The sequence below is a fragment of the Pseudomonas sp. TMB3-21 genome (assembly GCF_054898145.1).
The window spans coordinates 53,227-106,021 of the sequence record NZ_CM142718.1 but is presented as its reverse complement, the minus strand read 5'-3'; the positions used below and the strand labels follow the sequence as shown (position 1 = coordinate 106,021).

Sequence of the window (52,795 nt, the reverse complement as noted above, 5' to 3'; positions counted from 1 at the left end):
GTTTCTGGTCTGAAATGTGGTTGGTCTTTTAAGCTAAAACCCTACATGTAGGGTTTTTTTCGCGACGGGCTACAAGATAATGCGTTTTGGGGGGTGTTGCAACGTACTACCTGTGGATAAGCCTGTGCGTAAATTGTGTGTGAAAGGTGGAACGTGCGTGTAAGCCGCGACGCTACTGGAGCGGACCCTTTTTCAGGGTTTTTCAGTGATTGAAAACGGTCCGTCGGTTTTTCAAGGGCGCGAACCTGATCACAGAAAAATCGACGTTTTCGGATGCATTTATCGGCTTGTGTTCTCGGCGGCCGGCGTTTATACAATCGGCCGATGCACACGCATTCTTATCCTCCCCAATCATTACAAAAAGACGGGCGGATCCTTCTTTATTGATGTTGTTGGCTAGCAGAGGTCACCGTGGAGCAAGAAGCCTGGCAGGTATTGATTGTCGAGGATGACCAGCGACTGGCCGAACTGACCCGCGATTACCTGGAAGCCAATGGCCTGCGTGTTTCGATCGAGGGCAATGGCGCACGCGCGGCGGCGCGCATCATCAATGAGAAACCAGACCTGGTGATCCTCGACCTGATGCTGCCCGGCGAAGATGGCCTGAGCATCTGCCGCAAGGTTCGCGACCGCTACGACGGGCCGATCCTGATGCTCACGGCCCGCACCGACGACACCGACCAGATTCTCGGCCTCGACCTGGGGGCCGACGATTACGTGTGCAAACCCGTGCGCCCGCGCCTGTTGCTGGCGCGCATTCAGGCGCTGCTGCGGCGTAGCGAGGCACCCGAAGCGGCGCCGGAAAAACAACGGCGTTTGCAATTTGGACCGCTGGTCGTCGACAACGCATTGCGCGAGGCCTGGTTGAACGACAACGGCATCGAACTGACCAGCGCCGAATTCGATCTGCTCTGGCTATTGGTCGCCAACGCCGGGCGCATCTTGTCTCGCGAAGAGATTTTCACCGCTCTGCGCGGCATCGGCTATGACGGCCAGGACCGCTCGATCGACGTGCGCATCTCGCGCATTCGCCCCAAAATCGGTGACGACCCCGAGCATCCGCGCCTGATCAAGACCATCCGCAGCAAAGGCTATCTGTTCGTCCCTGAAGCCTGCGTAGACGCTTCGTTGTGAACTCGATCTTTCTGCGCATTTACGGGGGCATGTGCGCTGCGCTGATTCTGGTAGCGGTGCTCGGCGTGCTGGCCTTGCACCTGCTCAATCAGGTGCGTGGCGAGCAATACCGCGAACGCCTGGCCCACGGCACGTTTTCGCTGATGGCCGACAACCTGCAACCCATGAACGAAACCCAGCGCCACCGTGCGATTCTGGGCTGGGAGCGGTTGCTGGGGATTCCGTTGGGGCTGAAGACGTTCGCCCAGACCGATCTCGATCTGACCCAGCGCACCCGCGTGCTGCGCGGTCAGGCGTTGGTGGAGCAAACCGGGCCACACGCGGCGAAGGTCTATCGGCTGGTCAGCGAGAAGGAACAGCTGGTGCTCACGGGTGAGGTGCAGCAGATCAGCGAACAGCTGGCGCGGGCGACCATTTATTTGCTCGCCGACGAACTGGTGCGCGTGCCCGTGGCCGATCAGCCCAAACGCCTCGCGCAGTTAAAGGAAGAAAAGGGCTTCGGCTTCGATTTGCGCCTGGTCACGGTCGATCAGGCCGACATGGATGAAGACCAGAGCCGCCGGGTTTCCGAGGGCGATACGGTGATGGCGCTGGGCAAGGGCGGCGATTCAATTCGCGTATTTGCCGGCATGGTCGGCACGCCGTGGGTCCTGGAAATCGGGCCGCTGTATCAGATGAACCCGTATCCGCCGCAATGGCTGGTGTTGATCGCGGCCCTCGGTCTGAGCCTGATCGGCCTGATTGTCTACTTGCTGGTGCGACAACTGGAACGTCGCCTGCGCGGTCTTGAAGCCGCCGCCACACGCATCGCCAAGGGCAGCCTGGAAACCCGCGTGCCGACACGCGGCGCCGACTCGGTCGGGCGTCTGGCCTCGGCGTTTAATGGCATGGCTGAGCATCTGCAGCAGTTGCTGGCGATTCAGCGTGAACTGGTGCGCGCGGTATCTCACGAATTGCGTACGCCGGTGGCGCGCCTGCGTTTCGGCCTGGAGATGATCGGCTCGGCGACCACGCCCCAGGCACTGGAAAAGTACCGCGAGGGCATGGACCACGACATCGAAGACCTCGACAAGCTGGTCGATGAAATGCTCACGTACGCACGGCTGGAGCAGGGCTCGCCGGCGCTGATTTTCCAGCGCATCGATCTGGATGCGCTGGTCAATCAAGTGATCGAAGAGCTCGCCCCGTTGCGCGCCGACGTCAGTGTGCAACGCGGTTTGTGCCTGTCGGCGGCCGATTGCGACGACGCCTGGGTCGAGGCCGAGCCGCGTTACCTGCACCGCGCGATTCAGAACCTGGTGGGCAACGCCATGCGTCATGCGCAATCGCGGGTGACCGTTAGTTATCAGGTTGGCCAGCAGCGTTGTCGGGTCGACATCGAAGACGACGGTCCCGGAGTGCCGGAATCGGCGTGGGAAAAAATCTTCACGCCATTCCTGCGCCTCGACGACAGCCGAACCCGGGCGTCGGGCGGACATGGGCTGGGATTGTCGATCGTGCGTCGCATTATTCACTGGCACGACGGACGGGCGTTGATCAGCAAGAGCAAGAGCCTGGGCGGCGCGTGTTTCAGCCTGAGCTGGCCGAGGAATCAGGAGCGGCGCTGAGGTAGTAGGGGGTTATTACCTGCGGTTGTGGGAAAGGACTACCGTGAGTCTTCCCATGCTTTCCCGGAGGACTCTTCCCCATGGCTGCCAAGAACATTCTGATGCTGGTCGGCGATTACGTCGAAGATTATGAAGTGATGGTGCCGTTTCAGGCGCTGCTGATGGTGGGTCATACGGTGCACGCCGTGTGCCCTGACAAAGCCGCCGGGCAAACCGTGCGCACAGCGATTCATGACTTCGAAGGCGACCAGACCTACAGCGAAAAACCTGGACACCTGTTCGCCTTGAATTTCGACTTCGCCCAGGTGGCCGAGGCGGACTACGATGCGCTGGTCATTCCCGGCGGCCGTGCGCCGGAGTACCTGCGCCTGAACGAAAAAGTTCTCGAACTGGTGCGAGCCTTCGACAAGGCCGGCAAACCGATCGCCGCCGTGTGCCATGGTGCGCAATTGCTGGCGGCGGCAGGCATGCTCAATGGTCGCGAGTGCAGTGCTTACCCGGCCTGCGCCCCGGAGGTGCGGCTGGCCGGTGGCACGTTCATCGATATCCCGGTGACGCAGGGCCACGTTCAAGGCAATCTGGCGACTGCTCCGGCTTGGCCGGCGCACCCGAACTGGCTCGCCGGTTTTCTCGGCTTGCTGGGCACCAAAATCACCTTGTAACGAAGGCCCTGTCATGTGCGAGCTGTACGTCAAAGCCGATCCGATTCTCTACGAATCGCGCTCGCGCTCGTTGCGCATCCGTGGCGTGGTGACCACGTTGCGCCTGGAGAATCAGTTCTGGGACATCCTCAGTGAGATCGCCGAGGTCGATGGCATGACCACCAACCAGTTGATCGCCAAGCTGTATGAAGAGGTGATGGATTATCGCGGGGAGGTGGTGAATTTTGCTTCGTTTCTGCGGGTGAGTTGTACGCGCTATCTGAGCCAGCGGCGGGCGCAAGCGCCGGCGTTGTCGGTGGTGCGCTCGGCGGTGAAGTAGCGTAGACCGCGTCGCTCACACTGCCGAATTTTACTGGAGGAACGAGCCTGCTCGCGATGGTCTGAGCGCCGCCGCGAGCAAATTCGCTTCCAGTCAGTGGGCGAGGCCCTGAACATCACCGCAGCGCTTTCAACAAGCTTTGCAATTGATTGCAACCTGCCTCACTCAACGGAAACACCGGCAGCCGCGGATCGCCCACTTCCAGCCCTGTCGCCCGCAAGCCCGCCTTGATGGTCGCCGGCAAGCCGCCCTTGAGGATGAAATCCAGCAGCGGCAACTGGCGATAGAACAGTTCACGCGCCTTGCCCAGATCTTTCGACAGCGTTGCTTCGTACAGGTCGAGGTTGAGCTGCGCAATCAGGTTCGGCGCCGCCGTGCACCAGCCTGCAGCGCCTGCTGCGAACGCTTCCAGCGCCAATGGGTTGCAGCCGTTGTAGAAAGGCACCTGACCTTCGCCCAGCAGTTGCAGCCTGTGCATGCGCTGAATGTCGCCAGTGCTTTCCTTGACCATGGTCACGTTTTCCACGCCGTTGACGATTCGCAGGATCAGGTCGACGGACATGTCCGTGCCGCTGGTGGCCGGGTTGTTGTAGAGCATGATTGGCACGCCGATGCTGTCGCCGATGGCGCGGTAATGGGCGAGGATTTCCGCTTCGGTCAGCTTCCAGTAGGACGTCGGCAACACCATCACCACGTCGGCGCCGTGGGCCTCGGCAAAACGGGCGCGGCGCACGGCTTTGGCGGTGGTCAGGTCGGACACGCTGACAATCGTTGGCACGCGCTTGGCCACGTGCTTAATGCTGAATTCGCTGACCTGATCCCACTCGGCATCGCTCAGGTAAGCGCCTTCGCCAGTGCTGCCCAGCGGGGCGATCGCATGCACGCCGCTTTCGATCAAGCGGTCGATGGAGCGGCCGAGCGCGTCGAGGTCAACGCCTTCGCCATTGGCGCCGAACGGGGTGATGGTGTAGCCGATGATGCCGTGAATGTTTGGGTTCGACATGGTGTCTCTCCTTTGAAAAGGGTGGGTTCAGTTCAGGCAATCGGCGTGTTGGCGCAGGTTCTGCCGAGCGTAATAGTTGAAAGCGGCGGCGTGGCGCTTGGGCCGGGCAATCCAGTCGTGAGCTTCACGGCCGAGTTCGGGAATGATCGGCTTGATGGTGCCGGCGCTCATTGCCAGCAGCTGCAACCTGGCCGCGCGTTCGATCAATTGCGCGATGACACACGCTTCTTCAATGGTGCTGCCGGTGGACAGTTGGCCGTGGTGCGAAAGCAGCACCGCGCGCTTGTCGCCAAGAGCGCCGGCGATCAGATCGCCTTCTTCGTTACCGACGGGCACGCCCGGCCAGCCTTGCAGAAACGCGCAGTCGTCGTAGAGCGGGCAGAGGTCCATGTGGGAAATCTGCAGCGGCACTTCGAGCATCGACAGCGCTGCGATGTGGGTCGGGTGCGTGTGGATGATGCAGTTCACATCCGGCCGGGCGCGGTAAACCCAACTGTGGAAACGGTTCGCCGGGTTAGGCATGCCGTGACCCTCGAGCACTTCCAGATCTTCGTTGACCAGCAGCAGGTTGCTGGCGGTGATCTCGTCGAAACCCAGCCCCAGTTGCTGAGTGTAATAGGTGCCGGGCTGCGGGCCACGGGCGGTGATTTGCCCGGCCAGGCCAGAGTCGTGACCATTCTCGAATAGAATACGGCAGGTCAGGGCCAGCTTTTGCCGGTCGGTCCACGTATTATCCGCCAGGGTATTTTGCATCTGCGTCAGGGCTTGCTTGACCAGTTGTTCTTTGGGTAGTGCTAAGGTCTTGGCCATATCGGTGTCCCTTGGTGCGTTCAATGGACGTCGGGTTTGCCGTTCACTCGTTGCTCGCAAAGTCTTCGGTGAATGCAAATGACACGAATGATGCTATATGACACTTTGTGTCATTGGCAAGGATAAGTCGTCACTTCCTTGATGGATTAATCGCTGCGCATGTCTATCCGTTTGAAGTTATTGAGAAAAAAACTTGGCGTGACGCTGGAGGCCCTGGCCGAAAAGTCCGGCATGACCAAGAGTTATCTGTCGAAAGTCGAGCGGGGGTTGAACACGCCGTCAATTGCGGCCGCGCTGAAACTGGCCAAGGCGCTGAATGTGAAGGTCGAGGAATTGTTCTCCGAAGACAGCGTCAGCCTCGACAGCTACAGCCTGGTACGCAGTCACGAGCGCCAGTCGCTGGCGGCCAACGACCAGAGCCCCGGTTATGCGGTGCTGGCGCATCAGGTCAGCGAGCGCAGCCTGCTGCCGTTCATCATCTACCCGCCGACCGAGTTCACCGACAAGGCCTTCAAGGAGCATATGGGCGAAGAGTTTCTGTTCGTCCATGAAGGGCAGGTGGAAGTGGATTTCATGAACGAGCGCGTGCTGCTCGATCGCGGGGATGCGCTGCACTTCAACGCGCAAAAACCGCACCGGTTGCGCTCAGTGGGTGAGGTGCAGGCGCAGTTGTTGGTGGTGGTGCATAGCAGCGAAGAGTGAGTTGACTGGGCTGACGCCATCGCGAGCAGGCTCGCTCCCACAGGGGATCTTCAAGCACCTCAAGTCCAATGTGGGAGCGAGCCTGCTCGCGATGGCGTCAGCCGCATCTGCGCTAAACCTCGACGGGCACCGCCAGCTTCGAGCTCCCCAACGCGTGTGTCTTCGCATCAAAGAACCGCAGCTCACACCCCGTCCCCTCAAACAGCTTCGCGTAATGCCGCTTCTGATGCTGGATGAACGCCTTGCTGCGCGGATTGATCGAGATCGCCACCACGTTCGGTTTCGCCTGGCGCAGCGCGTGCACGATGTGGTTGTCCTGCTCACCCAGCGCGTGACCAAACACGCATAAACCCTCGCCATGCCCCAGCAACTGCTCATAGCAGAACGACAGATAATCCGAGCTGCGAATGGTCTTGAGTTTGTCCGCACTCGGCCCTTCGTTCACAAACAGTGGCACGTCATCCAGCGTCTTGATTGTGTTGTTGATGGCGAAACTGCCGAGCAACGTGCCCTCTGTGGACATCAGTTTGCGCGCGGTGCCGTCCTGATTGCGCACCAGGTGCAAACCGCCATGCAGGTACAGCAAGCGGGTCTTGTCGGTGACCGTCGCGCTCAAGTCAAAACCAGGTTCAGCACCTTGAAACAGATCGGTGATCGCCTCGGGCTGCTGCTGGATCGCCCAATAGCTGAGCAAATCATAGTTGGTGGTGAACACCGTCCGGTAGCGACCGAATTCCTGACTGATCGTCGCCAAGGTTGTCGGCACCACCAGCCGCCATGGAATGTGCACCGCGTGCACGGTATTGATCAGTGCTTCCTTGATCGCGTAGTACCGATTACGCGGCGCGGCGGAACTGACCGCCAGCGCCTTGTTCACGCGGCTGGTGATTTTCAACGCGCTAAGCACTTGCTCAAAGCTGCGGGTCTGCAAGGCTTCAAACACGCTGAGCTCGGACTGGCTCAGGGGTTTTTCTTCAACGGTGCGGGCGTTCTCGAACAGCGAGTCGTAGCCAAAATCGTCCCACACGGCACGGCTGGCGCCGTTGCCCACCAGCAGGCCGCTGAACGAAGCGGTGGTGCGCAAGGCGTTCCAGTCTTCAAGTTGGGCATCAACATCCTGGAAATCGGTCATTGCGTTGGTCGTCTCGAAACTAAAGGTCGGATGGGCGGCGACTTTATCACGACGCGGACTTGCGCCAGATCAACATCCGCTGCTGCAGGTGAGCCGATGCTGTGTGTACCCGCGTAATCGGCATTGCTGATTCGGCCACTCGTCTGGAGATTCGCTCATGAGCAGCACATTTTTCATCCCCGCCGTGAACATCATGGGCATCGGTTGCCTCGACGAAGCGATGACGGCCATCGGCAAATACGGTTTTCGCAAAGCCTTGATCGTCACCGACACAGGACTGGCCAAGGCTGGCGTGGCGAGCATGATTGCCGAGAAACTGTCGATGCTGGACATCGACTCGGTCATTTTTGACGGCGCCAAACCCAATCCGAGCATCGCCAACGTCGAAAGCGGCCTCGGTCTGCTCAAGGAAAGTCACTGCGATTTCGTGGTGTCGCTGGGCGGTGGCTCGCCCCATGACTGTGCCAAAGGCATCGCCTTGTGCGCGACGAATGGCGGGCAGATCCGCGATTACGAAGGTGTTGATCAATCGAGCAAACCACAGCTGCCACTGATCGCGATCAACACAACTGCCGGCACCGCCAGCGAGATGACACGCTTCTGCATCATCACAGATGAATCGCGCCACGTGAAAATGGCCATCGTCGACCGCAACGTCACGCCGCTGCTATCAGTCAATGATCCAGCGCTGATGGTCGCCATGCCGCAAAGCCTGACTGCCGCCACCGGCATGGACGCGTTGACCCACGCGATCGAAGCCTACGTGTCGACCGCTGCCAACCCGATCACCGACGCTTGTGCGCTCAAAGCCATTACCCTGGCCAGTAACAACCTGCGCTTGGCGGTGCGCGACGGCAGTGACCTGGCCGCCCGGGAAAACATGGCTTACGCGCAGTTCCTCGCAGGCATGGCGTTCAACAATGCATCGCTGGGTTACGTGCATGCCATGGCCCATCAACTAGGCGGTTTCTACGATTTGCCCCACGGTGTCTGCAACGCAGTCCTGCTGCCGCACGTGCAAAGTTTCAACGCACTGGTCTGCGCCGCGCGCCTGACCGATGTCGCTCACGCCATGGGCGCCGATGTTCGCGGCTGCACCCCGGAAGAGGGCGCGCAGTCAGCCATCGAAGCCATCCGCAGCCTGTCGCAGGACGTGCAGATCCCCGCCGGTCTACGCGCCCTCGGCGCCCGCCTCAACGACATACCGACGCTCGCCACCAATGCCCTGAAAGACGCCTGCGGTGTCACCAATCCAAGGGTGGCGGATCAGCGGCAGATCGAGGAAATATTCCGCAGCGCTTTTTAAAAACTGTCCCGTGTGGGCGCGAGCTTGACGCAGAGCAGCGCGCCTATCGCGCATACCGGTAACGCTGGTATCCCCGCGCGCCCGCACCTCCCAGGCAATTCATCAGCCCGCCGTCGCCAACGCCTTGCCCATCGAATCCCCGAACTGAATCAACACCACCCCCGCAATCAACAAAAGCGCGCCGAACAATCGTGGCAAGGTCACCTGCTGCTGCACCAGCCCGAACCAGCCGAAGTGATCCAGCAACAGCGATGCCACCACTTGCCCGGCCAGGGCCAGTGCGATGAATCCCGACGCGCCAAGCTTGGGCAGCAGCACCAAGGCCAGCGAGATGAAGACCACCCCGAACGCGCCGCCGGTCCACATCCACAACGGCGCTTTGCTGATGAAACCCAGTGACGGCAAAGGCAGGCGCAACGCCAGAATGATCGGCAGCAACACCAAAACGCTCACCAGCAATGACGCCAATGTCGCCCATAACGGATGGCCAAGACCGCGCGTAAGGTTGGCGTTGATCGCACTTTGAAACGGCACCACCGCGCCGGCAATCACCGCCAGCATCAGTAGACCTGCGTAATACAACGAACTCATGGTGTTATTTCCTGAAGGATTTACTGGACTCTAGATCATTCGTCGCGCAAATTTAAATTCCATATTGCTATCCAGAACATGCAGCAGATGAATGATCTACGACGCATCGACCTGAACCTGTTGGTGATCCTCGAGGCCCTGCTCAGTGAGCAACACGTCACCCGCGCGGCCGAGCGTCTGCACCTGAGTCAGCCTGCCGTCAGCCATGCGTTGGCGAGACTGCGCGACGTGCTGGGCGATCCGCTGCTGGTGCGCGCCGGTGCCGGGCTTGTGCCCACGCCGCGTGCACTTGAGCTGATCGCGCCGCTGTCTGAAGCGCTGGCTCAAGTGCAATCGCTGCTGGCACCCAACGCGTTCGATCCGGCCACGGCCGAGCGCACCTTTCGCCTGGCGATGTCTGACTACGGCGCGGCCATCGTCCTGCCCGGATTGATCCGCACCTTGCGTCGCGAAGCACCGGGTATCGATCTGCAAATCAGTCATGCCAGCCGAGAAGGCATGCTCGACGCCATCCTCAATGGTGACATCGATCTGGCAGCGGGGGTCTTTCCGGAATTGCCCAGCGAAGTGCGCAGCACCCCGCTGTTCGACGAGCATTACGCCTGCCTCGTCGACCGCAACAGCTTGCCCGCCGAGGGTGTTCTGGACTTGCCGTCTTACCTGGCGCGGCCGCATGTGCTGCTGGAGATGCGCGGCAGCGGCACGCCGGAAATCGAGCGTGCGCTGACGGCACTGCGCGAACGCCGCCGCGTCGCGATCAGCCTGCCGCACTGGAGCGTCGCGCCGGACTTGATCAGCGGCACCGACCTGATCCTGACTGTGGCCTCAAGCGGCTTGCGCGATATTGACGAGCTGTCGCTGGTCGTCGTGCCGCCGCCGTTTCATATTCCATCGTTCAGCTTTGTGCTGGCATGGCATAAACGTCGAGGTGGGGATCAGGCGTTGAACTGGTTGAATGGGCGGATTGGCAAGGGGATAAAATCCCTGTGATTTCGGTGTCGCTTTCGAAGCTTATCAGTGATTGGGAGGCAGGCGTCGAGTATGAAAAATTCTGAGCACTTGCGATGGTTCAGGCGAACTCTGTAGGGAATAGAGAGTTGCTTGCTCCCGAGGCTTGATCCGTTCCACCGTTCCACCGTTCGTCGCGTCGGCAGCCGATTTTCGAACCTTTGCCCTGAAGAAAATTCTCAACCTATGCGGGTTTCTGCCCGCTTCGAATTTTTTCAGGAGGAGGGCGCGACCATGAGCCGGATGGCCACCCGTTTACGTACTACCATTTTCGCTTCGATGTTGGGCCTGTGCGCGACCAGCGCGTTTGCCCAGTCACCCGCCGAATTCATCAATGATGCCTCGGCCAAAGGCATGGCCGACATCGAAGCCAGTCGTTTGGCGCACCAGAAATCCGAGTCCCAGCAAGTCAAGGATTACACCATTGTCGTCATCAACGACCGCACTACGGCGAACCAGCACCTGGCGAAGATCGCCAAGCAACTGGACCTGCCGGTGGCGCCACGTGAAGAGGTCGTCGACAAAGCCAAGGCGCTGATGCCGGAAGTCAAGGATGGTACGACTTACGATCAGGCCTATGCCGCGAGTCAGGTGAAAACGACTCAGGAAGCAATTGCACAAATTGAACAGGTTGCGCAGAACACTGACGTACCTGAAATCAAAGCGTTCGCTGAGGAAACCCTGCCCAAGTTGCAGAACCACTTGCAGATGGCGCGGGCACTGCAAGCCAGTCGTTAATAGCTGGTAAAAAAAACGGCGCGTGATTCAGATCACGCGCCTTTTTTTATTCAGCATTCTTTCCAATTGGGCTTTTGCTTGCTGGTGGACACCAGGCCTTCGAGCTCGAACACTTCACTTTCTCCCATCGCACGGTAATGTCTGCGCAGGGCTTCAAGTTGCTTGAGGTCAAGTAATTCCAGGCCCAGCATGGCGTTTTTCGCTTCTTTGTTAACTCTCAACAGTTCATCGATTTTCAGGTGCAGGATATCGGTGTCGCGGTTTTGTGTGTTCTGAATCAGAAACACCATCAGGAACGTGATAATGGTCGTCGACGTGTTGATGATCAGTTGCCAGGTGTCGTTGTAATTGAAGATCGGCCCGCTCAAGCCCCACAAGCCGATCAGAATCAATGCGCCCATGAACGTCTTCGGACTGCCGGCCCACAGGGCGAGTTTCTGCGAGATTTTTGCGAATTTCATTGCCGTCTTCCTTATTGGATGCGCCTGAGTTTCAGACAGCGTGGCGATCTGGAAAATTCTGCTTACATATTCATATTCTGAGATAGGCATGGGTTTGCTCCGGAAATTCAGTGCAACCAACCAGAGAAGAACGGGTCACTACATCAGGTCCATCAATCCGGAGAACACCATGAACCTCGCCCGTTTGCTCTGCCTGTGCGGTTGCCTGTTCGCGCTGCAAGGCTGCTTCGACAATTCCGATAATGAAACCAAGGACAACACCGACGGCACCAAGTCCTCGGTGCAGATGCAGGACAAAGACGCTGCGGACAAGTAGCAGCCGGCCCACTCGGGTATGGTGAGCGACTCCCTTGCCATGCCTCGACAGGAGAACCCGATGAGTTGGTCCGCCAAGCAATACGTCGCTTTTGAAGATGAACGCACACGTCCGGCCCGTGACTTGCTGGCGGCGATTCCCGGCACAGACGTACGGAGGGCCATCGACATCGGCTGCGGCCCGGGCAATTCCACCGAGTTGCTGGTGGAGCGCTTCGCCGGTGCCGAGGTGCGCGGGCTGGACAGTTCGACCGACATGATCGAGGCCGCCCGCAAGCGCTTGCCGCAGGTGCGATTCGACGTCTCTGATATTGATTGCTGGGATGAGAGCGGGCCGTTCGACGTGATTTTTGCCAACGCCGTGCTGCAATGGGTGCCGGATCACGCGACGCTCTTGCCGTCGCTGGTGAGCAAGCTCGCGCCCGGCGGCAGCCTGGCAATGCAGATGCCCGATAACCTCGATGAACTGACACACCGCTTGATGCGCGAAGTCGCGGCCAATGGCCCGTGGGCGGAGAAGCTCGCAGGTGCCGCCGGGTTACGAACGAAGAGAGAGAGCGCCTGCGCCTATTATTCGATGCTGAATTCGCACTGCGCGCGGGTCGATGTCTGGCGCACCACCTATCACCATCCGCTCGCAGGTGGCGCGGCGGCGGTGGTTGAATGGTTCAAGGGCAGTGGTTTGCGACCGTTCCTCCAACCGCTGAATGACGCTGAGCAAGTTCAATACCTGGAGCAGTATCAGGCGGCAATCGAACAGGCGTATCCGACGCTGGAAGATGGCTCGGTGCTGCTGCCGTTTCCGCGTTTGTTCATCGTCGCGACGCGCTAGGTTTCCAAGTCGCCCACCGACATCCGATCAGTCGCACTTTTGTAGCAGCTGGCGCAGCCTGCGTCCGGCTGCGTAGCAGCCGTCAAGCCAGAAGGCGCGGTATTCTTGCGACCTCACGCTCGGGTTGACGAGGCGATATTCGAACGCGATTCCAGCCAGACGCAGGCTTCGCCAGCTGCTACAGATCGGGTGCCTTTGGGTGCGCGTTAAAACGCGAAGGGCGCCCCTCAAGGCGTTTCTTCAAACGCCGAACGCACAGCCTCCACGACGCGTTGTGCAACACTGTCATCGTCAAGTTGCGGATAGCCTTTCTTCAACTTCCCGGAGACCTTCCAGCCATTCTCTTTGATCGAGCGAATGATCCGGTTCGCATCCTGATTGGGCATCTCTAGCACTTCTTTCAACTGTTCCTGAGCTCGCTGAAAAATCACCAGCACCCTGGCTTCGTCCGCCATTTCCGTTCGAATGGTGTGCTTTACGACGTTTGCGGTGTACAGGACGTGTTCGGTCAAATCCGGATATCGCCAGGCAAAGCGCGCGTCTTCGTAATCATCAAAGAGGAAGTTGCTGGGTGTGCCATCCTCGTACGTCACGAGTTCGCCGAACCGATAGGCTGTCGCGTAGCGTCGCATGAACGGTCGCGAGAACACTTCGAGCGTTCGATCGTAGCCAGCCTTGAAATCAATCGAGCTGGTAATAGTGGCTGACACCGGCAGGATCACACCGTCGGGCACCGCTTTATCCCGAATAAGGGTGTCATTGATCAGGAAGCGATGAATTCGACCGTTGCCATCGCGCATGGGATGGATATACACAAAGCCAAATGCCAATACCGCAGCACGTGCAAGTGACTCCGCTCCACGGGTTGCGACCTCGAACTCGTTGAGTCCTGCCAGTAACTGCGCGAGGTCGGCGTAATGGGGTGCAATATAATGAACGATGTCTTCGCGCATCGTCGCTTGACCGACAAACACGGGAGAGCGTCGCAAGCCCAGTCCGATCGCGTCTTGCCCCAGAATCCCGGCTTGCAGGGATTGCAGACTGGCGTTGCTCAACGGGTTTTCAATATGCCCGCAGTGCTGAGCAATGACATGCGCAAACCGCTGGATGCGGTCGGCCTGATCAGCCTCTTTTTCGATGAGAAAGCTCGCGCGCGATTCCTTGAACGTCAGCCAACTGGCGGTCCGCAGCAAAATATCGCGGCCGAAGGTTTGATCCAGCTCAGCCAGTGCTGCGCGCAGATCAAATTGCAAAGCTTCCTGCAACGGTCCGGTGCGCCGCACCACGGGGCAAAACTCAGCCGTCCCGGGCAGGTTGTTATTGACTCGCCAACGTCGCGCTCGTATTGGGTCACGGCGAGTCAGGTAACTTTTTGAAGAAATGGCGTCGACGTAGCCGCCATTGGTCACGTCTGGCACATCCAGACGTTCTCCTCTCAGCCATTCGTAAAGGAACCCGGTGCGACGCGCGTACTGGCCAAAAGGCTCCCGTCGACACCAGTCTTCTATCGGCTGCGCGCCTGTTTTTTGTGGGGATTTAAAACGCTAACAGGATGTAAATTTTGATATTAATTTAGGTGGTTTACGAGAAAACGCTAACGAGCAGAGTCGCAATGGTTATTGGGCACAGAAGCCTGGTCGCCCATTTCGAGCATTGTTCGAGTATGCGTCTAACGCGAAGGGCGCCTTTCAAAGGCGCCCTGATAGACGACCTACTTTTCTGCATCCATCCGGCGCGCCACTACATCCAGCACATCGCAACCATCGCGCAGCGGTATGCAGCACAGCATGGCAAAGTCACTGAGAATGACCGAATCAGTGTTGATGTCGCTGCGCATTGCGAGGTTTTCGAGCACCTGCGTCACCGCGTCAATTCTGTAACGGGCGGTGCTAAGCAGTGAGTGCAGTGGTTGAGTGGTGTTTACGTAGAGCGAGGGGAGGTCGTCGGCGTTGCTGGTTAAAGCCATATATTCGTTCATGAGTGCTTACCGTTTTGTAGGTGAAAGACCTACCACTCGATCGTCGCCAAACAATAGGGTGGTAGCTGTACGCGGGTTGGCGAACCGGACAACGGTAAAACCGGCAGACCCGAGGGTCTCCCACGCACAGCCACCAAAAAAGTGCAGCAAAGTGCAGTCAGCGAGCTTCGAAAAAACTTGAAAGCCGCTGGGTCGTTGTCATCAGGTCGCCAAACCCGACACGCCATTTGGGCGTGACCGGACTATAGGCTTCGAGACAAAAACACAGCAATGCGCAAGTGTACGGACAATTCCCAGAGTAGTGTAGGACGTTGCCTATTCGACCGTTTCCCATGCTTTGGTCGGAGGAGAGAGCGCAATCACCACCCGAATTTGATGCACTTAACAGCAAATATCAGCAGCCCGCCAAATCCCGCTCACAAAAAAAACCGGCCAATCGTGGCCGGTCCTATGTATGGCAAAAACTTTCAGCTCTGTTGCAACACCTTAAGCGCCGCCGAAGCCAGAAACCCGGAACGGCTCTTTTCTTCCGGATGATGCAGAACGTATTCATCAATGCGGTTTAGCAGGTAGCCAGGCAGGGTGATATTCAGCTTCTGGGCCTTGCCGAGATATTTGGTGACGTCTATATCGATCAGCGCCCAGGTGCAGCCCGCATATTTCGGATTGCTTGCATGTAAAGTAACTTTGTTCGCGGGCGGTATCGGTGCACTGTCTTCCGCCAGAATTTCGAAATGCCCTTCAATGGCTTCCCGAGCCATCGCCATCGCATCATCGAGATCCTCACCAGCCGAAAAACAGCCCGGGATATCCGGCACCTCCACGCCCCAGGCGTGATCCTCATCGCCCATTGAAATCGCAATCGGGTAAAGCATGTGATTGTCCTCTTGAGTCGCCGCGTCCGACATCGGCAAAGCAGCGCCTGTTGCAAAATACTCAAAGCCGTTTTTTTGAGCAGATCCTTTTTCGGATGAGGAACCGTCACCAGCCCCGGCTTGTTCGGATGCTTGAAATGATGGTGACTGCCCCTGATCCGAACCAGATACCACCCATCCGCAACAATTTGGCTAATCAAAAAACGACTGTTCACATCACCTCCATGTGGTGTGCTTCGGTGGTTACTATACCTACCTTATTTTGGTGATCAACACTATAACCACTAAATCTTCCGTGGACCCAAAGGTTGATGGGCTGAAAGTCTAATCATTGATGGGGAAGGGCGAAGGAGAGATGGACGAATCTGTATTTCAGCGTTTTGCGACTCTGATCAACGAGGGGGCAACCCTTTGTGCTCTATGCGAAATTTGATCGCCTCGCTCGGATCGGAAAACGGCATCGGGAAATGCTCGTGTTCATATTTTTCTATCAGCGGCGCCGTATTTCCAGCTCGTCACCCTCAGGCGATCTGATCTCCGCCCCACAGATACTCAATCCAGGTAAGCGCCGCGGTCAGGTCTGCTTGGCTGTGAATAGGGTTAATGTTCATACCCGGTCTCCGCGTTGATCTGGTCATAACGGACGTCGGGCTAAAAAAGGCGTAAACCTGTATCAGAACCAGACACCGCGCTAAGTTGCAAAAGCTAATTTTTGTAGTGTTTGGATATCTCTCGCCATATATATTTGTATCGAAACTCAAGCCAGCGTATTAGTACTTTGTCTTTCTGTCGCCGTAAATAACTGTTTTCTCTGGCTTCTAGCGAATTTTTGATGTCCTCCTTCAAGTTTTCTAAATTGAAGGCGGACCATATTATTGGAATCACTGTCTCGAGATTTGTATGGCAGATCGGTGCCACTTCTTGATAAAGAATTCTTCTAATCTCTTCTGGGTCATAACTTTCGGTTTGGCGTGCAATGGCTTCATAGTCCACTTCAGTATCAACAAACGCGTCGGACAGAGCCCAGTAGACGTCGGAGCGTTCCTCGTTAGTCATTGGACATCCCATGACAGAAACTCCTCAAGTTCTTCGTCAAGACTGTCCGCGACGTAGTCGCCAACAACGCCGCCTGCAATACTGCCGGCGATCACCACTGCGATAGCGCAAACAGGAGCCGCAGGACCGCACAGCATTGAAATGCTCAGCCCAGCCAAGGCTCCACCGGCTGCGCCACCACCCAGAATGATTCCTTGGCGTCCAGTTTCCTTGGTTTTATTGTCGGCTGTGTAAATCTCTGAGGCGGCAAAGGCTGCGGTCACGATCCACGCGACTTTTCCTGCCACATTCATTCTCATGGTGCCGCGGGTAACCTTGGCGTTGTCGACGCCAGATTTTTTCAGAATTAGATAATGTACTTTTGATTTTTCCACGTCGGTTAAAAGATCAAAATTTTTCTTGTAGAGCGAGTGCGCATATTTATCCAAAGTGGTTTGCAGGGTTGGCCCGTTGAGCTTGATATATTCCGCAACGGCCACACCTTGAGCAGACGTAAATTTCCGATGCTCGTTCATGATGTTGTTACGCATTTCTTGGCAGTATGCCACACCATCTTTCGCAGTAACGTTGCCCGCCTGCACCTCGGCTTCAACCAGTCGAGACATCTCTTTGATTTTACGTTGGTAATTCAAACGGGTATTGGCGTCCTTGATCGCGTCAGTGGCAAAGCGTGCTGCAGCTCCTTCCATGCCGGCAATAGCCATCTCCAAAGGTGAGCTATGCAGATCATGATCTTTTTTTAAGATGTAACTGCCCGTAATGAGCATGGGTTCCGTCATGAGAAGATCCTTATCTCTGGATGGTGCGAAGGATGGATTCGAGAATCGAAGCGCTCCTGGACGTTTCTTCAATCCCGTAATCGACTGCAATACAGGTGTTACCTGTGGGGTTTGAAAATTTGACGGTGTTATTTGCGTCAAACACGCCTTGCATCACCGATCCGTCCTCGAAGTGTGCAACACAGGAAAGCCCTTCATAGCTTTCAACGGAAGGAATCTTAAAGCCTATCCAGTTCCCATGAATGACCATGGGCGTAGGCGGAGTGAAGGGGACGGGTGTGTGGGAGCTTCCGATAATGACCGTACCAGAACCGCCGATCACGACGTCGCCATGGGTGCCGACACTGTCGACCAGTGCAGCATTTCTGCCGTTGATGAACACCGTACCTGACACTTCCGAGGCTAATGCGCTGCCGCAGGTACACGTGTCACCTAAGCGAGCGGCAGCAAGTCCATCGAAAAACACGTCGGGAGATCCGGAGGCGATGGCTTTTGGGCCGTGCCCAGGTATTGGGCAATTGGTGGGATCGGTGATGCGTGCGGCTGGCTTTGCCATGCTTGACTCCCTGTCAGCGAAATTACCAGAGCCGACTGTATCAGACTTGCTCTGGAATTTGGCGGGCGAAGATGTCCCTAAAGCAATGCCTCAGGCGGTGACGGGAGTGACGTGTCGGAGTCATACGACCAAGCGTGATCTGCTGTGGTTGGTGGCATGACAATAGTGTTGGGACGAGTTGTTCAAAAGAAGCGGGAGGGACGTAATGGATTTCTAGTGTCTGGTTAAATTTGGTCGAATGATGTTGAAACCAGATTTAGACATTTACAGACATGGGACGAAGCCGGGGAGGCTGCAACCTTGAAAAAGTGGAGCGGGTGAAGGGAATCGAACCCTCGTTATCAGCTTGGGAAGCTGGAGTAATGCCATTATACGACACCCGCTCAGAGCGGCTGACTTTGTACCAGATGTGCGCATGAAAATGAAGTTTTTCTTTGCGTCGAGTGCTCTGGCATCGGGCTGTAGTCACGCGAAATCCGTGTGATGGCCATTCGCGGGCAAGTCGGGTGCCGCACCACTTGCTCCTACAAAATCGATCAGCATCTGCAGGACCCGGCTTGCTCGCGACGACGCGGTTTCAGATGGACAATGCATGTTGGTCCTGAACGTAGTGATAACGCGGTCGGCTTGCCTGTTGCGCAGGCTTCAGGAAACCCATCAGCGCGTTTCGACTGTCGCGGCAGGCGGCTTTGTGTTCCATGTCGAGAAAGTGGCCGGTCGCTTCCACCGTTGTAAACGAAGCGTGCGGCAGGTGGTTGGCAAATAACCGGGCGCCGTCGGCGGCGGTGTACTCGTCCCATTCGCCGTTAACGAACAACACCGGCACCTTGATTTTCTCCGAAGCCTTCAGGAAATACTGCCGGTCACTGTGCAGCAGGTCGCTGATGTGGAAGTGCATCTGCCCATATTCGTGCTCGGCCAGACTGCTGACGTGGCGATAGTTGAACCGCTTGAACAGCGTCGGCAGATGTTTGCCGATGGTGCTGTTGACCAGAGTGCCGACCCGGCCACCGTCCCGGCTGCCGAGGTAATCGACGCCGCGCTCGAGGTAATCGAGCATGTGCGCGTTGATCTCTGGCGAGAACGAACTGATCACTGCTTTTTCGATGCGTCGTGGCTGTTGGGCGAGGGCGACCAGCGTTGCGGCGCCACCCCAGGAAAACGACAGCACGTGCTCGGCGGCGAAGTGGTCGATCAACTCCAGGAGGATCTGCCCTTCGGCTTCCTTGGTCAGCATTTTCTCATGTCGGTTGTGCGCCTTGGACTGGCCCGCGTAGGGCTGGTCGTAGCAGACTACGTTGAACTCCGGGTGCAGGTTTTTCACAGTTTGTGCAAACGACGCAGTCGTGGCCATCGAGCCGTTGACCAGAATAATGGTCTTCTCTGCGGCGTCTGCGCGATAGAACTCCGTGTAAACCCGAAACTGACCCTGTATATCCAGCACAGCGATTTCTGGCCTCATGTCATAAGACTCCTGGCAAGCGGGTATGCGCGCAAATCAGATTGCACGAGCTTTGTGACAGGTAGGCATATGCCTGAGAATTTCGGGGGCCCATGTCGATCCAGTGCAGTCCGGTCGACGGGTATTGTTATTGGCGGGCAATCTGCCGGAACAAGGCGGAACCTGAAGGTTCTCGACCGGCAAAAAGTTTCTTAGAGGTATGTGGTGACTCGTCAGTCACATTTCGGCTGACGACCTGATTCAAGCAGGGGCCACGGGACTTCGCAAGTGCCGTTGGTAAATTGTTCGACAACTTCTGCTGAGCGGTATCCCGCTTAGATCAATTCGATCTCATCGGCACGCAAAGGCCGGTATTCGCCCGGTTTCAGCGAAGGATCCAGCGTCAACGGGCCCATGCTTTCACGGTGCAAACGCAGGACTTTGTTATCGAAGTGACCGAACATCCGCTTCACCTGGTGATAGCGGCCCTCGACGATGCTCAGGCGCGCGGTATTCGGCCCCAGTACGTCCAGCTCGGCGGGTTGGGTGGTGAGGTCCTCAAACGCGAAGTACATCCCCTGATTGAACGTGGCGGCGTACTGCGGGCCTATCTCTTGTTCGGTCTCGACGTAATACACCTTGGGCAGTTTGGTCTGCGGTTGCGTCAGGCGACGCGACCAGCTGCCGTCGTTGGTGATCAGCATCAGGCCGGTGGTGTTGAAGTCCAGACGTCCGGCGATGTGCAGATCGTCCTTGTCGGGCTCATGGATCAGATCAAGCACCGTCGGGTGTTCGGGATCGCGCGTGGCGCTGACGCAGCCGGCCGGTTTGTGCAGCATGAAATGGCGCAACGGTTTGCCGACTTGGAGGATTTCGTCATCAATCTCTATGCGACTGAATTCGCGTACCTCGGCATGGGGATCGCTGACGATTTTGCCGTCGACCCGGATGCGCTTTTCCACCAGCAACAGACGAACCTGCTTACGGTTGAAGCGCGGCAGGTTGCTGAGGAATCGGTCAACACGCATGACAAACGATCGGCAGGAAAGGGCCGCGCATCTTACTTGATCGGCTTGGCAACTGTTTGCAGCTGTGCCTCGACCTGAGCGCAGCGCGGACACAGGCACGAGACTTTACGCAGCTCCGCCGGCAGTTTCTCGAGCACTGCCGGATCAATGCTGACGCTGTAGCACCAACAGGCGCGAGCAGCGGTGCGCGGATCAGCCAGGGTGCAGTCGTTGGAAGCGCCGCAGGCCGGGCATAGGTCGGGGGTTTTCATTGATAGCCATGATCACGGGTGTTTCAGGATTCTACACAGGCCGCGTTGAGATGAATCGCGGAATGACCAATGAAAAGCCTTTCATCGGCGACTTGTTTCAACGTATTGCGAGAACGCACCAGATTCTGAAATCGATGTCTTATCTTTCGACAGTCCCCGATTGATTGACTGTCGCCCGCCAGCGTCGCTGGTGTGGTCACTCGCGGTCCAGGAGGCCGCCATGTATCGCCGACTTCTTCTGATAGCTGTACTGGGTTTGTCTGTTAGTGCTTGCGTGCCCTATGCCGATGGAGGAGGCAGCTACTACCGTTCCGAGGTTTACACGTCCCCGGCGCCGTATTATTCGAATGGCGGGGCCTATTACTCCAACGGTGGTTATTACACCGCGCCGCGTCGGTACTACGCGCCGCCCGCTCGGCATTACCAGCCGACACCGCGCTATTACCACCAGCCGCGGGTTTATCAACCGGCGCCGCGTTACTACCAGCATTCGCCGCGCGCCGATTACCGGGTTCATCAGAATCGTGGCTGGGAGGGTCGCAGTCGTGGCGGTTGGGATGGGCGTGACCGCGGTGGCCGTAACGATTATCGAGGTGGTCATGGTGGGCGCGACAATCGGGGCGGGCGGGGCGACCACAATGGTCGTGGTGGCGATGGCAGAGGCGGTCACCGCTGATTCACCCCAAAAAAAACGGCGCACGAAGCGCCGTTTTTTTGTGCCCGCGATTTAATACTCCGTCAGATCCGCCAGCGGATGCCGACCTTCCCAGGCCTTGTGAAAATGCGCTTCCACCACCGCTTCCGGCACAGTATTAACATCCGGCCAATGCCAATGTGGCTTCTGATCCTTGTCGATCAACCGCGCTCGGACGCCCTCGCTGAACTCCGGATGACGGCAGCAATTGAGGCTGACGGTGTATTCCATCTGAAAGACCTGCGCCAACGAGAGGTGGCGAGCGCGAACGATCTGTTCCCAGACCAGATGAGCGGTCAACGGCGAGCCTTCGCTCAGGGTTCGCGCTGCGCGACTCAGCAGCAGGTCCGGGTCATCGCGCAACGGGCTGATGGCCTTCCAGGCGCAACGCACATCACTGACATCCAGCAATTGGTCAATTCGCTCGCGACGCGGCAACCACTGCGCGGCGGGCATTTGCGGCAGTGCTTCCTGTTGCAGCGCCTTGAGCAGACTGTTTAGCTGCATCGGCGTCTGTTCCTGCCAGTTCAATTGCAGCAAGCCCTGAATCAGATCCTCCTGCTGCTCGTCGAGCAGGAAGCGATCGGCGAGGTCCAGATCGATCGCGTCGCGACCGTTCATGTGCGCGCCGGTGAGGCCGAGAAACAAACCGAGCTTGCCCGGCAGTCGCGACAGAAACCAACTGGCGCCGACGTCAGGATAAAGGCCAATGCTGATTTCCGGCATCGCCAGGCGGCTGCTTGGTGTCACGATGCGAATGCTCGCGCCTTGCAGCAGGCCCATGCCGCCGCCCAGCACATAGCCGTGGCCCCAGCAGATCAGCGGTTTCGGATAGGTGTGCAGGTTGAAATCGAGCCGGTATTCCGCCGCGAAGAAATTTGCGGCCAGCGGCGGCACTTCGCCGGGTGTCGCGCGGCAGGCTTCAACCAGGCTGCGCACTTCGCCGCCGGCGCAAAAGGCCTTGGCGCCGTTGCCGCGCAACAATACGCACACAATCTGCGGTTCTCTGGCCCAGGCATCCAGTTGATCGCGCAGGGCGTTGATCATCGGCAAGGAGAGGGCGTTGAGGGATTTCTCGGCGTCCAGCGTGGCGATGCCGATGCGTGCGCCGTGGGTGCCGGTGAGTTCTTCGAAGTGCAGATTCATCGTGACCTCAATCGGGTTTTTGAACGATCAGTATGATCGCTGTACTGGAAAGTGCCGGATCTGCGTCAGATCAATTGACAAGCGTGACGGGCTTTCCTAGGGTTCGCCCCATTGTCTTTGCCGGATGTAACCATGACTGCTGACGACCGTATCAAACTCGAACCGAGCTGGAAGGAGGCACTGCGTGCTGAATTCGACCAGCCGTACATGGCAGAGTTGCGCAACTTCCTGCAACAGGAGCGTGCGGCGGGCAAAGAGATTTATCCACCGGGCCCGCTGATTTTCAATGCGCTCAACTCGACGCCGCTGGACAAGGTCAAGGTCGTCATACTCGGTCAGGACCCGTATCACGGTCCGGGCCAGGCACATGGCTTGTGCTTTTCTGTACAGCCGGGCGTGCCGGCGCCGCCGTCGCTGGTGAACATTTATAAAGAACTGAAGCGCGACCTGAATATCGATATTCCCAGCCATGGCTACTTGCAGAGCTGGGCCGATCAGGGCGTCTTGATGCTCAACACCACCATGACTGTTGAGCGCGCGAGTGCCAATGCGCACAAGGATAAAGGCTGGCAGTTTTTCACCGACCGCATCATTGAAATCGTCAGCCAGCAGCAGCCTCATTTGGTATTCATGCTCTGGGGCGCACATGCGCAAAGCAAACAGAAACTGATCGATGCGACCAAGCATCTGGTGCTGACGTCGGTGCATCCGTCGCCGCTCTCCGCCTACCGTGGTTTCCTGGGGTGCGGGCATTTCGGTCGGGCCAACAAATTTCTTGAGCAGAATGGTGAGGCGCCGATCGAGTGGCGGTTGCCGCCGGTTTGATGCGGTGACAGCACCGGCCCGATCGCGAGCAGGATCACTCCCACAGGGACATCGCGAATTCTGTGGGAGCGAGCCTGCTCGCGATGGGGCCGACTCGGTCTCTATTCAGCATCCCGATTCCAATACCTGAACAACGGCTCCGCCAGAAACAACACAAACAACAAACGCATCACCTGCATCGCTGTCACCAGCGGCACGGACAATTGCAGTGTTTCCGCCGTCAGGCTCATTTCGGCGATCCCGCCCGGCATCATGCCTAACGTCAGTGAACGCAGATCCAGATGTGTCAACGCACTCAATCCCAGCGCCGCCACCGTCGCGATCAGCATGGTCAACACGGTGCCAAGCAACGTGCGGCCCATGAACGATGGCGCGCGCCGGAAGAACTGCCGATTGAAATGACAGCCCAGTCCGCTGCCGATCAGCAACTGACCGATCTGGCTGCCACCAGCCGGCAGACCGATGTGCAAATCCCAACCAATACTGACCGCCGCGCTGACCAGCAGCGGCCCGAACAGCCACGGGTTGGGCTGCCGAAGACGTTCCCAGATCAACGCTGCGACTGCGCCTGCCGGTAACAGCAGAGCGAGCCACCACCAGTTGACGGCGGCCGGATGAAACATCGGCGCACCGTCACCCAGCAGATATTTGAAAGCGGCGGGTACGCAGAGGACGACCACCAGCACGCGCAAGCTTTGCCCCGCAGCGACGCGACTGAGCACCGCGCCGTTGCGTGCGCCGAGGTTGACCATCTCCCCGGAGCCGCCGGGCATGCTGGAGAAGAATGCCGTGGCGCGGTCCTCACCGGTGCGCCGCATCAACCAGACGCCGACCACCGCCGAGAGACTGGTGATCAGCGCACCGAAGAAGATCAAACCGAAGTGGCTCAGCACCTGCTCCATCACCACGGGGGTGAAGTGCAGGCCGATACCGATGCCGATGACCCATTGACCGCATTTGCGGCCGCCGGGAATTTCCGCCAATTGCCACGGCGTCAGGCAGCGCACCAGGATAATTGCCAGCAATGAGCCGACCATCCATGGCAGCGGCCAGCCCACCAGACTGGCGAGGTAACCGCCCAGCGCGCCTACTAAAGGCGTGCCCCACCAGGCGTTGAACGGTGTTCGATCAGACATCGGCCAGGGTGCGCCGGGCAGCCGAACGTTTGCGCCAGATCCGCACGATCGGCATGAACAGCATGATCACGGTCAGTACCCACACGCCTAAAGTGATCGGGCTTGACCAGAGGATCTCCAGCGCACCGTTGGAAATCGACAGCGCCCGACGCAGGTTCTGCTCCATCAAACCACCGAGGATGAAACCCAGCAGCACCGGCGACAACGGGAAGTCCAGCTTGCGCAGGATGTAACCGAAAATGCCGATCCCGATCATCAGGAACAGGTCGAAGGTGGTGGCGTGCACTGCGTAAACGCCGATCCCTGTGATGATCGCGATCACCGGCACCAGCGCCCAGTTAGGCACGGCCAGGATACGGGTGAAAATACGGATCATCGGGATGTTGAGGATCACCAGCATGGTGTTGGCGATGAACAACGACGCGATCAGCCCCCAGACGATGTCCGGTTGCTGTTGGAACAGCAGCGGGCCCGGTGTGATGTTGTACAGCGAGAGTGCGCCGATCATCACCGCCGTGGTGCCCGAACCTGGCACGCCCAGCGTCAGCATCGGCACCAGTGCACCGCAGGCTGCACCGCCGATGGCAGTTTCCGGAGCGGCGAGGCCGCGCATGTCGCCTTGGCCGAAGGTGCCCTTGGCGCCGGCGATGCGTTTCTCGGTCATGTAAGCCACGGCACTGGCCAGGGTCGCACCGGCACCCGGCAAGACACCCATGATGAAACCCAGCACGCCGCAACGGACGTTCACCGCGAACACCGCCGAAGCTTCCTTGAAGTTGAACATCATCCGGCCAGTGGCTTTCACCGCTTCCTGACCCCGGTGGGTTTTTTCCAGCAGCAGCAAGATCTCGCTGATGGAGAACAGGCCGAGCACCAGCACGACAAACTGAATACCGTCAGTCAGATGGATGTTGTCCCCGGTGAACCGGTAAACGCCGCTGTTGGCGTCGATGCCGACGGTCGACAGGAACAGGCCGATCAACGCTGCGATAAACGTTTTCAGCGGACGATCGCCAGCCATGCCGCCGAGGCAGACAATCGCGAACACCATCAGCACGAAATATTCCGCCGGTCCGAAGGCAATCGCCCATTTCGCCAGCAGCGGCGCAAACAACACCATGCCGCAGGTGGCGATAAATGCACCAATGAACGAGCTCCACGCCGACAACGACAATGCAACGCCGGCCATGCCTTTGCGGGCCATCGGGTACCCGTCGAGGGTGGTCATTACGGTGGAAGCTTCGCCTGGAATATTCAGCAGAATCGAGCTGATCCGGCCGCCGTATTCGCAACCCAGGTACACCGCCGCCAGCAGAATCAGCGCCGATTCCGGCGGCAGGCCGAGGGCAAATGCGATCGGGATCAGCAGCGCCACGCCGTTGATCGGACCCAGGCCCGGCAACAGCCCGACCACGGTGCCGATGAGGGTGCCGCACAAGGCAGTCACCAGATTGTACGGGCTCAGCGCAACGCCAAAGCCCTGACCCAAATAACCAAGCGTATCCATGTCAGTTCTCCAGAACGTCGAGCACGCCCAAAGGCAGTGGCACGTCCATGACTTTGTCGAACAGCAGATAGAGACCGATCGCCATCAGGCTGATGATCACGGCACTGGGTAGCCAGCGACCGCCGTACAGGCGAGCCATCGGTACGCCGATCAGGATGCTGGCGACGATGAAACCGAGGGGTTCGAAGGTGCCGGCGAAAATCAGCAGCAGGACGACACAGATGCCGATCTTGACCAAGGTGTCGCGGTCCAGCTGCGGGTCATCGTCGCTGTGCACGATCGGTGTCGGACGAAACACCATGTAGAGCAAACCGAGACCCATCAGGCCGAGCATCAACAGCGGAAACGCCCGAGGACCGACCGGTTCGTAGGAAAAAGCCGCCTGGTACGGCCACGCCATCAGTGTCAGGCCGATGCAGGCCAGCAATAGCACCGAGGCGAAAATGCGTTGTACGAGCATGAGAAACTCCTGCGCCGCGGCCCCGATCACTCGGAGCCGCAGCCGCTAGAAAGAGGCGATCACTGGATCAGGCCGAACTCTTTGGCCAGCACTTTGTAGTCGGCAACCTGCTTCTTCACGTAGGTGTCCAGCTCCGGGCCGGTCATCGCGAACGGAAACAGTTCACGCTGATCGCGCAGCTTGGCGAACTCGCCGGACGCAAGCATTTTGTCGAAGGCATCTTTCCACCAGGCGTAGTCTGCGTCGCTGACCTTAGGCCCCAGGTAGAAACCGCGAACCACTGGCCAGACGATGTCGTAGCCTTGCTCTTTGGCAGTCGGAATGTCTTTCATTTCCGGCTCGTCCAGACGGTTTTCAGAGAACACTGCCAGCAAGCGCATGTCGCCGCTCTGGATGTGCGGCATGGAGTCGGAGATGTCGGTGCTGCCGACCTGGATGTGGCCACCCAGCAGGGCCGTAGCAATTTCGCCGCCGCCTTCGAGGGCGACATAACGCAGCTCGCGTGGGTTGATGCCGGCGGCTTTAGCGATCAGCGCGGTTTGCATCCAGTCCTGGCTGCCGACGGTGCCGCCGGAACCGATGACCACCGAGCCCGGATCTTTCTTCAGCGCTTTAACCAGATCGTCCAGCGTCTTGTAGGGCGAATCGGCTTTCACCGCGATGGCACCGTAGCTGGTGCCGACTGCCGCGAGCCAGCGCACGGCGTTTTCGTCAAAGCGGCCGAATTTGCCTTGGGCCAGGTTGAGCAGCGAACCGCTGGACCACGCCACCAGCGTTCCGGCGTCGGCCGGGCGTTGCGCGACCACGGCGTTGTACGCCACAGCGCCGACACCGCCGGGCATATAGGTCACACGCATCGGTTTGCTCAACAGCTTTTCATTCACCAGCGCGCTCTGCACCAGCTTGCACGTCAAGTCAAAACCGCCGCCCGGGGAGGCCGGGGCGATGCATTCAGGGCGTTTGGGCTCGGCCATCAGCTGGCCGGCAAACAGCACACAACTGGCGGCGAGGGCGAAACGGCGCATTGATCGGTTCATGGGTGTCTCCAGGGGAGTTGTTGTTTTTGGGGATGTTTCAGGTGCGACGATTTCGCGCTGCGCAGCCAATGCCGGCGCTGGCACACGTAAATAGTGAGAGATGAGGAATAGAGTAGGGCGGGCAAGCCTGAAGCTTTGGAGCCAGCATGATGCGTACCTCGTTTTATTGTTCTTATTGGCGAAAACGCTTCGTGGCGTTTTTCGGGAGCTACATTTCAAAGCACGGTTGATGGTGTGTTCAAACCATCCGTGGCCCGACTGTAACGGGCGAACCTTTCAGCAACCTTTCATCAGCCTGTCACCGGGATATTCGCGTTTTTCAGGCTTCACAGCGACGTACGCGGCTGTAAACTCCGCGCCAGAGGCTGGCGTTGAACATCCCTGAATGAGGTAAAGATCCATGCGTGTTCTGCTCGTCGAAGACCATCTGCAATTGGCCGACAGTGTGGCCCAGGCGCTCAAGAGCACCGGTTTGACCGTGGATGTGTTGCACGATGGCGTCGCGGCCGACCTGGCCTTGAGCAGCGAGGAATACGCTGTGGCGATCCTTGATGTCGGCTTGCCGCGCATGGATGGTTTCGAAGTACTGGCGCGTTTGCGGGCGCGGGGCAAAAACCTGCCGGTGCTGATGTTGACCGCGCGCAGCGACGTCAAAGACCGTGTGCATGGCCTGAACCTCGGCGCGGATGACTACCTGGCCAAGCCCTTCGAACTCACAGAACTGGAAGCTCGGGTCAAAGCCCTGCTGCGCCGCAGTGTGCTCGGCGGTGAACGTCAGCAGACCTGCGGCGTGCTGGCCTACGATCTGGACACCCGACGCTTCACCCTCGGCGATGAATTACTCACCCTGACCTCCCGTGAGCAGGCCGTGCTCGAAGCCTTGATCGCCCGGCCTGGTCGCGTGATGAGCAAGGAGCAACTCGCTTCGCAAGTATTCGGCCTGGACGAAGAGGCCAGCCCCGACGCCATCGAGATTTACGTCCATCGTTTGCGTAAGAAACTCGACGGGCAGCCAGTTGCCATCGTCACCTTCCGCGGGCTTGGTTATTTACTGGAAAGCCGCGATGCATAAGGCCAGCAGCCTGCGCTGGCGTTTACTGTGGAACCTCGCAGTGTTGCTGGTGGTGTTGATGCTCGCGAGTGGTCTGAGTGCCTACTGGAACGGTCGCGAAGCTGCCGATACTGCGTACGACCGCACGTTGCTGGCCTCAGCGAGAACCATCGCTGCCGGCTTGTCCGAGCGCGACGGCAGCCTGAGTCTCGACGTGCCGTATGTGGCGCTTGATACCTTCGCGTATGACAGCGCCGGGCGAATTTTCTACCTGGTCAACGACATCAATCAGAAGCTGATCTCCGGTTACGAAAACCTGCCTGCGCCACCGCCGGGCACGCCGCGCACCGATGACTATCCGGCCCTGGCGCGTTTCTACAATGCCGAGTATCAGGGGCAGAACGTCCGTGTGGTCAGCCTGCTCAAACCCGTCAGCGAACCGAACATGAACGGCATGGCGGAAATCCGCGTGGCGGAAACCGATGAGGCCCGGGTAAGCATGGCGCGCAGTCTGGCCGCAGACACGTTGCTGCGGCTGGGCATGCTGGCCATCGGAGCATTGCTGATGGTGTGGTTTGCAGTCAGCGCGGCGTTGCGCCCGCTGGAGCGTTTGCGCACGGCGGTGGAAGAGCGTCAACCCGACGATTTGCGGCCGCTGCCATTGGTGGAAGTGCAACATGAATTGTGGCCGCTGGTCAGCGCTCTTAATCACTTTACCGAGCGACTGCGCGGGCAGTTCGAGCGCCAGGCGCAGTTTATCGCCGATGCCGCGCATGAGTTGCGCACACCTCTGGCGGCGCTCAAGGCGCGACTGGAACTGGGGCTGCGCGCGACCCAAGCCGACACCTGGCGCGAGACCCTGGAAACAGCGGCGCAGAACACTGACCGCCTGACCCACCTGGCCAATCAGTTACTCTCCCTGGCGCGGGTCGAGAACGGCGCTCGGGCGATTGCCGAGGGGGGCGCACAGTTGCTCGACCTCAGCCAGTTGGCGCGCGAACTCGGCATGGCCATGGCGCCGCTCGCGCACAAGCGCGGCGTAGCGCTGGCGCTGGAAGCGGATGAGCCAGTGTGGCTGCGGGGTGAGCCGACCTTGTTGAATGAACTGCTGAGCAACCTGGTGGATAACGCACTGGCGCATACGCCGCCGGGCGGCAACGTGATTCTGCGGGTGTCGGCGCCAGCGGTGCTGGAAGTTGAAGATGACGGCCCGGGCATTCCGCTGGAAGAGCGCGAACGGGTGTTCGAGCGGTTTTATCGGCGCAATCAGCAGGTCGCCGGGTCAGGCCTGGGCTTGGCGATTGTCGGCGAGATTTGCCGCGCGCATCTGGCGCAGATCAGTTTGCATGATGGCGAGCAGGCGGGCTTGACAGTGCGTGTGAGCTTTATCGCCGGAGACTGAACGCTACCCTGTGGCGAGGGGGCTTGCCCCCGTTGGACTGCGAAGCGGTCCCAAAACGGCTGCCGTGGTTACTTGAATATCGAATTAATCACTGTCACGACTGCGTCGCAGCCGAACGGGGGCAAGCCCCCTCGCCACAAGATTTAATGAAACATCGAACGCGATTCTTCCAGGTCTCTGTGCATCGCTTCGTGCTCCGGATCAATCTTCAGCTTTTTGAACGCCGGGACGTTCGACGCATCGATCCGCGCGAGAGGATGATCGGTATATTTGTGGCAAAACAGGCTCGCGACCTGTACCAGGTCAACGTAATCGACCCGCTCGGAGTCGCGCTCGAAGTCCAGGTACAGTCCCGGAACCTTCACCAGTTTTTCCGGAAAATCCCAGACCCGCAGCAACTTCTCACCAATCACCGGATGAATCTTGTCGATCACATGGTTCAAGCTGACCGGGTCCGCCAGCAGTTCATTGTGATCTTCGGCGTAGGTCAGAATCGGCAGGACGCCGATCTGATGCACCAAACCACCCAGGGCAGCTTGATCGGGCTTCAGGTCAGTGTAGCGGCGGCACAAGGCGTAACTGACGCCGGCAATTTCCAGGCTCTTGCGCCAGACGTCGCGCATTTTCTGTTCCACCACCTCGGAGCGCGCATGGAATATCTGTTCCATCACCAGGCCGATGGCCAGGTTACTGCTGTAATTGACCCCCAGCCGCGTGATGGCGGTGTGCAGGTCCGTGACTTCCTGCGTGGCGCGCAGCAGCGGGCTGTTGACGATTTTGATCAGGCGCGCCGACAGCGCCGTATCCCGGCCGATCACTTTGCTCAGGGCACTGACGCTGATTTCCGGATCCTCAGCAGCCTTGCGAATCTGCAGGGCAACTTCCGGTAACGTTGGCAGCACCAGGTCATCATTACTGATGGCCGCAACCAAATCCTGTTGGACCTTATCCGCCAGCTCGCTCATTTCGATTCTCTAGGATTACGGCAATGCTGCATCAGCGCTGGATTTCGCGATCGCGATCCAGGTCGTAAGGCAGGTCGAGCAACTGCAAAGCGGGCCCTTCAAGCGCGCCAAGATGGATATCGCAACCTTCAGCTGCTTCGGCTTGCAGTACAGCCAGGAGTTCAATATTACGCTCCGCGTGCGCGGCGATCACCACTTCGCCGATCGAGCTGCCGTGCGAAGGCGAAAACAGCGGTGTGCCCGGCTCCGGCAATTCGCCGGCGGGCAGGCTTAGCCGATACAAACGGCGCTTCAGTTTGCCCAGGTATTGCATCCGCGCGACGATTTCCTGGCCAGTGTAGCAACCCTTTTTAAAGCTCACTCCACCGACGGCTTGCAGGTTAAGCATCTGCGGGATGAACAGTTCGCGAGTCGCCGGCATCACCTGACCGATCCCTGCGCGGATCTGACCCAATAGCCATTCATTCAGATCGCCCGGCGCCAGTACGGCCGACAGCTTGCCTTTGACCACGTCAGCTTGATCAGCAGGCACCCAGAGTTCCGCACGGTCCGGCGAGACGCGCACGGCAATCAGGTCGCCATGGCGCACAACGCTGTCGGTGTCTGCCGGCAGCTCGAGACCCAGATCTGCCAGCACGGTGTCGCCTAGAACGACGCCGAAGCGCACCCACGCTGCGCTTTCATCGGTGAGCTTCGATTTGGAGAACACTGCGTATTTTTTCAGGTCCGCCAGCTGCGGCTCCAGCAGCTCGGTGGCCATGGCCATCAGCACGCCGTCACCCTGCAACAGAATGCGGAAACTCGATTGCATCCGGCCTTTCTGCGTACAGCGCGCACCGAGGCTGGCCCGATGTTCACTCAGATAATCGAGGTTGCAGGTCAGCTGCCCTTGCAGGAATTTGCCGGCATCGGTCCCGCGGACCGCGAGTACGCCTTCGTGAGACAGGGTGCAAAAAAAAGCAGAGTCGGCCATGGGTCATCGCAGGGTAAAGAGTCTGGGGCACATCATAAGGGTGTGCCCATGAAATGGGTAGTTTCCAAAGGTAGGTGATGCCCGACCAAAGCCGACTGTTCGGTGGCGTCCGGGACTGTATACTTGCCGCCTATTTGAGGAGCGCTCCATGGTCGAAGATGTTGAACTGAATCGCCTCTACTGGCACAGCCGCCGCGGCATGCTTGAGCTTGACGTATTGCTGGTGCCGTTTGTCAAAGAGGTCTATCCGCACCTCAATCAGGTTGATCGCGACTGCTATGTCCGCCTGCTCGAATGCGAAGATCAGGACATGTTCGGCTGGTTCATGGAGCGCGCCGAATCGGAAGATCCGGAGCTTCAGCGCATGGTTCGGATGATCCTGGATCGTGTCCAGCCCAAGTAATGCGTTCGAATGCCGCTGGCATGCCTCGCGGCAGTTGCTGGCGGTGTATCTGTTGGCTCAGCTGTTCGCGCTGGGTTCGCTGTTTCTTCTTTCCATTCCCGTCTGGGCAAGCGTGCTCGGCATTCTCGCCTGCCTGGCGCATGGCGCGTGGACCCTGCCACGGCAGATTCTGCTGACACATCCCAAGGCATTCATGGGGCTGCGACGCGATGCCGATGGCTGGCAGTTGTGGAATCGCGCGTCGGGCTGGCAGCCTGTACAGCTGAGGCCAGACAGTCTGGCGCTGCCGTTGATTGTGGTGCTGCGTTTCCGACTGCAGAGCGAGCGACGGATCCGGTCGATCTGCGTACCGCGCGATTCGCAGGCGGCAGATCTGCACCGTCGCCTGCGAGTCCGGCTTACGTTCAGCCGGCGTAGGTGGGCGGCACCAGAATAGTGTCGAGCGCCTCTGGCAGCATGTCCGGATAATCGAGGGTGTAATGCAAACCCCGGCTTTCCTTGCGTTCCATCGCTGACAGAATCATCAGTTCTGCGACCTGAGCCAGGTTGCGCAGCTCGATCAAATCCCGGCTGACCTTATAGTTGCTGTAGAACTCGTCGATCTCGTCCAGCAACAGGCGCACGCGATGTTGTGCTCGTTGCAAACGCTTGTTGGTGCGAACGATACCCACGTAGTCCCACATGAAACGCCGCAATTCATCCCAGTTGTGCGCAATGATCACGTCTTCGTCCGAATCGGTAACCTGGCTGGCATCCCAGACGGGCAGGGCGACGGGCGTCGAGATCTGCGGCAATTGCTCAAGAATGTCCGCGGCCGCGGAACGTGCATAAACGAAGCATTCCAGCAGCGAGTTGCTGGCCATGCGGTTTGCACCGTGCAAACCGGTGAAGCTGGTCTCGCCGATGGCGTAGAGGCCTGGCACATCGGTGCGACCCTGCTGATTCACCATCACCCCGCCGCAGGTGTAATGCGCTGCAGGAACGACCGGAATCGGTTGTTTAGTGATGTCGATGGAAAACTCGAGGCAGCGTTCGTACACCGTCGGGAAGTGCGTCTTGATGAATTCTTCGGGCTTGTGGCTAATGTCCAGATAGACACAGTCAATGCCCAGGCGCTTCATTTCATGGTCGATCGCCCGAGCGACGATATCGCGCGGCGCCAGCTCGGCACGGGAGTCGAAACGCTGCATGAAGCGTTCGCCATTGGGCAGCTTCAAATGTGCGCCTTCGCCGCGCAAGGCTTCGGTCACCAGAAAGCTCTTGGCCTGCGGGTGATACAGGCAGGTGGGGTGAAACTGGTTGAATTCCAGATTCGCCACTCGGCAACCCGAACGCCAGGCCATGGCGATGCCATCACCGCACGCGCCATCGGGGTTGCTGGTATAGAGATAAACCTTTGCGGCCCCGCCCGACGCAAGAATGACGAATCGGGCGCCGTAGGTGTCCACCTCGCCAGTCCCGCGATTAAGAACGTAGGCGCCGAGGCAGCGGTCGCCTTGCATGCCCAATCGTTTTTTGGTGATCAGGTCCACGGCGACTCGTTGTTCCAGCAGTTCTATGTTCGGACGCTGTCTTGCCTTGTCGAGCAAGGTTTTGAAGATGGCCGCGCCCGTAGCGTCGGCTGCGTGGATGATGCGCCGATGACTGTGACCGCCTTCTCGGGTCAGGTGAAACTCGAAGCCACCGTCTTCGGTGCCGGACTGTTCGTCGCGAGTAAAGGGCACACCTTGGTCGATAAGCCACTGAATCGCTTCTTTACTGTGCTCGACCGTGAAACGCACGGCGTCTTCATGGCACAAGCCGCCGCCGGCGTTCAGGGTGTCATCGACGTGGGATTCTACGGTGTCGGTATCATCGAGAACGGCGGCAACCCCGCCCTGCGCCCAGAACGTCGAGCCGTTGGCGAGATCGCCCTTGCTCAAAACCGCAATGCGCAAATGACCGGGCAAGGTCAGCGCAAGGCTCAAGCCGGCAGCGCCGCTTCCTATGACCAGGACATCGTGTTGGAACTGTTGGCTCATCTGGAAATTTCCGCTCAAAGCGACCCGAATCTGGGTTGGCGCACGACTACTGTAACGCCGAGGCAACGCAACCACACAGCCCACTAGTATATAGAGGGGGGGAGCGGCACAATAGCCGGACACATATGGCAATTTGAAACTACGGTAAACTGAAAATGGTCGACACTTCGTCGGATGGTTTTTCCGCCGGTTCGGCGACACGGCGACTGTATCGTGGATTTAACACTGGTTTTCCGTTCAAGGTTGCACAATGTGGCGCGGACACGGCTAGAAATAATTGGAACTTTTGCCGAAAGCCCAAGATCAATAGACCGTTGCCTGAATCAAGGGACAGCATCGGATTTATGTGCGGGGTTGTTTCGATCCTCGCCGCCGGTCCGATGAAAAGATTATTCGCGCAGCCGGATTATTTCGTGCTGCGCTTTTCGTGCGTGCCAAATCAGAGCCCGCAGGAAACTTGCTTGGAAGGGGGAGAACTTTTGCGAAAAGCCCGAGTCTATGTTTGCAAGTCTGGTCGTTTAGTTATGCAAGCTTCCTCCGAGCTTATCGAGGAGAGTTCATGCTAACCCAGGAAGAGGATCAGCAACTGGTCGAACGCGTTCAGCGCGGCGACAAGCGAGCTTTCGATCTGCTAGTGCTGAAATATCAGCACAAAATTCTCGGGTTGATCGTGCGTTTTGTGCACGACACCCATGAAGCCCAGGATGTGGCGCAGGAAGCCTTTATCAAGGCGTACCGAGCGCTAGGAAATTTTCGCGGAGACAGTGCGTTTTATACGTGGCTTTACCGCATCGCCATTAACACGGCGAAAAACTATCTGGTTTCACGCGGCCGCCGGCCGCCGGATAGTGATGTAAGTTCCGAAGATGCCGAGTTCTACGATGGCGATCATGGCCTCAAGGATCTCGAGTCACCAGAACGTGCATTGCTGCGGGATGAGATCGAAGGAACTGTCCATCGAACCATCCAGCAACTGCCAGAAGATTTGCGTACGGCTTTAACTTTACGTGAATTCGATGGTCTGAGTTACGAGGACATTGCGAGCGTCATGCAGTGTCCGGTGGGTACCGTGCGCTCCCGGATTTTCCGCGCTCGGGAGGCCATCGATAAAGCCCTGCAGCCGTTGTTGCAGGAAAACTGAGACAGCGGCGATAGCCAAGAGAGGAACGCCATGAGTCGTGAAGCCCTGCAGGAATCGCTGTCCGCAGTGATGGATAACGAAGCGGACGAACTGGAACTGCGTCGAGTGCTTAACGCCTTTGACGATGTTGAAACCCGTGAAACGTGGGCTCGTTATCAAATCGCTCGGGCAGTAATGCACAAGGATTTGCTGCTTCCACGTCTGGACATTGCAGCGGCAGTTTCTGCTGCGCTTGCCGACGAGGCCGTACCGGCAAAAGTTACCCGTGGTCCATGGCGCAGCCTGGGTCGTCTGGCGGTCGCTGCTTCGGTTACCGTTGCTGTCTTGGCTGGTGTTCGTCTTTACAACCAGGATGAGATTGCCGGTGCTCAGCTGGCTCAGCAGTCGACACAACCCGGTTTGGCAACCCCGCAAGTCAAAGGCCCTGCAGTATTGGCCGGCTACAGCGAGAGCACGGAAGCCACCGGTCCTATGGCCAACGGTGTTTTGCAGGGTCAGCCAGGTTGGCATGATCAGCGTCTGCCAAGCTACCTGCGTCAGCATGCGCAACAAGCTGCACTGAAAGGCACCGAGAGCGCTCTGCCTTACGCTCGTGCGGCAAGCCTGGAAAACCGTTAAGGAGGATCATGCGCGCCATACCTCTACTTACGCTTCTGCTCGGTGGCTGGTTCGTTGTTCCAGCCCACGCCGACGAAGCTCAGGACTGGTTGACTCGTCTTGGTCACGCCGAGCAAGAGCAAAGCTTTCAAGGCACCTTCGTTTACGAGCGCAGTGGCAGTTTCTCGACCCATAACATCTGGCATCGTGTTCAGGATGGCAAGGTCCGCGAGCGATTGCTCCAGCTCGATGGATCTGCGCAGGAAGTCGTACGCGTTGATGGACTGACTCAATGCGTCAGCGGCACCCTGATCGCGGGCCTCGGGGATTCTCCCAGCGCTGCAGCTCGTACCCTTGATCCAAAAAAACTCAAAAACTGGTACGACCTTGCCGTTATTGGCAAATCGCGCGTGGCCGGTCGCCCGGCAGTCATCGTTGCCCTGACGCCACGTGATCAGCACCGTTATGGATTTGAGTTGCACCTGGATAAAGAAACCGGTCTACCCCTCAAGTCGTTGCTGCTGAATGACAAAGCGCAACTGCTGGAGCGGTTCCAGTTCACTCGACTTGAGACAACTGGTGTTCCTTCCGAGACTGATTTACGTCCGGGAGCCGATTGCAAACCGGTTGCCATCAATAGCAGCAAGGCGTCCGCAGAGAAAGTCGCGCAGGCGTGGCGTTCGGATTGGTTGCCACCTGGCTTTGAACTGATCAACAGCACTGCCCACAAGGACGCCGTAACCAAAACACAGGTCAACAGTTTGATGTACGACGATGGTTTGGCCCGTTTCTCGGTGTTTCTCGAACCGTTGAATGGTGCCACCGTTACCGACACCCGCACTCAGCTGGGACCAACGGTTGCGGTATCCCGGCGTCTGACGACGCCGCAAGGCGAAATGATGGTGACCGTCGTCGGCGAGATACCGGTCGGCACCGCTGAGCGTATTGCTTTATCCATGCGCAAAGATGATGCCACCACCACGCAGTGAGTCGAGATCGAAATGTTTGGTGAGCATTTCAGTTTGCAAATCCCGCCCAATTTTCTTATAGGTCAGAGCCTCTCGGCTCTGGCCTTGTTTTTTGTTCCCGGAACAAAAATACCGGCGTATCGTTCCGGTGTTCCTTTGCTCCATATCGCTTAACCATGCTCGTCGTAACGGGAGCCGTATGTCGATACCACGCTTGAAGTCTTACCTCTCCATATTTGCCACCGTGCTGGTGCTCGGTCAGGCGGTCGCTGTTCAAGCGGTCGAACTGCCTGACTTCACCCAACTGGTCGAACAGGCCTCGCCTGCAGTAGTCAACATCAGTACCACGCAGAAACTTCCAGACCGCAAGGTCAATCAGCAGATGCCCGATCTTGAAGGCTTGCCGCCGATGTTGCGCGAGTTCTTCGAGCGAGGCATGCCGCCGCAATCGCGCTCACCTCGTGGTGATCGTCAGCGCGAAGCTCAATCCCTGGGATCGGGTTTCATCATCTCGCCAGACGGCTACATTCTGACCAATAACCATGTGATCGCCGATGCCGACGAAATTCTCGTTCGTCTGGCAGACCGCAGCGAATTGAAAGCCAAGCTGGTTGGCACTGACCCACGTTCCGACGTGGCACTGCTGAAAATTGAAGGCAAAGACCTGCCGGTGCTCAAGCTCGGCAAGTCCCTGGACCTGAAGGCCGGGCAGTGGGTCGTAGCGATTGGCTCGCCGTTTGGTTTCGACCATACCGTGACGCAAGGCATCGTCAGCGCCGTTGGGCGCAGCCTGCCCAACGAAAACTACGTGCCGTTTATCCAGACTGACGTGCCGATCAACCCGGGCAATTCGGGTGGTCCGCTGTTTAACCTGGCGGGCGAAGTCGTCGGTATCAACTCGCAGATCTACACCCGTTCAGGTGGCTTCATGGGCGTATCGTTCGCGATCCCTATCGACGTCGCGCTGGACGTTTCCAATCAGCTGAAGTCGGGTGGCAAGGTCAGTCGTGGCTGGTTGGGCGTAGTGATTCAGGAAGTGAGCAAAGACCTGGCCGAGTCGTTCGGCCTGGATAAACCGGCCGGAGCACTGGTCGCGCAGATCCAGGAAGATGGTCCGGCTGCCAAAGGTGGTCTGCAAGTAGGCGACGTCATCCTGAGCATGAATAGTCAGGCGATCGTCATGTCTGCTGACCTTCCGCACCTCGTTGGCGCACTCAAGGCAGGCTCCAAAGCCAACCTGGAAGTGATCCGCGATGGCAAGCGCAAGAATGTCGAGCTCACCGTTGGCACGATACCCGAGGAGGGCGACGAACAAAGTTCGCTGGCCAAATCCAGCGCCGAGCGCAGCAGTAATCGCTTGGGCGTTGCGGTCGCCGAGCTGACAGATGAACAGAAGAAAACCTTCGATCTGAAAGGCGGCGTGATTATCAAGGAAGTTCAGGACGGTCCTGCTTCCCAGATTGGCTTGCAGCCTGGCGACGTGATCACTCACCTGAACAACCAGGCGATTGGCTCCTCCAAGGAATTCACCGACATCGCCAAGGCTTTGCCGAAGAACCGCTCGGTGTCGATGCGGGTTCTGCGTCAAGGTCGCGCCAGCTTCATCACCTTCAAACTGGCTGAATAATCCGGTTGCAGGTCAAACGAAAACCGCCTCGATTGAGGCGGTTTTTTTTGCCTGCGCAAAAGTGTCAGCCCATCATGTCCTTGACCATGCGCTCCTGTTCCATCAATTCACGTTGACGCGCATCGATGCGCGAGGACAGCGGGAAGTTGGTACCGGCCTTGCGCTTGGCAAAGTCCAGTTGCTGAATTGCCTGGCGATAATCGCCGACCAATGCAAAATACTCGGCACGGGCCTGGTGCAGGCCAATGATGTTGCCCGACAGGCCACGAGTTTCCGCGACCATGTACCAGACGTCCGGGTCGTCCGGGCGGCTCTTAAGCAAGTTTTCCAGCGCTTTTTCAGCTTCCGCAGCACGGTTCTGTTTGAGCAGCAGATCCACTCGAACCGAATTCAACGGGTAATTGCCTGGATACATCGTCAGCAAGCGGTCGACTCGTGATTGCGCATCGGGCAGGCGATTGTTGGTGATGTCGAGATCGACCTGGGCGAGGTTGTAGATAATCTCGTTGGGTGATTTGGCCAGCAGCACCTTGAGGTTTTCTCGAGCCTCGTTCAACTGTCCGCCCTTGATCTGCGCGATGGCCAGGCCGTAGCGGGCCACATCGTTTTTTGGATTTTCATCAAGTTGCGCACGGAAGCGCTTGGCACCCAGCCCTGGCGTTTCTTCGTAGATCAGTTGCACCCGCGCACGAACCAGTTGGTAGCGCACGGTGTCTTCGATACCGCCTGCTTTGGCCTGTTCAGCGCGGTTGCGGGTGTCGGCGATCCGCGATTCGGTCACCGGGTGAGTCAGGAGGAATTCCGGTGGCTTGGCATCGAAGCGATATTGCCGCGCCAACCGCTCGAACATGCTCGGCATCGAGCGTGGGTCGTACCCGGCTTTTTCCAGATTGAGGATGCCGATGCGGTCGGCCTCCTGCTCGTTCTGGCGCGAAAAGCGTCGCTGTTCCTGGATGGCGGCTGCCTGCGAGCCGGCAATCGCCGCGATCCCGGCATCGCCGGCCCCGGCCGCAGCAATCACAATGCCCGCCAGCAGTGCGGCCATCATCGGCACCTGCATGCGCTGTTGCGCTTCAACGCCACGGGCGAAGTGCCGTTGCGACAAGTGAGCCAATTCGTGAGCCAGTACCGAGGCAAATTCGCCTTCGGTCTGGGCGTTGAGAAACAACCCCCCGTTGACCCCGACAATCCCGCCCGGCGCAGCAAAGGCGTTGAGCTGTGGACTGTTGATCAGGATGAATTCGAGGCGCCGGTCATTGACCTGGCTGGTCTCCACCAGTCGATAAACACTGGATTCGACATAGTCCTTGAGTTGCGGGTCGTTGAGCTGGGAGACCTGGCTGCGCAACAGCGCAAGCCAAGCCCGACCCAGTTGATATTCCTGTTGCGGCGAGACTATGGCAGAACTGGCATCGCCGAGTGACGGCAGGTCGTCGGCGAAGCCCGGTGAGGCGAGCAGGCAAGCGAGCGTCAGCAGGGTAGGGCGCAGAAAAGTCATGCACAAAGCCTTAGTCGACAAAGACCTTACTGTAGCCGGACAGTACGCCCGGGACCAGATATTCTAAGCGGCTCGACCCCCGACCCGGAGTGATTCAATGACCGACGCTGTAGCCCATGACGCTGAACTTGACGCCAGCGGCCTGAATTGTCCGTTGCCTTTACTCAAGGCCAAACTGGAGCTCAATCGAATGGCCAGCGGCGCGGTGCTCAAGGTGATCGCCACGGACGCGGGCTCCCAGCGCGACTTCCGCACCTTCGCGCGATTGGCCGGTCATACGCTGCTGCGCGAAGAAGACGAGGCGGGCGTCTACCGATACTGGTTGAAAAAAGCCTGAGTTCTGCGGCGTACGTGAATAAGGATTATTGATGTTCAAAGTATTACGCGACTGGATCCAGCGTTATTTCTCCGATGAGGAAGCGGTGGTGCTGGCGGTCCTGCTGGTTCTGGCATTTACCGCCGTGCTGACCTTGGGCGGCATGTTGGCACCTGTGCTTGCCGGAATGGTGCTCGCCTATTTGATGCAGGGTCTGGTGGTGACGCTTGAGCGTCTGCGCATGCCGGGCGGCGTGGCGGTGGGCTTGGTGTTCGCATTGTTCATGAGCGTGCTGCTGGTATTCATTGTGGTCGTGGTGCCGTTGTTGTGGCATCAACTGATCACGCTGTTTAACGAGCTGCCCGGGATGCTCGCCAAATGGCAGTCGCTGTTGTTGTTGCTGCCCGAGCGCTACCCGCACCTGGTGTCGGATGAGCAGGTACTGCGCGCCATTGAAGTGGCGAGGGGCGAGATCGGCAACTTTGGCCAATGGGCGCTGACGTTTTCGCTGTCGAGCCTGCCGTTGCTGGTCAACATCATGATCTACCTGGTGCTGGTGCCGATTCTGGTGTTCTTCTTCCTCAAGGATCGGCAGATCATCGGCGAATGGGTGCGTGGGTATCTGCCCCGCGAGCGTGCGCTGATCACTCGGGTCGCGCATGAAATGAACCGGCAGATCGCCAATTACATCCGCGGCAAAGTCATCGAAATCTTCATCTGCGGCGGGGCGACTTACATTGGTTTCGTCGTGCTCGGGCTCAACTATGCGGCGCTGTTGGCATTGCTGGTGGGGGTGTCGGTGGTGGTGCCGTATGTCGGGACTGTGCTGGTGACCGTGCCGGTGCTGCTGATCGCGTTGTTCCAGTGGGGCTGGAGTGACCAGTTCATCTATTTGATGGCGGTCTACGGGATCATCCAGGTGCTGGATGGCAACGTGCTGGTGCCGCTGCTGTTCTCCGAGGCGGTCAATCTGCATCCGGTGGCGATCATTTGCGCGGTGCTGCTGTTCGGTGGGTTGTGGGGCTTCTGGGGCGTGTTTTTCGCGATTCCGTTGGCGACCTTGTTCAAGGCTGTGCTGGATGCGTGGCCGCGCAGGGAGGCTGTTGTGGCGCCGTTGTTGTAAAAATCCGCGGGGAGACCGATGGCGTCTGAGAAGACGCCACATCTATCAAGCCTTGTTTAGCGCCTGAGCAGCCGCCAAAACCGCATCCACATGCCCCGGCACTTTCACGCCACGCCATTCCTGGCGCAGCACGCCGTCCTTGTCGATCAAAAACGTGCTGCGATCAACGCCCATGTATTCCTTGCCGTACAGCTTCTTCAGTTTGATCACATCGAACAACTGACACAGCGCTTCTTCCTTGTCGCTGATCAATTCAAACGTGAACGCCTGTTTCGCCTTGAAGTTTTCATGAGATTTCAGACTGTCGCGGGAAACGCCGAACACTTCGGTATTCGCCGCTTTAAACGCATCCAGTTGATCGCGAAAGCCCTGACCCTGAGTCGTGCAGCCCGGCGTGCTGTCCTTCGGATAAAAGTAGATCACCACCTGCTTGCCTTTGAGGCTCGCGAGGCTGACGGTCTGCCCGCTGGTGGCAGGTGCTTCGAAGTCGGCAACCGGTTGGTCGATGGCAACGGCCATTAGAGCTTCCTTACATTGGGTTCTGTGGGCGCCACGGTTCGATCAGCGCGTCCAGGTTCAGCGCATCGGCAAAATCGAGGAACTGATCGCGCAGCCAGCTGATTTGCACGCCCGCCGGCAATGTCACGGTAAAGGTGGCATTGAGCATGGTGCCGCCGGTTTGTGGCGCCTGATAAGTATCGCAGGTCAGGTTTTCCAGCTCGACGTTGTGGTCCATGAAGAACTGGCACAACTCGTTGATGATGTCCGAGCGGTAGGCCGAGCTGACGTAGGCGACGTAAGGCAGCGCCTGAGGACGATTCTCCAGGGCGGCGCTGCGCACCACGTTGACCGTGAAGGCGTGTTTCTTGGCCAGGGTCGACAGGCTGCCTTCAAGGCGCGCCAGCGCGTCCCAGCTGCCGGAAATCTCAAGGACCAGCGCACTGCATTCGCCATGACGGGTCAGGCGGGAAGTGACAACGGCGCAGCGGTTTTCATGGCTGGCGCGGCACAGGACGTTAGTCAGCTCCATGGGGTTGGCGCCGAGGGCACTGATGACAAGGAATTGTTCGCGGACTGTGGGGGTGGACATGCAGCATTCCTAAAGCGATGAGCGGTCGGTAGATGAGAAGCAACGATTGCGGGCAACGCCTGCGCAGGCCCGATCAGAAAACCCCGGTGGTGCATCGTGACATGCTCCATTAATAGCAGGAGCGCGCTGATACGACGCTGGCACGGGGCCTGGGAGGCCAAAAAGGGAGGCGGTAACCCGACGAACAAGCTGATCAGTACCGATCAAAGTCTGAAGGGTAGCGAAAAGCAACGCCGAGGGGAATGGCGGCGGCGCAGTACTTTGCTTGTGCAAGCATCTTGGCGCCAGTACCATTACCGCTCTCTTTTTCCGGCAGGAGCGGTTTCATGATTGCGGGCAGTATGGTGGCACTGGTCACACCCATGGATGCACACGGGCGTCTTGACTGGGACAGCCTCAGCAAACTCGTGGACTTCCACCTTGAAAACGGCACCCATGCCATCGTCGCGGTCGGTACTACCGGCGAGTCGGCCACCCTTGATGTGCAAGAGCACATCGACGTCATCCGCGCGGTAGTCAAGCAGGTCAACGGGCGGATTCCGGTCATCGCCGGCACCGGTGCCAACTCGACTCGCGAAGCCGTCGAGCTGACCCGCAACGCCAAAGAAGCCGGGGCTGACGCTTGCCTGCTGGTTGTTCCTTATTACAACAAGCCGACTCAGGAAGGTCTGTACCAGCACTTCAAGCACATTGCCGAAGCGGTCGACATTCCACAGATTCTCTACAACGTTCCCGGCCGCACTTCTTGCGACATGCAGGCCGAGACCGTGATTCGCCTGTCTACCGTGCCGAACATCATCGGCATCAAGGAAGCCACTGGCGACCTGAAGCGTGCCCAGGCAATCATCGATGGCGTGAGCGAGGACTTCATCGTGCTGTCCGGCGATGATCCGACCGCTGTCGAACTGATCCTGCTGGGCGGCAAGGGCAACATTTCCGTCACCGCCAACGTCGCTCCGCGCGAAATGGCCGACCTGTGCGAGGCCGCGCTCAAGGGCGACGCCGATACCGCACGGGCCATCAACGAAAAACTGATGCCGCTGCACAAAGATCTGTTCATCGAAGCCAACCCGATTCCGGTGAAGTGGGCTTTGGTCGAAATGGGCCTGATGCACGAAGGCATTCGCCTGCCGCTGACCTGGCTGAGCGCACCTTGTCATGAAACGCTTCGCACGGCCCTGCGCCAGTGCAGCGTCCTGGTTTAATTGAGGAAATAAGACGCATGAAGCGATTGGCCGGACTTTCCGCACTTGCCTTGATTATCTCCAGCACCAGTGGCTGCGGATGGGTCTGGGGCCCGGAAGGTTATTTCCGTGACCGGGGTAGCGACTACCTGGAAGCGCAACAGACTGCACCCATGCAATTGCCGACGGACGTGAGCACTGCCAAACGTCTGGATCCCTTGCTGCCTATCCCGCGCAACGTTGCCGATGACAGCGTCAAGGGCGAGTACATCGTGCCGCGTCCGCAGCCGTTGACCGCGGGCGCCGATGCCAGCGCCTACTCGCTGCAGAAGAGCGGTGATACTCGCTGGATCGTCGCGCAAAACCCTCCGGCCGAAACCTGGCCAGTGGCCGTGCAGTTCTTCCAGGACAACGGTTTCCGTCTGGACGAGCAGCGCCCGCAGACCGGTGAGTTCACTACCACCTGGCAGCACTCCGACGAGTTGTCGGCTGCCATGGCCAAGCGTCTGAGCGCAGCCGGTGTCAGCACTGACAGCGAGGTGCGTGCTCGCGTTCGCATCGAGCCGGGCGTGCAGCGCAACACCAGTGAAATCTACGTGGTGACCGCTGAACGTCCTGCAGGCAGCACTGCCGATGTGGCCTTTACCAACCGCTCGGTCAACACCGGCCTCGACGCGGCACTGGTCGATGACATGCTCGCGAGCATGAGCCGTGTTTCGGAGCAGGGCGGTTCGGTGTCGATGCTGGCTTCGCGTGATTTCGATACGCCAAGTCGCGTCAGCCTGAGCGAAGACGGCAGCGGCAACCCGGTTCTGAACGTCGGTCCTGATCTGGATCGCGCGTGGTCGAGCGTAGGTCGCGCGCTGGAACAGGGTGAATGGCGCGTTGAAGACATCAACCGCAGCTTGGGTCTCTACTACATTAACCTTGCCGAAAAAGCCGAGAAAGCCGACGACAAACCCGGCTTCTTCAGCAGCCTGTTCGGCAGTGCGCCGAACAAGGAAGAAGTTGAAGCCCGCGCCGAGCGTTATCAGGTTCGCCTGAGCAAGGTGGGTGAAAACGTTCAGGTCACCGTCGAGAAAAACATCAACACCGTGGCGCCGGCTGACGTAGCGCGCAGAGTGTTGAGCGTGATTCAGGACAACCTGGGCTGATCACATGCGTTTTGCCGTTCTCGGCAGCGGTAGCCAAGGGAACGGCACGCTGATAGCCAGTGCTGATACGTACGTGCTGGTGGATTGTGGTTTCTCCCTGCGGGAAACCGAAAAACGCTTGCTGCGCCTGGGTGTTCACCCAGCGCAGTTGAGCGCGATACTCGTGACCCACGAACATGCCGATCACGTGCATGGCGTGGGTTTACTGTCTCGGCGCTACAATCTGCCTGTCTACCTCAGCCGCGGCACCCTGCGCGGGATGCGCAAACCGATTGAACCGGCCGGCCTGCTCGCAGGCGGCGAGCAACTTCAGATCGGCAGCCTGGACATCGGCGTCATTGCCGTGGCCCATGATGCACAGGAACCGACGCAATACGTGTTCAGTGACGGTGAGCGGCGCTTCGGCCTGCTGACTGATCTCGGCTCTTATTGCGACAGAGTGTTGAACGGCTATCGTGACCTCGATGCGCTGATGATCGAGGCCAATCATTGCCGTGACATGCTGGCTCGCGGTCACTATCCGTACTTTCTGAAGCAGCGGGTAGGCGGCGAACACGGACATCTGAACAACCATCAGGCGGCATTCCTGGTGGCCGAGTTGGGCTGGCAAGGCCTGCAACACCTGGTCCTGGCCCATCTAAGCAGCAAGAACAACCTGCCGCAGCTGGCCCGGCAATGTTTTGTCGACACCCTCGGGTGCGACCCGGACTGGCTGCAACTGGCCGATCAAGATTCAGGGCTCGACTGGCGCCACATCGCCTAGCCCACCTACTTAGCAAGCGGAGCCCATCATGGAAAAACGTGAAGAACTCTACCGCGGCAAAGCCAAATCGGTTTTCAAGACCGATGACGCTGACCGCTTGATCCTGTTGTTTCGCAACGACACTTCGGCGTTCGACGGCAAGCGCATCGAGCAGCTCGATCGCAAAGGCATGGTCAACAACAAGTTCAACGCCTTCATCATGCAGAAACTCGAAGCCGCCGGCGTGCCGACCCAATTCGACAAACTGCTGGGCGACAACGAATGCCTGGTGAAGAAGCTCGACATGATCCCGGTCGAGTGCGTTGTGCGTAACTATGCTGCCGGCAGTCTGGTCAAGCGCCTGGGTGTCGAAGAGGGCATGAAGCTCAACCCTTACACCTTCGAGCTGTTCCTGAAGGACGACGCCAAGGGCGACCCGTTCATCAACGAATCCCACGTTGTGGCGTTCGGTTGGGGCACCGCTGAGCAACTGGTTCGCATGAAAGAACTGTCGATCAAGGTCAACGAAGTCCTGAGCAAACTGTTCGACGACGCCGGCCTGCTACTGGTCGACTTCAAACTTGAGTTCGGCGTGTTCTCCGACGGCTCCATCGTCCTGGGTGACGAGTTCAGCCCGGACGGCTGCCGTCTGTGGGACAAGGCCACCGGCAAAAAAATGGACAAGGACCGCTTCCGTCAGGGCCTCGGTGACGTTATCGAAGCCTACGAAGAAGTCGCCAATCGCCTGGGCGTACCGCTTTAATCGACGCAAGCATCTGATAGCACGGAAAAATTTCGGTTGGGGGGTTCGCTTCCGGCAAAAGTGTTGTTATGATGCGCGCCGTTGGAGAGATGCCAGAGTGGCCGAATGGGACGGATTCGAAATCCGTTGTACCTTCACCGGTACCTAGGGTTCGAATCCCTATCTCTCCGCCATATTTAAAGGCCCCGAGCGCTTAATCGCCTCGGGGCTTTTTTGTATTTGGGGCAAATTTGGTGCAATTGGCGCAAATTTCACTCCCCCAGGCTTACCGCAAACCCGCCGTGCAGATTCTTTGCTGCCACTTGATAGGCTACCTTCGCTTCTTCCAGCGTCGCGAAAATACCAAGCTCGATCCTTTTTCCTGAAACCCTGATCCTCGCCCTGAATTTGCTGCTGGCTTTATGGAAGTCAACGCCACGCACCCTTGTCGATGAGGATGCGAGCGGGCCAACGTTTCGCAGGTTTTCAGACCTCGATGCTTCGCGGAGATTCTCAATCCTATTGTCAGATGGATTTCGATTGATGTGGTCGATGTCTTCCGCAGGCCATTCGCCCGTCATGTAAAGCCAAGCAAGCCGGTGTTCAAAATAAGACATGAGATTTATTCGTATCTCCCTGTAGCCATTCGGTCTCGTTTTACCCGCCTGGCTGCCCATCGAAACCTTCTGCTTTCTAATAATCCATGTGAACCGGCCTGTATCCGGGTCATAGGACAGCTGGCGCTTCAGTTCTTCTTGGGTGAGCATAAATATCTCCACTGGTGTGTTTGAAGTGTAGGTTCGTTTCGGCTACCGTTCGCCAATGGCATCTTACGAAAAGCGCGGCGACGCATGGCGGGCTCAAATCCGCCGCAAAGGATACCCCCAGCTTTCAGCCACCTTCGACACCAAAGCAGAAGCCCAGCGATGGGCATCTGAAATCGAGGGCGATATGTCGCGCTCGCGATTTGTTGACACCCGGGAGGCAGAGAGCACCACGCTCAATGAAGCGCTGACCCGGTACGTCAATGAGGTGAGCGAGGCGAAGAAGGGATCGGCTCAGGAGAAGGTGCGCGCCAAGAAGTGGCAGAAGTCGGAGTACGCCAGCAAATCACTGGCGGCGATCCGCTCGAGCGACATGGCAGCATTTCGCGATGCCGAGCTGAAGGCCGGGAAATCCACGGCAACCGTCAGGCTCAACCTTGCGCTGATCAGCCACCTATACACAGTCGCGGCGAAAGACTGGGGAATTCAGGGATTGAAGAATCCGTGCACCGCTATCCGCATGCCGAAAGGCAGCAAGCAGCGGGAGCGACGGCCGAGCACTGCTGAGCTCAGGTCGCTGTACAAGCATGCCGGCGTCATCAATGCCGAGCTGCCGGTCATTATCGAGCTTGCAGTCGAGACGGCAATGCGCCGGTCAGAACTGGTAATGCTCAGGAAAGATCAAATCAGGGGGAGAGTCGCATTCCTCGAAGACACGAAGAACGGCGAGCGCCGATCCGTCCCGCTATCAACACGGGCGGCGGAGCTCTTGGAGGGATTGCCGACGCCAATCGACGGCGGCAGGTTCTTTCATTTGAAGCTGGACAGCGTGAGCAACTATTTTGCGCTGGCCTGTGAAGCGGCGGCGATCAAAGACCTCCGCCTTCACGATATGCGCCATGAAGCGACCAGCCGCCTGTTCGAGCGCGGCCTTTCCATCATGGAAGTGGCGAGCATCACCGGACACAAAACTCTGGCGATGCTCAAGCGATACACACACCTTTGCCCGAACGATCTCGCCGAGAAGCTGGGGTAGCATCACGCCACCCCGCGCAGTGTCGGCGGTGGCAACCGCTTCCGCCCGACCTTCGGCGCTTTGTTCTCCCCGTCGCGGCACCCACGCAGAAACTCCCTCACATCCTCTTTGAGCCAGCAATGCCTGGTGCCCATCTTGAAACTCTTGGGCAGCCAGTCAACGCCCCGGCGAATCCCCTCTCTGACCGAAGCCTCCGTTCGGCCAAGCATCCTGCCCAACCCCTCTACGTAAACAATCTCTGCTTCATCGGTCATACCTTCCTCCCTGCTTCACGCTGCGCCTTGTTCCAACCGTCCGCCCATCTCTGCTTTGAGAATGGAGACGTGTCGTTTTCCGTATCAAACGGGTTCTGCTTGAGGCTGACACCCTTGAGAAACGCCGCGTAGCCCTGTTCGAACGAGTTGATTTTCTGGCCGTGCAATTCAGCAGTTGCCATGGTGATGCTCCATGCCGCGCGTGGCGGCAGAAGGTGGTGATAGGGTTTATGCGGCTGGCGCTGAATCGTGAAACACGTCCATCTGCGCCGCGCCGTCGAGCCACGCAGCCGAGATCCGGCGTTGAGCCATGGCGGCATAGTCTGGGTTGAGTTCGCAGAGGATCGACTTGCGGCCCTCCTGCATGGCGACAACCGCTGTGGTACCGGCGCCGCCGAAAGGGTCCAGCACTACACCGCCGCGGGGAGCCCCGGCCAAAACGCATGGCCGGATCAGGTCGGGCGGGAAAGTAGCGAAGTGCGCGTCTTTGAAACTGTGGGTTGCCACGGTCCACACGCTGCGCTTGTTCCTCGTAGCGGTATCCCATGTGCTTTCCTTCCGATCTGGCCGGTGCGTGCCTTTGTTCTGGCCGGGGATCGCCTGCTCTCGCTTCGAATCCTCTCGCTTCGAATCCTCTCGCTTGAAACTGTCGCGCCGCGCCCGCTCCGCACCTTCCTTGTGAAAAGCGCCGTGTCCACCGTCCCCGGTTGAGGTATCCCAGCCGGTCGGTACCGTTGCCCGAGGCTTCGTCACCGCGTCGAACCCGTGACCGAAACCGACGCCGGTGGGCGTGGCGCCATAAATCGCCGGCTCGCGTATCGCCTCCATGTCGCAGTGGTACCGCCGCGCCTTGCTGAGCAGAAAGATGTATTTGTGGGCCTTGGTGCACCGGTCCCGCGTCGACTCAGGCATTGGGTTTGGCTTGTGCCAGATAATGTCCTGACGCAGATACCAACCGTCGTCTTGAAGAGCGAACGCCAAGCGCCACGGCATGCCCATCAAATCCTTGGGCTTGTACTCGGCGTGAGTGGTGGCTTTCGCCTTCCTCTGTGATGCCATCACTTGGCGCTGGCTGATAGTCGAGACACCTACGCCCATGTCGTCACGACCGTGCGCACCCCAGCTTCCGGCATAGCTGTCACCCATGTTCACCCAGGCAGTGCCGTCGTCGCGGAGTACTCGACGCACTTCGCGGAACACGTCGACCAAGCGTGCGATGAACTCGGCTGGCGTTGGTTCGAGCCCGATCTGCCCGTCGACACCGTAATCCCGCAACCCGAAGTAAGGTGGGCTGGTAATGCATGTTTGAACTGATTGGTCTGGCAGCGTCCGCATCATGTCGATGCAATCACCAACCAGAATGCGGTGCTGTTCACTCATCGCCATGGCCCTCTATAGATGAGCCAGGCCATGTAGGCGAGGGCAGAGACTGGGATGATCATGGCGTCACCTCGCTGGAAGGCAGCAATTCGCCGGCGAGCTCGGCAGCCAATCCAACCGGCCACCAGTACCGTGCTCGCTGGTAGTCCGGATAGGACTCCTCGCGGATCACCAGCCCTTTCCCGCGCAATGCTTTGAATGTGCTCAGCACGGAGGGGGCGCCTATCCCGAGGCGGTGTCCAACCTGATACGTCAGACCGCCCATGCCAAACACACACGCTTGGTCGCCCCTGGCCAGCTTCTCGCAGTCGGTCTGGTGCAGGTACGGTTGAGTGTCGAGATAGCGGTAGGCGTTTTCCCGGCCGATCTTTCGAAGCTCGTGAAGGACGGCTTGCTGTTTCTCTGTGAGGTTCATGGCGTCACCTTCAGGCCCAGCCGTCTGGCGCTCCGCTCGAAGAAATCACGCATCTCGAACGGTGTGTAGTTGTTTACCTTTATGCAGGTGTCCGAGGGCAGCTCAATCACCAGCGCCTCGCGAGAGGCCTGCCAGCCAAACCAGTAGCGCTGGACATGCTGATTCCGGTAATCCCCAGAGTTATATTTCTCGTGGGGTGGATCGCCCGCGACAACGCCGCGGTGCCAGGCCTCGAATTCATCGCGGATCTTGTCGTTCATGATGTCTCCCATAGGGTAAGTGGAAGCCAGACGAAGAGGGTGCAGCCGGCGATGCAGGTGAAGATCACGGCGTCACCTCTGACGCTTCTGGAATATCCTCGAACTTGTAAGCCTTGATGACGCGCTCTTCGACACCGGAGACCTTGATGAATTTGGCCTCTTCAACCCAGGGGTAGGCGTCTGGTTCGCCATGTTTGCCGCCGCCGCTCATCTCACAAAAGGCGAGAGCGCGGCCATCGGGCAGGATGAAGGCCTTCACATCGACGTCGTAGTTGCGCTCCCAACTGTAGTGGCACCAAGACGGAATTCCAGGGGCGCCCACTGCGCAGTAACGCACCTCGTTGACCGCATCATCGTGCGAGCTCTCATCGTAAAGCTGATCCAGATCCTCGCCGGACATGGATGCCAAATAGTCAAGCGTAACGATCCCCTTTGAAGCATCGCCCACGCTGTCGTACTTGTAGCCAAAAGCATCGATTCCGTGACGCATCACCAACAGCTTGGCCATCTGGCTTGCAGTGAGCGTGTTCAGTGAGCGATGGATGTTTGCATCGAGCATGCGGATTCCTTGCCGCTATAGCGGCTGACTTTGAGTTAATGAAAAGTGAGGGGGAGGGGCGGGAATCAGGATTTTCTGGGGGGAGTGAAGATTTTCTGGGGTGGGTTATCTTTGCTGGCAGAAATTATCCGGGTGAATCTTTGCCCGTAGAGCCTCGACGATTTTAGTATCAAGCTCATACCGACCCAGAAGAATGTCGAGCGACTGGGCTTTTGCGTTCAACCAGGCAGCGTGCGCAGCGGCTTCTGTCTCGAAGTAGCCGAGTGATTGGCGAACATCTCCAATTTTGCACTGGGATTTGAATTTCCCCGACGCCTTATCGAAGCTCGCTCCTACCAACCCAACGGACTTCGGTTTGCATCGCGTGAAAAAGAGATTGACGGCTTTAGGGATGAAGCAGCATGTTTCGGGAGAGTAATGGCTTCCGTCGCCGAGAATATCTTTATCCAGCTCATTGCCTTGCCATGGCATTGCCTGCATCCATTCACGGAATGTGGAAAACCTCTGCCATTCATCGCTGACCGTTACGTGCAAATAACTAGGGTGTACCGCTTTGTGTTGAGCGCTGATGCTTCGTCTAAGCATGTCTGCCCAGCGTTTATAGAATGGGCACTCGAATAAGTAATTCACTTTCCTTGCGCCGTTAACTCTGGTTGTCTTACTGACTTGCACGGTATAGCCCGCGTCGTTTATTCCCCAGCCGTGAATCAAGCTACTCATGACTGGCAACCCTCATGCAAAGGATCTCATTCTTGAGGTCGTCGACACGCTGATCCGCTGCGTTCAGGAGCAGCTGCAAGGCGTCACGCTCGGCGGTGACCCGGTCGAAGTCTGCTGCGAGAACCATGCGCTCGCTGCGGTCGCTGTGATTGACGGTGTATCGAATAACTTCGCTCATGTTGGAGTCCTATGCCGGGTCATGCCCGGGCGGTGGAAGGGTTCAGGATTTTTAGAATTGGCGGAAATGCGCGCATAGATTCTTGCGCTGCTGGAGGCCGAGCATCAGCGTGCTGACCTTGGTGCCTTTGAGGAGCACCGTGGCCGGCGGCAGCTTCACGTCACATGGCAGCACCTGCTCGCCGCGGGCAAGCGACTCTTCAACGTGCCGCGCCATCTCTGACCAAACGTGAATCTCAAGTCGAACTTCGGCGCGCACTGCTTCGATGATCCACATCGGCACGGTTACCAAGCGCTCGTCGCGCGGGGCTGATGCTTGTTCAGTGGGCATGGTGATCCTCGCCGGCTGGCGTGATTCGTAAAGAAGAGGGGGTTTGATTCAGGCGAATATGTCGAGCTGCTTTGACGATGCCTGCTTGTTCAGCAGCTCAAGGCGCGCCGCTCTTATCTCGGCGGCATGGTGGTCGTTGTCGGACTCAATGAGGACAACCGATCCATCCGGTCGCCGTATCTTCCGGTTGCCGCGTTCACCGCGCTCTATCGCATAGCCGAGGCGCAGCCATAGCCCGTTTGGACTTTCGGGTTGAGGGGTCATGCGGCTTGCTCCAGGCTTTCGATTTCGTCCCCGGGGTCTCGTCGTATTTCCAGCAAGCTCTGGTTGTGAAATTCACGCGCCACGTTTTCACTGATTACAATATCGTGGCGCTGATTCAACGCATTGCGAGCGCCTTCCGGCCCAAGCGAGTGGACATAGCGCAAGCAAGCCTCTATGACCGAGGCCTGCTCTTTATCCTCGTTCCAAGCCATGAGCGTTTCCAGCGTCTGCCGAGTGCCGAGCCGGCAG

Annotated in this window: 63 protein-coding genes, 2 tRNA genes and 3 pseudogenes (1 of these 68 cut by a window edge); 28 read left to right on the top strand and 40 right to left on the bottom strand. The window is 58.4% G+C overall.

Annotation, left to right across the window (positions count from 1 at the left end; all coding sequences use genetic code 11):
* Positions 1-411: 411 nt before the first annotated feature.
* The 4 genes from ACYZTS_RS00670 to ACYZTS_RS00655 all read left to right on the top strand — a co-directional run bounded on the left by ACYZTS_RS00670 (position 412) and on the right by ACYZTS_RS00655 (position 3,722).
* The gene (locus tag ACYZTS_RS00670) at positions 412-1,134 is read left to right on the top strand and encodes a response regulator (RefSeq protein ID WP_028622199.1); all 723 of its coding nucleotides are present in this window, start codon (positions 412-414) and stop codon (positions 1,132-1,134) included.
* Positions 1,131-2,741 (top strand): ATP-binding protein, encoded by a 1,611-nt coding sequence (locus ACYZTS_RS00665; protein WP_461993280.1) that lies wholly within the window; start codon positions 1,131-1,133, stop codon positions 2,739-2,741. The genes ACYZTS_RS00670 and ACYZTS_RS00665 overlap by 4 nt, the downstream gene beginning before the upstream one ends.
* An 80-nt stretch (positions 2,742-2,821) precedes the next feature.
* Positions 2,822-3,403 carry a DJ-1/PfpI family protein gene (locus ACYZTS_RS00660; protein ID WP_461993278.1) on the top strand — a complete coding sequence of 194 codons (582 nt, stop codon included), beginning with the start codon at positions 2,822-2,824 and terminating at the stop codon, positions 3,401-3,403.
* Positions 3,404-3,416: 13 nt separating this feature from the next.
* The gene (locus tag ACYZTS_RS00655) at positions 3,417-3,722 is read left to right on the top strand and encodes a ribbon-helix-helix domain-containing protein (RefSeq protein WP_028622202.1); all 306 of its coding nucleotides are present in this window, start codon (positions 3,417-3,419) and stop codon (positions 3,720-3,722) included.
* Positions 3,723-3,837: 115 nt separating this feature from the next.
* On the opposite strand, the gene ACYZTS_RS00650 is transcribed toward ACYZTS_RS00655, so the two are convergent.
* Together ACYZTS_RS00650 and ACYZTS_RS00645 are read right to left on the bottom strand one after the other, a co-directional pair.
* Complete coding sequence (locus ACYZTS_RS00650; RefSeq protein WP_028622203.1) at positions 3,838-4,725, bottom strand: dihydrodipicolinate synthase family protein; 888 nt, start codon at positions 4,723-4,725, stop codon at positions 3,838-3,840.
* A 27-nt stretch (positions 4,726-4,752) separates the two neighbouring features.
* Entirely contained in the window at positions 4,753-5,535 is a 783-nt protein-coding gene (locus ACYZTS_RS00645; RefSeq protein ID WP_028622204.1) for an aldolase, read from the bottom strand.
* Between the two features lie 159 nt (positions 5,536-5,694).
* Here ACYZTS_RS00645 and ACYZTS_RS00640 point away from each other — a divergent pair, with 159 nt between their 5' ends.
* A complete protein-coding gene (locus ACYZTS_RS00640) occupies positions 5,695-6,237 on the top strand; it encodes a helix-turn-helix domain-containing protein (RefSeq protein ID WP_461993275.1) in 543 nt (180 codons plus the stop codon).
* A gap of 112 nt (positions 6,238-6,349) precedes the next feature.
* On the opposite strand, the gene ACYZTS_RS00635 is transcribed toward ACYZTS_RS00640, so the two are convergent.
* On the bottom strand, positions 6,350-7,369 hold the full coding sequence (locus ACYZTS_RS00635) for a DUF4917 family protein (protein WP_461993273.1): 1,020 nt from the start codon (positions 7,367-7,369) through the stop codon (positions 6,350-6,352).
* Between the two features lie 157 nt (positions 7,370-7,526).
* On the opposite strand from ACYZTS_RS00635, the gene yiaY reads away from it, so the two are divergent.
* Positions 7,527-8,675: an L-threonine dehydrogenase gene (gene yiaY, locus ACYZTS_RS00630; protein ID WP_461993271.1), complete on the top strand. Its 1,149-nt coding sequence runs from the start codon at positions 7,527-7,529 to the stop codon at positions 8,673-8,675.
* Positions 8,676-8,777: 102 nt separating this feature from the next.
* Here yiaY and ACYZTS_RS00625 read toward each other — a convergent pair whose 3' ends face one another.
* The gene (locus ACYZTS_RS00625; protein ID WP_461993266.1) at positions 8,778-9,266 is read right to left on the bottom strand and encodes a DMT family transporter; all 489 of its coding nucleotides are present in this window, start codon (positions 9,264-9,266) and stop codon (positions 8,778-8,780) included.
* A 78-nt stretch (positions 9,267-9,344) separates the two neighbouring features.
* Between ACYZTS_RS00625 and ACYZTS_RS00620 the strand changes: the two genes are divergently transcribed.
* On the top strand, positions 9,345-10,256 hold the full coding sequence (locus tag ACYZTS_RS00620; RefSeq protein WP_461993264.1) for a LysR family transcriptional regulator: 912 nt from the start codon (positions 9,345-9,347) through the stop codon (positions 10,254-10,256).
* A gap of 252 nt (positions 10,257-10,508) precedes the next feature.
* A complete protein-coding gene (locus tag ACYZTS_RS00615; protein WP_461993262.1) occupies positions 10,509-11,012 on the top strand; it encodes a DUF4142 domain-containing protein in 504 nt (167 codons plus the stop codon).
* Positions 11,013-11,062: 50 nt separating this feature from the next.
* Here the strand turns inward: ACYZTS_RS00615 and ACYZTS_RS00610 are convergent, their stop codons facing one another.
* A complete protein-coding gene (locus ACYZTS_RS00610) occupies positions 11,063-11,473 on the bottom strand; it encodes a low affinity iron permease family protein (protein WP_461993260.1) in 411 nt (136 codons plus the stop codon).
* A 169-nt stretch (positions 11,474-11,642) separates the two neighbouring features.
* Here ACYZTS_RS00610 and ACYZTS_RS00605 point away from each other — a divergent pair, with 169 nt between their 5' ends.
* Entirely contained in the window at positions 11,643-11,789 is a 147-nt protein-coding gene (locus ACYZTS_RS00605; protein WP_177326958.1) for a hypothetical protein, read from the top strand.
* A 60-nt stretch (positions 11,790-11,849) separates the two neighbouring features.
* Entirely contained in the window at positions 11,850-12,620 is a 771-nt protein-coding gene (gene tam / locus ACYZTS_RS00600; RefSeq protein WP_461993258.1) for a trans-aconitate 2-methyltransferase, read from the top strand.
* Between the two features lie 227 nt (positions 12,621-12,847).
* Here the strand turns inward: tam and ACYZTS_RS00595 are convergent.
* From ACYZTS_RS00595 to ACYZTS_RS00540, 12 genes and pseudogenes are all read right to left on the bottom strand, one after another.
* Positions 12,848-14,140: pseudogene (locus tag ACYZTS_RS00595) on the bottom strand (Fic family protein); the annotation flags it as partial.
* A gap of 191 nt (positions 14,141-14,331) precedes the next feature.
* Positions 14,332-14,598: a hypothetical protein gene (locus ACYZTS_RS00590; RefSeq protein WP_028622216.1), complete on the bottom strand. Its 267-nt coding sequence runs from the start codon at positions 14,596-14,598 to the stop codon at positions 14,332-14,334.
* A gap of 467 nt (positions 14,599-15,065) precedes the next feature.
* Positions 15,066-15,473: a type II toxin-antitoxin system HicB family antitoxin gene (locus ACYZTS_RS00585; RefSeq protein WP_461993256.1), complete on the bottom strand. Its 408-nt coding sequence runs from the start codon at positions 15,471-15,473 to the stop codon at positions 15,066-15,068.
* 38 nt (positions 15,474-15,511) lie between these two features.
* Positions 15,512-15,688, bottom strand: a pseudogene (locus ACYZTS_RS00580) (type II toxin-antitoxin system HicA family toxin); the annotation flags it as partial.
* 180 nt (positions 15,689-15,868) lie between these two features.
* A pseudogene (locus ACYZTS_RS00575) lies at positions 15,869-16,084 on the bottom strand (helix-turn-helix domain-containing protein); the annotation flags it as partial.
* A 94-nt stretch (positions 16,085-16,178) separates the two neighbouring features.
* Positions 16,179-16,529, bottom strand: coding sequence for a DUF7079 family protein (locus ACYZTS_RS00570; protein WP_461993254.1), 351 nt, complete (start codon positions 16,527-16,529; stop codon positions 16,179-16,181).
* Positions 16,526-17,308 (bottom strand): hypothetical protein, encoded by a 783-nt coding sequence (locus tag ACYZTS_RS00565; protein ID WP_461993252.1) that lies wholly within the window; start codon positions 17,306-17,308, stop codon positions 16,526-16,528. Before ACYZTS_RS00565 ends, ACYZTS_RS00570 begins: the two co-directional genes overlap by 4 nt.
* A gap of 10 nt (positions 17,309-17,318) precedes the next feature.
* A complete protein-coding gene (locus ACYZTS_RS00560) occupies positions 17,319-17,864 on the bottom strand; it encodes a PAAR domain-containing protein (protein ID WP_461993250.1) in 546 nt (181 codons plus the stop codon).
* Positions 17,865-18,173: 309 nt separating this feature from the next.
* Positions 18,174-18,247, bottom strand: a tRNA-Gly gene (locus tag ACYZTS_RS00555).
* 194 nt (positions 18,248-18,441) lie between these two features.
* Positions 18,442-19,326 (bottom strand): alpha/beta fold hydrolase, encoded by an 885-nt coding sequence (locus tag ACYZTS_RS00550; RefSeq protein ID WP_461993248.1) that lies wholly within the window; start codon positions 19,324-19,326, stop codon positions 18,442-18,444.
* Between the two features lie 314 nt (positions 19,327-19,640).
* Positions 19,641-20,333 (bottom strand): pseudouridine synthase, encoded by a 693-nt coding sequence (locus ACYZTS_RS00545; RefSeq protein WP_461993246.1) that lies wholly within the window; start codon positions 20,331-20,333, stop codon positions 19,641-19,643.
* A 32-nt stretch (positions 20,334-20,365) separates the two neighbouring features.
* Positions 20,366-20,584: a cysteine-rich CWC family protein gene (locus ACYZTS_RS00540; protein ID WP_461993245.1), complete on the bottom strand. Its 219-nt coding sequence runs from the start codon at positions 20,582-20,584 to the stop codon at positions 20,366-20,368.
* A gap of 220 nt (positions 20,585-20,804) precedes the next feature.
* Here ACYZTS_RS00540 and ACYZTS_RS00535 point away from each other — a divergent pair, with 220 nt between their 5' ends.
* Positions 20,805-21,260 carry a hypothetical protein gene (locus ACYZTS_RS00535; protein WP_461993243.1) on the top strand — a complete coding sequence of 152 codons (456 nt, stop codon included), beginning with the start codon at positions 20,805-20,807 and terminating at the stop codon, positions 21,258-21,260.
* A 51-nt stretch (positions 21,261-21,311) separates the two neighbouring features.
* On the opposite strand, the gene ACYZTS_RS00530 is transcribed toward ACYZTS_RS00535, so the two are convergent.
* The gene (locus ACYZTS_RS00530; RefSeq protein WP_028622224.1) at positions 21,312-22,424 is read right to left on the bottom strand and encodes an enoyl-CoA hydratase/isomerase family protein; all 1,113 of its coding nucleotides are present in this window, start codon (positions 22,422-22,424) and stop codon (positions 21,312-21,314) included.
* A 132-nt stretch (positions 22,425-22,556) separates the two neighbouring features.
* On the opposite strand from ACYZTS_RS00530, the gene ung reads away from it, so the two are divergent.
* Entirely contained in the window at positions 22,557-23,249 is a 693-nt protein-coding gene (ung, locus tag ACYZTS_RS00525; protein WP_461993241.1) for a uracil-DNA glycosylase, read from the top strand.
* Positions 23,250-23,350: 101 nt separating this feature from the next.
* Here the strand turns inward: ung and ACYZTS_RS00520 are convergent, their stop codons facing one another.
* The 4 genes from ACYZTS_RS00520 to ACYZTS_RS00505 are packed head-to-tail and all read right to left on the bottom strand — an operon-like array spanning position 23,351 to position 27,389.
* The gene (locus ACYZTS_RS00520) at positions 23,351-24,385 is read right to left on the bottom strand and encodes an AbrB family transcriptional regulator (RefSeq protein WP_461993239.1); all 1,035 of its coding nucleotides are present in this window, start codon (positions 24,383-24,385) and stop codon (positions 23,351-23,353) included.
* Positions 24,378-25,892 (bottom strand): tripartite tricarboxylate transporter permease, encoded by a 1,515-nt coding sequence (locus ACYZTS_RS00515; protein WP_028622227.1) that lies wholly within the window; start codon positions 25,890-25,892, stop codon positions 24,378-24,380. The genes ACYZTS_RS00520 and ACYZTS_RS00515 overlap by 8 nt, the downstream gene beginning before the upstream one ends.
* Position 25,893: 1 nt before the next feature.
* Positions 25,894-26,352: a tripartite tricarboxylate transporter TctB family protein gene (locus ACYZTS_RS00510; protein ID WP_461993237.1), complete on the bottom strand. Its 459-nt coding sequence runs from the start codon at positions 26,350-26,352 to the stop codon at positions 25,894-25,896.
* A gap of 59 nt (positions 26,353-26,411) precedes the next feature.
* The gene (locus ACYZTS_RS00505) at positions 26,412-27,389 is read right to left on the bottom strand and encodes a Bug family tripartite tricarboxylate transporter substrate binding protein (RefSeq protein WP_461993235.1); all 978 of its coding nucleotides are present in this window, start codon (positions 27,387-27,389) and stop codon (positions 26,412-26,414) included.
* A gap of 400 nt (positions 27,390-27,789) precedes the next feature.
* Between ACYZTS_RS00505 and ACYZTS_RS00500 the strand changes: the two genes are divergently transcribed.
* Together ACYZTS_RS00500 and ACYZTS_RS00495 are read left to right on the top strand one after the other, a co-directional pair.
* Positions 27,790-28,461, top strand: coding sequence for a response regulator (locus ACYZTS_RS00500; protein ID WP_028622230.1), 672 nt, complete (start codon positions 27,790-27,792; stop codon positions 28,459-28,461).
* Positions 28,454-29,842 carry a sensor histidine kinase gene (locus tag ACYZTS_RS00495; protein WP_028622231.1) on the top strand — a complete coding sequence of 463 codons (1,389 nt, stop codon included), beginning with the start codon at positions 28,454-28,456 and terminating at the stop codon, positions 29,840-29,842. Before ACYZTS_RS00500 ends, ACYZTS_RS00495 begins: the two co-directional genes overlap by 8 nt.
* A 143-nt stretch (positions 29,843-29,985) precedes the next feature.
* Here ACYZTS_RS00495 and ACYZTS_RS00490 read toward each other — a convergent pair whose 3' ends face one another.
* Together ACYZTS_RS00490 and ygfZ are read right to left on the bottom strand one after the other, a co-directional pair.
* Complete coding sequence (locus tag ACYZTS_RS00490) at positions 29,986-30,807, bottom strand: HDOD domain-containing protein (RefSeq protein WP_028624452.1); 822 nt, start codon at positions 30,805-30,807, stop codon at positions 29,986-29,988.
* A 31-nt stretch (positions 30,808-30,838) separates the two neighbouring features.
* Positions 30,839-31,780, bottom strand: coding sequence for a CAF17-like 4Fe-4S cluster assembly/insertion protein YgfZ (gene ygfZ / locus ACYZTS_RS00485; protein WP_461993232.1), 942 nt, complete (start codon positions 31,778-31,780; stop codon positions 30,839-30,841).
* A 148-nt stretch (positions 31,781-31,928) separates the two neighbouring features.
* On the opposite strand from ygfZ, the gene ACYZTS_RS00480 reads away from it, so the two are divergent.
* Both ACYZTS_RS00480 and ACYZTS_RS00475 read left to right on the top strand, forming a co-directional pair.
* Positions 31,929-32,183, top strand: coding sequence for an FAD assembly factor SdhE (locus ACYZTS_RS00480; protein WP_028624454.1), 255 nt, complete (start codon positions 31,929-31,931; stop codon positions 32,181-32,183).
* Positions 32,167-32,619, top strand: coding sequence for a protein YgfX (locus tag ACYZTS_RS00475; RefSeq protein ID WP_461993229.1), 453 nt, complete (start codon positions 32,167-32,169; stop codon positions 32,617-32,619). The genes ACYZTS_RS00480 and ACYZTS_RS00475 overlap by 17 nt, the downstream gene beginning before the upstream one ends.
* Here the strand turns inward: ACYZTS_RS00475 and nadB are convergent.
* Entirely contained in the window at positions 32,588-34,204 is a 1,617-nt protein-coding gene (nadB, locus tag ACYZTS_RS00470; protein WP_461993227.1) for an L-aspartate oxidase, read from the bottom strand. The two genes, ACYZTS_RS00475 and nadB, sit on opposite strands and share 32 nt — an antisense overlap.
* 559 nt (positions 34,205-34,763) lie before the next feature.
* On the opposite strand from nadB, the gene rpoE reads away from it, so the two are divergent.
* From rpoE to ACYZTS_RS00450, 4 genes are all read left to right on the top strand, one after another.
* Positions 34,764-35,345, top strand: coding sequence for an RNA polymerase sigma factor RpoE (gene rpoE / locus ACYZTS_RS00465; protein WP_003172477.1), 582 nt, complete (start codon positions 34,764-34,766; stop codon positions 35,343-35,345).
* 30 nt (positions 35,346-35,375) lie between these two features.
* Positions 35,376-35,963, top strand: coding sequence for a sigma-E factor negative regulatory protein (locus ACYZTS_RS00460; protein ID WP_028624457.1), 588 nt, complete (start codon positions 35,376-35,378; stop codon positions 35,961-35,963).
* An 8-nt stretch (positions 35,964-35,971) separates the two neighbouring features.
* On the top strand, positions 35,972-36,931 hold the full coding sequence (locus tag ACYZTS_RS00455) for a MucB/RseB C-terminal domain-containing protein (RefSeq protein ID WP_461993225.1): 960 nt from the start codon (positions 35,972-35,974) through the stop codon (positions 36,929-36,931).
* Between the two features lie 178 nt (positions 36,932-37,109).
* Complete coding sequence (locus tag ACYZTS_RS00450; RefSeq protein WP_461993223.1) at positions 37,110-38,537, top strand: DegQ family serine endoprotease; 1,428 nt, start codon at positions 37,110-37,112, stop codon at positions 38,535-38,537.
* 64 nt (positions 38,538-38,601) lie between these two features.
* Here the strand turns inward: ACYZTS_RS00450 and ACYZTS_RS00445 are convergent, their stop codons facing one another.
* Entirely contained in the window at positions 38,602-40,035 is a 1,434-nt protein-coding gene (locus tag ACYZTS_RS00445) for a M48 family metalloprotease (RefSeq protein ID WP_461993220.1), read from the bottom strand.
* 97 nt (positions 40,036-40,132) lie between these two features.
* On the opposite strand from ACYZTS_RS00445, the gene ACYZTS_RS00440 reads away from it, so the two are divergent.
* Both ACYZTS_RS00440 and ACYZTS_RS00435 read left to right on the top strand, forming a co-directional pair.
* Positions 40,133-40,372 carry a sulfurtransferase TusA family protein gene (locus ACYZTS_RS00440; protein ID WP_028621876.1) on the top strand — a complete coding sequence of 80 codons (240 nt, stop codon included), beginning with the start codon at positions 40,133-40,135 and terminating at the stop codon, positions 40,370-40,372.
* 31 nt (positions 40,373-40,403) lie between these two features.
* Entirely contained in the window at positions 40,404-41,474 is a 1,071-nt protein-coding gene (locus ACYZTS_RS00435; protein ID WP_028621875.1) for an AI-2E family transporter, read from the top strand.
* Positions 41,475-41,519: 45 nt separating this feature from the next.
* On the opposite strand, the gene ACYZTS_RS00430 is transcribed toward ACYZTS_RS00435, so the two are convergent.
* Both ACYZTS_RS00430 and ACYZTS_RS00425 read right to left on the bottom strand, forming a co-directional pair.
* The gene (locus tag ACYZTS_RS00430) at positions 41,520-41,993 is read right to left on the bottom strand and encodes a peroxiredoxin (protein WP_028621874.1); all 474 of its coding nucleotides are present in this window, start codon (positions 41,991-41,993) and stop codon (positions 41,520-41,522) included.
* A 10-nt stretch (positions 41,994-42,003) separates the two neighbouring features.
* Positions 42,004-42,564, bottom strand: coding sequence for a glycine cleavage system transcriptional repressor (locus ACYZTS_RS00425; protein ID WP_028621873.1), 561 nt, complete (start codon positions 42,562-42,564; stop codon positions 42,004-42,006).
* Positions 42,565-42,890: 326 nt separating this feature from the next.
* Between ACYZTS_RS00425 and dapA the strand changes: the two genes are divergently transcribed.
* From dapA to ACYZTS_RS00400, 5 genes are all read left to right on the top strand, one after another.
* Complete coding sequence (gene dapA / locus ACYZTS_RS00420) at positions 42,891-43,769, top strand: 4-hydroxy-tetrahydrodipicolinate synthase (protein WP_028621872.1); 879 nt, start codon at positions 42,891-42,893, stop codon at positions 43,767-43,769.
* A gap of 17 nt (positions 43,770-43,786) precedes the next feature.
* Positions 43,787-44,902 carry an outer membrane protein assembly factor BamC gene (gene bamC, locus ACYZTS_RS00415; protein WP_028621871.1) on the top strand — a complete coding sequence of 372 codons (1,116 nt, stop codon included), beginning with the start codon at positions 43,787-43,789 and terminating at the stop codon, positions 44,900-44,902.
* A gap of 4 nt (positions 44,903-44,906) precedes the next feature.
* Positions 44,907-45,665, top strand: a complete 759-nt coding sequence (locus ACYZTS_RS00410) for an MBL fold metallo-hydrolase (protein ID WP_461993216.1) — start codon at positions 44,907-44,909, stop codon at positions 45,663-45,665.
* Positions 45,666-45,693: 28 nt separating this feature from the next.
* Complete coding sequence (gene purC / locus ACYZTS_RS00405; RefSeq protein ID WP_461993214.1) at positions 45,694-46,407, top strand: phosphoribosylaminoimidazolesuccinocarboxamide synthase; 714 nt, start codon at positions 45,694-45,696, stop codon at positions 46,405-46,407.
* An 83-nt stretch (positions 46,408-46,490) separates the two neighbouring features.
* A tRNA-Ser gene (locus ACYZTS_RS00400) sits at positions 46,491-46,580 on the top strand.
* A 78-nt stretch (positions 46,581-46,658) separates the two neighbouring features.
* Here ACYZTS_RS00400 and ACYZTS_RS00395 read toward each other — a convergent pair.
* Entirely contained in the window at positions 46,659-47,153 is a 495-nt protein-coding gene (locus tag ACYZTS_RS00395; RefSeq protein ID WP_461993212.1) for an HNH endonuclease, read from the bottom strand.
* A gap of 55 nt (positions 47,154-47,208) precedes the next feature.
* Between ACYZTS_RS00395 and ACYZTS_RS00390 the strand changes: the two genes are divergently transcribed.
* The gene (locus ACYZTS_RS00390) at positions 47,209-48,186 is read left to right on the top strand and encodes a tyrosine-type recombinase/integrase (RefSeq protein ID WP_461993210.1); all 978 of its coding nucleotides are present in this window, start codon (positions 47,209-47,211) and stop codon (positions 48,184-48,186) included.
* Positions 48,187-48,188: 2 nt separating this feature from the next.
* On the opposite strand, the gene ACYZTS_RS00385 is transcribed toward ACYZTS_RS00390, so the two are convergent.
* The 11 genes from ACYZTS_RS00385 to ACYZTS_RS00335 form a co-directional block, all read right to left on the bottom strand.
* Complete coding sequence (locus ACYZTS_RS00385) at positions 48,189-48,440, bottom strand: hypothetical protein (protein ID WP_461993208.1); 252 nt, start codon at positions 48,438-48,440, stop codon at positions 48,189-48,191.
* Positions 48,437-48,622: a hypothetical protein gene (locus ACYZTS_RS00380; RefSeq protein ID WP_461993206.1), complete on the bottom strand. Its 186-nt coding sequence runs from the start codon at positions 48,620-48,622 to the stop codon at positions 48,437-48,439. The genes ACYZTS_RS00385 and ACYZTS_RS00380 overlap by 4 nt, the downstream gene beginning before the upstream one ends.
* Positions 48,623-48,668: 46 nt before the next feature.
* Positions 48,669-49,820 carry a DNA-methyltransferase gene (locus ACYZTS_RS00375; protein WP_461996552.1) on the bottom strand — a complete coding sequence of 384 codons (1,152 nt, stop codon included), beginning with the start codon at positions 49,818-49,820 and terminating at the stop codon, positions 48,669-48,671.
* Positions 49,821-49,878: 58 nt separating this feature from the next.
* On the bottom strand, positions 49,879-50,235 hold the full coding sequence (locus tag ACYZTS_RS00370; protein WP_461993204.1) for a hypothetical protein: 357 nt from the start codon (positions 50,233-50,235) through the stop codon (positions 49,879-49,881).
* Positions 50,232-50,495 carry a hypothetical protein gene (locus tag ACYZTS_RS00365; protein ID WP_461993202.1) on the bottom strand — a complete coding sequence of 88 codons (264 nt, stop codon included), beginning with the start codon at positions 50,493-50,495 and terminating at the stop codon, positions 50,232-50,234. Before ACYZTS_RS00365 ends, ACYZTS_RS00370 begins: the two co-directional genes overlap by 4 nt.
* 64 nt (positions 50,496-50,559) lie before the next feature.
* A complete protein-coding gene (locus ACYZTS_RS00360) occupies positions 50,560-51,054 on the bottom strand; it encodes a hypothetical protein (RefSeq protein WP_461993200.1) in 495 nt (164 codons plus the stop codon).
* A 105-nt stretch (positions 51,055-51,159) separates the two neighbouring features.
* Complete coding sequence (locus ACYZTS_RS00355; RefSeq protein ID WP_461993198.1) at positions 51,160-51,774, bottom strand: hypothetical protein; 615 nt, start codon at positions 51,772-51,774, stop codon at positions 51,160-51,162.
* Positions 51,767-51,952 (bottom strand): hypothetical protein, encoded by a 186-nt coding sequence (locus tag ACYZTS_RS00350; protein ID WP_461993196.1) that lies wholly within the window; start codon positions 51,950-51,952, stop codon positions 51,767-51,769. The genes ACYZTS_RS00355 and ACYZTS_RS00350 overlap by 8 nt, the downstream gene beginning before the upstream one ends.
* A 51-nt stretch (positions 51,953-52,003) precedes the next feature.
* The gene (locus tag ACYZTS_RS00345) at positions 52,004-52,282 is read right to left on the bottom strand and encodes a hypothetical protein (protein ID WP_461993194.1); all 279 of its coding nucleotides are present in this window, start codon (positions 52,280-52,282) and stop codon (positions 52,004-52,006) included.
* Between the two features lie 48 nt (positions 52,283-52,330).
* The gene (locus tag ACYZTS_RS00340) at positions 52,331-52,546 is read right to left on the bottom strand and encodes a hypothetical protein (RefSeq protein ID WP_461993192.1); all 216 of its coding nucleotides are present in this window, start codon (positions 52,544-52,546) and stop codon (positions 52,331-52,333) included.
* Positions 52,543-52,795, bottom strand: the 3' portion of a protein-coding gene (locus ACYZTS_RS00335; RefSeq protein ID WP_461993189.1) for a hypothetical protein. It continues 80 nt past the right edge of the window; 253 of the gene's 333 nt are visible here — the last part of the coding sequence; its start codon lies off the right edge, out of view — the gene reads right to left on this strand; its stop codon occupies positions 52,543-52,545. Before ACYZTS_RS00335 ends, ACYZTS_RS00340 begins: the two co-directional genes overlap by 4 nt.

Coding starts and splice junctions, on each gene's coding strand:
- ACYZTS_RS00660 (WP_461993278.1), top strand. CDS start 2,822: ATGGCTGCCAAGAACATTCTGATGCTGGTCGGCGATTACGTCGAAGAT.
- ACYZTS_RS00655 (WP_028622202.1), top strand. CDS start 3,417: ATGTGCGAGCTGTACGTCAAAGCCGATCCGATTCTCTACGAATCGCGC.
- ACYZTS_RS00650 (WP_028622203.1), bottom strand. CDS start 4,725: ATGTCGAACCCAAACATTCACGGCATCATCGGCTACACCATCACCCCG.
- ACYZTS_RS00645 (WP_028622204.1), bottom strand. CDS start 5,535: ATGGCCAAGACCTTAGCACTACCCAAAGAACAACTGGTCAAGCAAGCC.
- ACYZTS_RS00640 (WP_461993275.1), top strand. CDS start 5,695: ATGTCTATCCGTTTGAAGTTATTGAGAAAAAAACTTGGCGTGACGCTG.
- ACYZTS_RS00635 (WP_461993273.1), bottom strand. CDS start 7,369: ATGACCGATTTCCAGGATGTTGATGCCCAACTTGAAGACTGGAACGCC.
- yiaY (WP_461993271.1), top strand. CDS start 7,527: ATGAGCAGCACATTTTTCATCCCCGCCGTGAACATCATGGGCATCGGT.
- ACYZTS_RS00625 (WP_461993266.1), bottom strand. CDS start 9,266: ATGAGTTCGTTGTATTACGCAGGTCTACTGATGCTGGCGGTGATTGCC.
- ACYZTS_RS00620 (WP_461993264.1), top strand. CDS start 9,345: ATGCAGCAGATGAATGATCTACGACGCATCGACCTGAACCTGTTGGTG.
- ACYZTS_RS00615 (WP_461993262.1), top strand. CDS start 10,509: ATGAGCCGGATGGCCACCCGTTTACGTACTACCATTTTCGCTTCGATG.
- ACYZTS_RS00610 (WP_461993260.1), bottom strand. CDS start 11,473: ATGAAATTCGCAAAAATCTCGCAGAAACTCGCCCTGTGGGCCGGCAGT.
- ACYZTS_RS00605 (WP_177326958.1), top strand. CDS start 11,643: ATGAACCTCGCCCGTTTGCTCTGCCTGTGCGGTTGCCTGTTCGCGCTG.
- tam (WP_461993258.1), top strand. CDS start 11,850: ATGAGTTGGTCCGCCAAGCAATACGTCGCTTTTGAAGATGAACGCACA.
- ACYZTS_RS00590 (WP_028622216.1), bottom strand. CDS start 14,598: ATGAACGAATATATGGCTTTAACCAGCAACGCCGACGACCTCCCCTCG.
- ACYZTS_RS00585 (WP_461993256.1), bottom strand. CDS start 15,473: ATGCTTTACCCGATTGCGATTTCAATGGGCGATGAGGATCACGCCTGG.
- ACYZTS_RS00570 (WP_461993254.1), bottom strand. CDS start 16,529: ATGACTAACGAGGAACGCTCCGACGTCTACTGGGCTCTGTCCGACGCG.
- ACYZTS_RS00565 (WP_461993252.1), bottom strand. CDS start 17,308: ATGACGGAACCCATGCTCATTACGGGCAGTTACATCTTAAAAAAAGAT.
- ACYZTS_RS00560 (WP_461993250.1), bottom strand. CDS start 17,864: ATGGCAAAGCCAGCCGCACGCATCACCGATCCCACCAATTGCCCAATA.
- ACYZTS_RS00550 (WP_461993248.1), bottom strand. CDS start 19,326: ATGAGGCCAGAAATCGCTGTGCTGGATATACAGGGTCAGTTTCGGGTT.
- ACYZTS_RS00545 (WP_461993246.1), bottom strand. CDS start 20,333: ATGCGTGTTGACCGATTCCTCAGCAACCTGCCGCGCTTCAACCGTAAG.
- ACYZTS_RS00540 (WP_461993245.1), bottom strand. CDS start 20,584: ATGAAAACCCCCGACCTATGCCCGGCCTGCGGCGCTTCCAACGACTGC.
- ACYZTS_RS00535 (WP_461993243.1), top strand. CDS start 20,805: ATGTATCGCCGACTTCTTCTGATAGCTGTACTGGGTTTGTCTGTTAGT.
- ACYZTS_RS00530 (WP_028622224.1), bottom strand. CDS start 22,424: ATGAATCTGCACTTCGAAGAACTCACCGGCACCCACGGCGCACGCATC.
- ung (WP_461993241.1), top strand. CDS start 22,557: ATGACTGCTGACGACCGTATCAAACTCGAACCGAGCTGGAAGGAGGCA.
- ACYZTS_RS00520 (WP_461993239.1), bottom strand. CDS start 24,385: ATGTCTGATCGAACACCGTTCAACGCCTGGTGGGGCACGCCTTTAGTA.
- ACYZTS_RS00515 (WP_028622227.1), bottom strand. CDS start 25,892: ATGGATACGCTTGGTTATTTGGGTCAGGGCTTTGGCGTTGCGCTGAGC.
- ACYZTS_RS00510 (WP_461993237.1), bottom strand. CDS start 26,352: ATGCTCGTACAACGCATTTTCGCCTCGGTGCTATTGCTGGCCTGCATC.
- ACYZTS_RS00505 (WP_461993235.1), bottom strand. CDS start 27,389: ATGAACCGATCAATGCGCCGTTTCGCCCTCGCCGCCAGTTGTGTGCTG.
- ACYZTS_RS00500 (WP_028622230.1), top strand. CDS start 27,790: ATGCGTGTTCTGCTCGTCGAAGACCATCTGCAATTGGCCGACAGTGTG.
- ACYZTS_RS00495 (WP_028622231.1), top strand. CDS start 28,454: ATGCATAAGGCCAGCAGCCTGCGCTGGCGTTTACTGTGGAACCTCGCA.
- ACYZTS_RS00490 (WP_028624452.1), bottom strand. CDS start 30,807: ATGAGCGAGCTGGCGGATAAGGTCCAACAGGATTTGGTTGCGGCCATC.
- ygfZ (WP_461993232.1), bottom strand. CDS start 31,780: ATGGCCGACTCTGCTTTTTTTTGCACCCTGTCTCACGAAGGCGTACTC.
- ACYZTS_RS00480 (WP_028624454.1), top strand. CDS start 31,929: ATGGTCGAAGATGTTGAACTGAATCGCCTCTACTGGCACAGCCGCCGC.
- nadB (WP_461993227.1), bottom strand. CDS start 34,204: ATGAGCCAACAGTTCCAACACGATGTCCTGGTCATAGGAAGCGGCGCT.
- rpoE (WP_003172477.1), top strand. CDS start 34,764: ATGCTAACCCAGGAAGAGGATCAGCAACTGGTCGAACGCGTTCAGCGC.
- ACYZTS_RS00460 (WP_028624457.1), top strand. CDS start 35,376: ATGAGTCGTGAAGCCCTGCAGGAATCGCTGTCCGCAGTGATGGATAAC.
- ACYZTS_RS00455 (WP_461993225.1), top strand. CDS start 35,972: ATGCGCGCCATACCTCTACTTACGCTTCTGCTCGGTGGCTGGTTCGTT.
- ACYZTS_RS00450 (WP_461993223.1), top strand. CDS start 37,110: ATGTCGATACCACGCTTGAAGTCTTACCTCTCCATATTTGCCACCGTG.
- ACYZTS_RS00445 (WP_461993220.1), bottom strand. CDS start 40,035: ATGACTTTTCTGCGCCCTACCCTGCTGACGCTCGCTTGCCTGCTCGCC.
- ACYZTS_RS00440 (WP_028621876.1), top strand. CDS start 40,133: ATGACCGACGCTGTAGCCCATGACGCTGAACTTGACGCCAGCGGCCTG.
- ACYZTS_RS00435 (WP_028621875.1), top strand. CDS start 40,404: ATGTTCAAAGTATTACGCGACTGGATCCAGCGTTATTTCTCCGATGAG.
- ACYZTS_RS00430 (WP_028621874.1), bottom strand. CDS start 41,993: ATGGCCGTTGCCATCGACCAACCGGTTGCCGACTTCGAAGCACCTGCC.
- ACYZTS_RS00425 (WP_028621873.1), bottom strand. CDS start 42,564: ATGTCCACCCCCACAGTCCGCGAACAATTCCTTGTCATCAGTGCCCTC.
- dapA (WP_028621872.1), top strand. CDS start 42,891: ATGATTGCGGGCAGTATGGTGGCACTGGTCACACCCATGGATGCACAC.
- bamC (WP_028621871.1), top strand. CDS start 43,787: ATGAAGCGATTGGCCGGACTTTCCGCACTTGCCTTGATTATCTCCAGC.
- ACYZTS_RS00410 (WP_461993216.1), top strand. CDS start 44,907: ATGCGTTTTGCCGTTCTCGGCAGCGGTAGCCAAGGGAACGGCACGCTG.
- purC (WP_461993214.1), top strand. CDS start 45,694: ATGGAAAAACGTGAAGAACTCTACCGCGGCAAAGCCAAATCGGTTTTC.
- ACYZTS_RS00395 (WP_461993212.1), bottom strand. CDS start 47,153: ATGCTCACCCAAGAAGAACTGAAGCGCCAGCTGTCCTATGACCCGGAT.
- ACYZTS_RS00390 (WP_461993210.1), top strand. CDS start 47,209: ATGGCATCTTACGAAAAGCGCGGCGACGCATGGCGGGCTCAAATCCGC.
- ACYZTS_RS00385 (WP_461993208.1), bottom strand. CDS start 48,440: ATGACCGATGAAGCAGAGATTGTTTACGTAGAGGGGTTGGGCAGGATG.
- ACYZTS_RS00380 (WP_461993206.1), bottom strand. CDS start 48,622: ATGGCAACTGCTGAATTGCACGGCCAGAAAATCAACTCGTTCGAACAG.
- ACYZTS_RS00375 (WP_461996552.1), bottom strand. CDS start 49,820: ATGAGTGAACAGCACCGCATTCTGGTTGGTGATTGCATCGACATGATG.
- ACYZTS_RS00370 (WP_461993204.1), bottom strand. CDS start 50,235: ATGAACCTCACAGAGAAACAGCAAGCCGTCCTTCACGAGCTTCGAAAG.
- ACYZTS_RS00365 (WP_461993202.1), bottom strand. CDS start 50,495: ATGAACGACAAGATCCGCGATGAATTCGAGGCCTGGCACCGCGGCGTT.
- ACYZTS_RS00360 (WP_461993200.1), bottom strand. CDS start 51,054: ATGCTCGATGCAAACATCCATCGCTCACTGAACACGCTCACTGCAAGC.
- ACYZTS_RS00355 (WP_461993198.1), bottom strand. CDS start 51,774: ATGAGTAGCTTGATTCACGGCTGGGGAATAAACGACGCGGGCTATACC.
- ACYZTS_RS00350 (WP_461993196.1), bottom strand. CDS start 51,952: ATGAGCGAAGTTATTCGATACACCGTCAATCACAGCGACCGCAGCGAG.
- ACYZTS_RS00345 (WP_461993194.1), bottom strand. CDS start 52,282: ATGCCCACTGAACAAGCATCAGCCCCGCGCGACGAGCGCTTGGTAACC.
- ACYZTS_RS00340 (WP_461993192.1), bottom strand. CDS start 52,546: ATGACCCCTCAACCCGAAAGTCCAAACGGGCTATGGCTGCGCCTCGGC.